At 46.7% G+C, this 57,671-nt stretch carries 58 protein-coding genes and 1 pseudogene (2 of these 59 only partly in view); 44 read left to right on the plus strand and 15 right to left on the minus strand.

Annotated elements, in window-relative coordinates; all coding sequences use genetic code 11:
• Window positions 1–189, minus strand: partial view of a DinB family protein gene (locus SD450_RS05965; RefSeq protein ID WP_318343721.1) — the beginning only. Its footprint begins 279 nt before the window's first position; only the first 189 of its 468 coding nucleotides appear in the window; the start codon lies at window positions 187–189; its stop codon lies beyond the left edge, outside the window.
• Between the two features lie 195 nt (window positions 190–384).
• On the opposite strand from SD450_RS05965, the gene SD450_RS05970 reads away from it, so the two are divergent.
• Together SD450_RS05970 and SD450_RS05975 are read left to right on the plus strand one after the other, a co-directional pair.
• Entirely contained in the window at window positions 385–738 is a 354-nt protein-coding gene (locus SD450_RS05970) for an arsenate reductase family protein (protein WP_404828225.1), read from the plus strand.
• Window positions 735–1,637 (plus strand): DMT family transporter, encoded by a 903-nt coding sequence (locus tag SD450_RS05975; protein ID WP_318343723.1) that lies wholly within the window; start codon window positions 735–737, stop codon window positions 1,635–1,637. Before SD450_RS05970 ends, SD450_RS05975 begins: the two co-directional genes overlap by 4 nt.
• A 2-nt stretch (window positions 1,638–1,639) precedes the next feature.
• Here SD450_RS05975 and SD450_RS05980 read toward each other — a convergent pair whose 3' ends face one another.
• Window positions 1,640–2,113 carry an acyl-CoA thioesterase gene (locus SD450_RS05980; protein WP_318343724.1) on the minus strand — a complete coding sequence of 158 codons (474 nt, stop codon included), beginning with the start codon at window positions 2,111–2,113 and terminating at the stop codon, window positions 1,640–1,642.
• 116 nt (window positions 2,114–2,229) lie between these two features.
• On the opposite strand from SD450_RS05980, the gene SD450_RS05985 reads away from it, so the two are divergent.
• The 13 genes from SD450_RS05985 to SD450_RS06045 all read left to right on the plus strand — a co-directional run bounded on the left by SD450_RS05985 (window position 2,230) and on the right by SD450_RS06045 (window position 11,778).
• Window positions 2,230–3,207: an NAD(P)H-dependent flavin oxidoreductase gene (locus tag SD450_RS05985; RefSeq protein WP_318343725.1), complete on the plus strand. Its 978-nt coding sequence runs from the start codon at window positions 2,230–2,232 to the stop codon at window positions 3,205–3,207.
• Between the two features lie 52 nt (window positions 3,208–3,259).
• Window positions 3,260–4,261 (plus strand): bestrophin family protein, encoded by a 1,002-nt coding sequence (locus tag SD450_RS05990; protein ID WP_318343726.1) that lies wholly within the window; start codon window positions 3,260–3,262, stop codon window positions 4,259–4,261.
• Window positions 4,261–5,220, plus strand: coding sequence for a YheT family hydrolase (locus SD450_RS05995; protein WP_318343727.1), 960 nt, complete (start codon window positions 4,261–4,263; stop codon window positions 5,218–5,220). Before SD450_RS05990 ends, SD450_RS05995 begins: the two co-directional genes overlap by 1 nt.
• A gap of 120 nt (window positions 5,221–5,340) precedes the next feature.
• Window positions 5,341–5,820 (plus strand): c-type cytochrome, encoded by a 480-nt coding sequence (locus SD450_RS06000; RefSeq protein WP_318343728.1) that lies wholly within the window; start codon window positions 5,341–5,343, stop codon window positions 5,818–5,820.
• Window positions 5,821–5,902: 82 nt separating this feature from the next.
• On the plus strand, window positions 5,903–6,610 hold the full coding sequence (locus tag SD450_RS06005) for a membrane or secreted protein (protein WP_318343729.1): 708 nt from the start codon (window positions 5,903–5,905) through the stop codon (window positions 6,608–6,610).
• Between the two features lie 96 nt (window positions 6,611–6,706).
• Entirely contained in the window at window positions 6,707–7,129 is a 423-nt protein-coding gene (locus tag SD450_RS06010; protein WP_318343730.1) for an META domain-containing protein, read from the plus strand.
• Window positions 7,126–7,941: an META domain-containing protein gene (locus SD450_RS06015; RefSeq protein WP_318343731.1), complete on the plus strand. Its 816-nt coding sequence runs from the start codon at window positions 7,126–7,128 to the stop codon at window positions 7,939–7,941. Before SD450_RS06010 ends, SD450_RS06015 begins: the two co-directional genes overlap by 4 nt.
• A 2-nt stretch (window positions 7,942–7,943) precedes the next feature.
• Window positions 7,944–8,417, plus strand: a complete 474-nt coding sequence (locus SD450_RS06020; protein WP_318343732.1) for a hypothetical protein — start codon at window positions 7,944–7,946, stop codon at window positions 8,415–8,417.
• A 120-nt stretch (window positions 8,418–8,537) separates the two neighbouring features.
• Window positions 8,538–9,719, plus strand: a complete 1,182-nt coding sequence (locus SD450_RS06025; RefSeq protein ID WP_318343733.1) for a hypothetical protein — start codon at window positions 8,538–8,540, stop codon at window positions 9,717–9,719.
• Window positions 9,720–9,788: 69 nt separating this feature from the next.
• Window positions 9,789–10,157 carry a hypothetical protein gene (locus SD450_RS06030; protein WP_318343734.1) on the plus strand — a complete coding sequence of 123 codons (369 nt, stop codon included), beginning with the start codon at window positions 9,789–9,791 and terminating at the stop codon, window positions 10,155–10,157.
• A 178-nt stretch (window positions 10,158–10,335) separates the two neighbouring features.
• Window positions 10,336–10,827 carry a YciI family protein gene (locus tag SD450_RS06035; RefSeq protein WP_318343735.1) on the plus strand — a complete coding sequence of 164 codons (492 nt, stop codon included), beginning with the start codon at window positions 10,336–10,338 and terminating at the stop codon, window positions 10,825–10,827.
• Window positions 10,828–10,878: 51 nt separating this feature from the next.
• Window positions 10,879–11,442: a DinB family protein gene (locus tag SD450_RS06040; RefSeq protein WP_318343736.1), complete on the plus strand. Its 564-nt coding sequence runs from the start codon at window positions 10,879–10,881 to the stop codon at window positions 11,440–11,442.
• A 108-nt stretch (window positions 11,443–11,550) separates the two neighbouring features.
• Entirely contained in the window at window positions 11,551–11,778 is a 228-nt protein-coding gene (locus SD450_RS06045) for a hypothetical protein (protein ID WP_318343737.1), read from the plus strand.
• A gap of 6 nt (window positions 11,779–11,784) precedes the next feature.
• On the opposite strand, the pseudogene SD450_RS06050 reads toward SD450_RS06045, so the two are convergent.
• Window positions 11,785–13,318 (minus strand): annotated as a pseudogene (locus tag SD450_RS06050) (SulP family inorganic anion transporter).
• Window positions 13,319–13,568: 250 nt separating this feature from the next.
• On the minus strand, window positions 13,569–14,486 hold the full coding sequence (locus tag SD450_RS06055; protein WP_318343738.1) for a nicotinic acid mononucleotide adenyltransferase: 918 nt from the start codon (window positions 14,484–14,486) through the stop codon (window positions 13,569–13,571).
• A gap of 125 nt (window positions 14,487–14,611) precedes the next feature.
• Between SD450_RS06055 and SD450_RS06060 the strand changes: the two genes are divergently transcribed.
• Complete coding sequence (locus SD450_RS06060) at window positions 14,612–15,613, plus strand: NAD(P)H-dependent glycerol-3-phosphate dehydrogenase (protein WP_318343739.1); 1,002 nt, start codon at window positions 14,612–14,614, stop codon at window positions 15,611–15,613.
• 36 nt (window positions 15,614–15,649) lie between these two features.
• Here SD450_RS06060 and SD450_RS06065 read toward each other — a convergent pair whose 3' ends face one another.
• From SD450_RS06065 to SD450_RS06085, 5 genes are all read right to left on the minus strand, one after another.
• A complete protein-coding gene (locus SD450_RS06065; protein ID WP_318343740.1) occupies window positions 15,650–16,294 on the minus strand; it encodes a hypothetical protein in 645 nt (214 codons plus the stop codon).
• A gap of 5 nt (window positions 16,295–16,299) precedes the next feature.
• Complete coding sequence (locus tag SD450_RS06070; protein WP_318343741.1) at window positions 16,300–17,478, minus strand: hypothetical protein; 1,179 nt, start codon at window positions 17,476–17,478, stop codon at window positions 16,300–16,302.
• 270 nt (window positions 17,479–17,748) lie between these two features.
• Window positions 17,749–19,416, minus strand: a complete 1,668-nt coding sequence (locus tag SD450_RS06075) for a glycerol-3-phosphate dehydrogenase/oxidase (protein WP_318343742.1) — start codon at window positions 19,414–19,416, stop codon at window positions 17,749–17,751.
• Between the two features lie 5 nt (window positions 19,417–19,421).
• Window positions 19,422–19,730: an antibiotic biosynthesis monooxygenase family protein gene (locus SD450_RS06080; protein ID WP_318343743.1), complete on the minus strand. Its 309-nt coding sequence runs from the start codon at window positions 19,728–19,730 to the stop codon at window positions 19,422–19,424.
• 3 nt (window positions 19,731–19,733) lie between these two features.
• Window positions 19,734–20,090 (minus strand): hypothetical protein, encoded by a 357-nt coding sequence (locus tag SD450_RS06085; RefSeq protein WP_318343744.1) that lies wholly within the window; start codon window positions 20,088–20,090, stop codon window positions 19,734–19,736.
• A 238-nt stretch (window positions 20,091–20,328) separates the two neighbouring features.
• On the opposite strand from SD450_RS06085, the gene SD450_RS06090 reads away from it, so the two are divergent.
• The 6 genes from SD450_RS06090 to SD450_RS06115 all read left to right on the plus strand — a co-directional run bounded on the left by SD450_RS06090 (window position 20,329) and on the right by SD450_RS06115 (window position 25,119).
• Complete coding sequence (locus tag SD450_RS06090; protein WP_318343859.1) at window positions 20,329–20,859, plus strand: CvpA family protein; 531 nt, start codon at window positions 20,329–20,331, stop codon at window positions 20,857–20,859.
• A gap of 185 nt (window positions 20,860–21,044) precedes the next feature.
• Window positions 21,045–21,554, plus strand: coding sequence for a CAP domain-containing protein (locus tag SD450_RS06095; protein ID WP_318343745.1), 510 nt, complete (start codon window positions 21,045–21,047; stop codon window positions 21,552–21,554).
• A gap of 109 nt (window positions 21,555–21,663) precedes the next feature.
• Complete coding sequence (locus SD450_RS06100) at window positions 21,664–22,206, plus strand: 3-hydroxyanthranilate 3,4-dioxygenase (RefSeq protein ID WP_318343746.1); 543 nt, start codon at window positions 21,664–21,666, stop codon at window positions 22,204–22,206.
• Window positions 22,206–22,577, plus strand: a complete 372-nt coding sequence (locus SD450_RS06105; protein WP_318343860.1) for a DUF1304 domain-containing protein — start codon at window positions 22,206–22,208, stop codon at window positions 22,575–22,577. The genes SD450_RS06100 and SD450_RS06105 overlap by 1 nt, the downstream gene beginning before the upstream one ends.
• 74 nt (window positions 22,578–22,651) lie before the next feature.
• Entirely contained in the window at window positions 22,652–24,205 is a 1,554-nt protein-coding gene (amaB, locus tag SD450_RS06110) for an L-piperidine-6-carboxylate dehydrogenase (protein ID WP_318343747.1), read from the plus strand.
• A 356-nt stretch (window positions 24,206–24,561) separates the two neighbouring features.
• Window positions 24,562–25,119, plus strand: coding sequence for a hypothetical protein (locus SD450_RS06115; protein WP_318343748.1), 558 nt, complete (start codon window positions 24,562–24,564; stop codon window positions 25,117–25,119).
• 18 nt (window positions 25,120–25,137) lie between these two features.
• Here the strand turns inward: SD450_RS06115 and SD450_RS06120 are convergent, their stop codons facing one another.
• Both SD450_RS06120 and SD450_RS06125 read right to left on the minus strand, forming a co-directional pair.
• Window positions 25,138–26,133 carry an acyl-ACP desaturase gene (locus SD450_RS06120; RefSeq protein ID WP_318343749.1) on the minus strand — a complete coding sequence of 332 codons (996 nt, stop codon included), beginning with the start codon at window positions 26,131–26,133 and terminating at the stop codon, window positions 25,138–25,140.
• 54 nt (window positions 26,134–26,187) lie between these two features.
• Window positions 26,188–26,913 carry a metallophosphoesterase family protein gene (locus tag SD450_RS06125; protein WP_318343750.1) on the minus strand — a complete coding sequence of 242 codons (726 nt, stop codon included), beginning with the start codon at window positions 26,911–26,913 and terminating at the stop codon, window positions 26,188–26,190.
• A gap of 155 nt (window positions 26,914–27,068) precedes the next feature.
• Between SD450_RS06125 and SD450_RS06130 the strand changes: the two genes are divergently transcribed.
• A complete protein-coding gene (locus SD450_RS06130; RefSeq protein WP_318343751.1) occupies window positions 27,069–28,013 on the plus strand; it encodes a carbohydrate kinase family protein in 945 nt (314 codons plus the stop codon).
• Window positions 28,014–29,942: an amylosucrase gene (locus tag SD450_RS06135; RefSeq protein WP_318343752.1), complete on the plus strand. Its 1,929-nt coding sequence runs from the start codon at window positions 28,014–28,016 to the stop codon at window positions 29,940–29,942.
• Here the strand turns inward: SD450_RS06135 and SD450_RS06140 are convergent.
• The 3 genes from SD450_RS06140 to SD450_RS06150 are packed head-to-tail and all read right to left on the minus strand — an operon-like array spanning window position 29,939 to window position 32,712.
• A complete protein-coding gene (locus tag SD450_RS06140) occupies window positions 29,939–31,075 on the minus strand; it encodes an ATP-binding protein (RefSeq protein ID WP_318343753.1) in 1,137 nt (378 codons plus the stop codon). The genes SD450_RS06135 and SD450_RS06140 overlap by 4 nt on opposite strands.
• Window positions 31,072–31,827 carry an SDR family NAD(P)-dependent oxidoreductase gene (locus SD450_RS06145; protein ID WP_318343754.1) on the minus strand — a complete coding sequence of 252 codons (756 nt, stop codon included), beginning with the start codon at window positions 31,825–31,827 and terminating at the stop codon, window positions 31,072–31,074. Before SD450_RS06145 ends, SD450_RS06140 begins: the two co-directional genes overlap by 4 nt.
• Window positions 31,828–31,839: 12 nt before the next feature.
• Window positions 31,840–32,712: an aldo/keto reductase gene (locus SD450_RS06150; protein ID WP_318343755.1), complete on the minus strand. Its 873-nt coding sequence runs from the start codon at window positions 32,710–32,712 to the stop codon at window positions 31,840–31,842.
• 158 nt (window positions 32,713–32,870) lie between these two features.
• Between SD450_RS06150 and SD450_RS06155 the strand changes: the two genes are divergently transcribed.
• From SD450_RS06155 to SD450_RS06250, 20 genes are all read left to right on the plus strand, one after another.
• Window positions 32,871–33,872, plus strand: a complete 1,002-nt coding sequence (locus SD450_RS06155; RefSeq protein ID WP_151889429.1) for an AAA family ATPase — start codon at window positions 32,871–32,873, stop codon at window positions 33,870–33,872.
• A 69-nt stretch (window positions 33,873–33,941) separates the two neighbouring features.
• Window positions 33,942–34,808, plus strand: a complete 867-nt coding sequence (locus SD450_RS06160; RefSeq protein WP_318343756.1) for a DUF58 domain-containing protein — start codon at window positions 33,942–33,944, stop codon at window positions 34,806–34,808.
• Window positions 34,808–36,469: a hypothetical protein gene (locus SD450_RS06165; protein WP_404828226.1), complete on the plus strand. Its 1,662-nt coding sequence runs from the start codon at window positions 34,808–34,810 to the stop codon at window positions 36,467–36,469. Before SD450_RS06160 ends, SD450_RS06165 begins: the two co-directional genes overlap by 1 nt.
• The gene (locus SD450_RS06170) at window positions 36,470–37,468 is read left to right on the plus strand and encodes a vWA domain-containing protein (protein WP_318343758.1); all 999 of its coding nucleotides are present in this window, start codon (window positions 36,470–36,472) and stop codon (window positions 37,466–37,468) included. It begins immediately after the preceding gene.
• 3 nt (window positions 37,469–37,471) lie between these two features.
• Window positions 37,472–38,518: a VWA domain-containing protein gene (locus tag SD450_RS06175; protein WP_318343759.1), complete on the plus strand. Its 1,047-nt coding sequence runs from the start codon at window positions 37,472–37,474 to the stop codon at window positions 38,516–38,518.
• Window positions 38,499–39,404, plus strand: a complete 906-nt coding sequence (locus tag SD450_RS06180; RefSeq protein WP_404828227.1) for a tetratricopeptide repeat protein — start codon at window positions 38,499–38,501, stop codon at window positions 39,402–39,404. The genes SD450_RS06175 and SD450_RS06180 overlap by 20 nt, the downstream gene beginning before the upstream one ends.
• The gene (locus SD450_RS06185) at window positions 39,404–41,191 is read left to right on the plus strand and encodes a BatD family protein (protein WP_318343760.1); all 1,788 of its coding nucleotides are present in this window, start codon (window positions 39,404–39,406) and stop codon (window positions 41,189–41,191) included. Before SD450_RS06180 ends, SD450_RS06185 begins: the two co-directional genes overlap by 1 nt.
• Before the next feature lie 2 nt (window positions 41,192–41,193).
• Window positions 41,194–41,952 (plus strand): SH3 domain-containing protein, encoded by a 759-nt coding sequence (locus SD450_RS06190; RefSeq protein WP_318343761.1) that lies wholly within the window; start codon window positions 41,194–41,196, stop codon window positions 41,950–41,952.
• Between the two features lie 56 nt (window positions 41,953–42,008).
• A complete protein-coding gene (locus SD450_RS06195; protein WP_318343762.1) occupies window positions 42,009–42,320 on the plus strand; it encodes a hypothetical protein in 312 nt (103 codons plus the stop codon).
• Window positions 42,321–42,400: 80 nt separating this feature from the next.
• Window positions 42,401–43,984, plus strand: a complete 1,584-nt coding sequence (locus tag SD450_RS06200; protein WP_318343763.1) for a SulP family inorganic anion transporter — start codon at window positions 42,401–42,403, stop codon at window positions 43,982–43,984.
• 9 nt (window positions 43,985–43,993) lie between these two features.
• Window positions 43,994–44,620 (plus strand): carbonic anhydrase family protein, encoded by a 627-nt coding sequence (locus SD450_RS06205; protein WP_318343764.1) that lies wholly within the window; start codon window positions 43,994–43,996, stop codon window positions 44,618–44,620.
• Window positions 44,621–44,716: 96 nt separating this feature from the next.
• Window positions 44,717–46,573 (plus strand): SulP family inorganic anion transporter, encoded by a 1,857-nt coding sequence (locus SD450_RS06210; protein ID WP_318343765.1) that lies wholly within the window; start codon window positions 44,717–44,719, stop codon window positions 46,571–46,573.
• Window positions 46,574–46,661: 88 nt separating this feature from the next.
• Window positions 46,662–47,681, plus strand: a complete 1,020-nt coding sequence (pheS, locus tag SD450_RS06215; RefSeq protein WP_318343766.1) for a phenylalanine--tRNA ligase subunit alpha — start codon at window positions 46,662–46,664, stop codon at window positions 47,679–47,681.
• A gap of 305 nt (window positions 47,682–47,986) precedes the next feature.
• The gene (locus SD450_RS06220) at window positions 47,987–48,463 is read left to right on the plus strand and encodes a GbsR/MarR family transcriptional regulator (RefSeq protein ID WP_318343767.1); all 477 of its coding nucleotides are present in this window, start codon (window positions 47,987–47,989) and stop codon (window positions 48,461–48,463) included.
• A 46-nt stretch (window positions 48,464–48,509) separates the two neighbouring features.
• Window positions 48,510–49,577: an efflux RND transporter periplasmic adaptor subunit gene (locus SD450_RS06225; RefSeq protein WP_318343768.1), complete on the plus strand. Its 1,068-nt coding sequence runs from the start codon at window positions 48,510–48,512 to the stop codon at window positions 49,575–49,577.
• A gap of 33 nt (window positions 49,578–49,610) precedes the next feature.
• Window positions 49,611–52,745, plus strand: coding sequence for an efflux RND transporter permease subunit (locus SD450_RS06230; protein ID WP_318343769.1), 3,135 nt, complete (start codon window positions 49,611–49,613; stop codon window positions 52,743–52,745).
• Window positions 52,746–52,761: 16 nt separating this feature from the next.
• Window positions 52,762–54,162 carry a TolC family protein gene (locus SD450_RS06235; RefSeq protein ID WP_318343770.1) on the plus strand — a complete coding sequence of 467 codons (1,401 nt, stop codon included), beginning with the start codon at window positions 52,762–52,764 and terminating at the stop codon, window positions 54,160–54,162.
• Between the two features lie 12 nt (window positions 54,163–54,174).
• Window positions 54,175–54,780: a TetR/AcrR family transcriptional regulator gene (locus SD450_RS06240; protein ID WP_318343771.1), complete on the plus strand. Its 606-nt coding sequence runs from the start codon at window positions 54,175–54,177 to the stop codon at window positions 54,778–54,780.
• Window positions 54,781–54,933: 153 nt separating this feature from the next.
• A complete protein-coding gene (locus SD450_RS06245) occupies window positions 54,934–56,127 on the plus strand; it encodes a pyridoxal phosphate-dependent aminotransferase (protein WP_318343772.1) in 1,194 nt (397 codons plus the stop codon).
• A complete protein-coding gene (locus tag SD450_RS06250; RefSeq protein WP_318343773.1) occupies window positions 56,127–57,257 on the plus strand; it encodes an AEC family transporter in 1,131 nt (376 codons plus the stop codon). Before SD450_RS06245 ends, SD450_RS06250 begins: the two co-directional genes overlap by 1 nt.
• Window positions 57,258–57,261: 4 nt before the next feature.
• Here SD450_RS06250 and SD450_RS06255 read toward each other — a convergent pair whose 3' ends face one another.
• Window positions 57,262–57,671: the 3' portion of a lysoplasmalogenase gene (locus SD450_RS06255; RefSeq protein ID WP_318343774.1), read on the minus strand. The gene runs 253 nt beyond the window's last position; 410 of the gene's 663 nt are visible here — the last part of the coding sequence; its start codon lies off the right edge, out of view — the gene reads right to left on this strand; it ends in the stop codon at window positions 57,262–57,264.

Genomic DNA, 57,671 nt, shown 5'->3' on the forward strand with positions numbered 1-57,671 from the left:
AATGGTAAAGTCCAGACCGCTCAGGCCATACAGCAGCAATTGCGGGGTTACCACCACATGGGCTATGTTCCACCAAATGTTGTTGTTGAATCCCTTTGGGATCCTGAACAGGTCCTCTTTTGGGGTATTCTGCAAATGGTCGTGCAGTATTTTCCTGTTCTTTAGGAGTATGTCAAATAGCTTTTCCATAACCTTATTTTTCAAAAAGCAATCTTTTTCTGACGTAAATCTAGTTTTAAAATATGAGATGGATCTATGAAAAATACATAAAATCGCTCCTTCTTTACATTTTGAACAACCTTTCGAAAAGCTGTTGAATTTACAGTTTCTTCATGTGTTTTGATTGATTTTTGCCTTCCTTTGCCAACACAGTATCTTTTTACCATGAAAAAAATATACCATTTGGGCACCTGCACCACTTGCCAGCGGATCCTAAAGGAATTGGCTCCATTGGACGGGGTCCAATTGCAAGAAGTCAAATCGGAACCCATTACCCCTGAACAATTGGAAGAAATGGCAGCCCTTTCTGGCAACTACGAATCCCTTTTCAGCAAAAGGGCCATGCTGTTCCGCCAAAGGGGACTGCATGAAAAGGAACTCTCGGAGAGTGATTATAAAAAACTGATCTTGGAGCATTATACCTTTTTAAAAAGGCCCGTGATCCTTGTTGATGGACAAATCTTTGTCGGAAATTCCCAAAAAGTGGTCCAGGCCGCAAAAGAGGCACTGCACAAATGAGCAAAAGAACCTTGGCCATTTTGGCCGCTATTGGTGCCACTACCATTTATGGCATCAACCATACCGTTGCCAAAGGGGTGATGCCCACCCATGTGAAGCCCTTTGGTTTCATCATGTTGCGTGTGACGGGGGCGGCCTTGCTTTTTTGGATCATTTCCCTGTTCGGGCCAAAGGAAAAGATAGAGAAGAGGGATTGGTTGCGCATTTTGGTGTGTTCCATTTTGGGCATGGTCATCAACATGCTTTCCTTTTTCAAGGGGTTGCAGCTTTCCACCCCGATCAACAGTGCGGTACTGGTGACGATTACCCCGATCATTGTGGTCATCCTCTCCGCCTTCTTTTTGAGCGAACGCATCACCCTGAACAAAGGCCTTGGGGTTTTCTTGGGCTTTGCCGGGGCATTGGGACTCATCCTTTTTGGAGCGGAAGTACGGCAAGATGCGCCCAATATTCCCTTGGGCAATTTTTTATTCGTCGTGAATGCTACATCGTATGGTGCATACCTTACCGTGGTGAAGACCCTCATTGAAAAATACCATCCCTTTACCTTGATGAAGTGGCTTTTTACCATTGCGGTCATCATAAATCTGCCCATCACCTTGCCCGAGGTCATGGAGATACAATGGTCCACCATGCCACTTTGGGCCTATGGCTCGATAGCTTTTGTGGTCATTGGCACCACTTTTATGACCTATCTGTTCAATGTGTTTGCCCTCACCGAACTCAAGGCGTCCACGGTTGGGGCCTTTGTATATATGCAGCCTTTGGTGGGCATTCTGTTCGCCCTTTTTTCGGGAAAGGACCATCTTACCTTGGTCAAGGTTGTGGCCACGGCCTTTGTGTTGGTGGGCGTGTATCTGGCCAGTAAACGGCCAAAGGCAGGACCAAGCATTCGGTAGTCCTACAAATCTTCTGGAACCTGCACAAACTTTCGGGTGTCGGCCTTGGTCAACGTCTTGAAATCTTTTGATTGTTCCATGGCCTCGAAGGCTTCCAAAAATTCAGTGGGGAGACCGGTCAATTTTCGTTCCTTCAGATCGATCCACGCACCCATCATCTCACAACGCGCAAAATTCTTGCCCTTGATGTCATAAAAGTTGTGTCTGAATTCAAAGAACATCCCATCCTCGCTCATCCCTACAAATTCCAAGGAAACTTTCACCGGTCTGCCCGGAAAGGCCTCCTTAAAATAATAGACGTGTTCATAGAATACCACAGGACCGATATTGTGGATGGCCATGCTCGTCTGGTTGAACCCCAACTGTCCCAAATAAGCCATTCGGGTATGGCTCATAAAATTGATATAGGCCGAGTTGGCCATGTGCCTATTGGCATCCAGATCGCTCCAACGGATTTCAAATTCCTTAAAAAACATAGTGGGTTATTTTGTTATGCATGCATAATAATTGTAAAAATACCATAGTTTTGAGAACTGGCCCTATGGGTCAACAGAATTAATCCTATTTTTAAACATAGTTTAACACCGATCCCATGAGCCAAAAAGCCGAATTCACCAAACACCTTTCCCTACCCGTCATTGCAGCTCCCATGTTCTTGATCTCCGGACCCAAATTGGTCATTGAGTGCTGCAAGAACGGCATTGTCGGAACGTTTCCCGCATTGAACCAACGCACCAGTGAGGGTTTTGAGGAATGGCTGGTCCAAATCAAGTCGGAACTGGAACAATTTGAAAAGGAAACGGGTAAAAAGCCCGCTCCCTTTGGGGTCAACCTAGTGGTGCACCCCACCAATCCGCGGTTGGAGGCCGATGTGAAGCTCTGCATGAAGCACAAAGTGCCCTTGGTGATCACTTCCCTTGGTGCCGTGAGTATGATGGTGGATGCCATTCACAGCTATGGCGGGCTGGTGTTCCACGACATCATCAAAAAACGCCATGCGGAAAAGGCTGCCGAGGCAGGCGTGGACGGACTCATCCTGGTATCGGCAGGAGCCGGGGGGCACGGGGGTACCATCAATCCGATGAGCCTCATTTCCGAGGTCAAAAAATTCTTTGATAAGACCATTATCCTTTCGGGCTGTATCAGTACGGGAAGGGATATTGCGGCTGCCCTACAGATGGGGGCCGACCTTGCCTATATGGGCACCCGTTTCATCAACACGGAGGAAAGCCAGGCCCCTGACGAATATCGAAAAATGATTGTGGACGCCGGGGCCAGTGATGTGGTCTATACGGCTGCCATTTCCGGGGTGCATGCCAACTTTTTGGCTGCCAGCCTCAAAGCCGCAGGAGTCACGGAGGAAGACCTGAAAAAGGAAGCCAAGATTGACTTTGGCAAAGAGCTCAACACCGAGGCCAAGGCTTGGAAGACCATTTGGTCGGCAGGGCAGGGAGTAACTTCCATTGACAATGTGCTTTCGGTCTCCAAACTGGTCGGGACCTTAAAGCGCGAGTTTAAATCCGCGGTTGAGGAACAGGCCAAGCTTTTGGCGGTTTTCCCAAAGGATTGATGGGGATCATTTTATTTGTATTTTTCAAAGGCAATCAGCAAAACCGACCCTTATGTACATCAAAAGAAATATCAGCTGGCACATCATCCTCCTATACGCTTGGAAAAATTTGATTTTCTTCGTGCTCTATGCCGGAATCATCTTTTACCTATATTTTGGATTGGGCTGGACCCATATCGACATCCCTTTCCAGCCTTTGTCCGTGATCGGTATCGCCGTGGCTTTTTATATCGGTTTCAAAAACAGCCAGAGCTACGACAGGTTTTGGGAAGGTAGAAAGATTTGGGGCGGTATTGTCAATTATTCCAGGACGTGGGCGAACAATGTCCTGAGTTTTGTGGAAAATGACAGAAACGCGCAGATTGTCCTCATCTATCGGCACATTGCATGGATCAATGCCCTCCGTATCCAATTGCGGCAATCCAACAGTTTTTCCATTCGGGAGAACAAGGCCGTGGAGCGGCTGTTCGACAAGCATGGGGAAAGGAACCCTGCTTGCGACGGCATGGAACTGCTGCTCTCCAGAGAGGAGGTCGAAGACTTGGAAAACCGTCGGAACGTGGCCACACATCTCATCAAAAATCGGGGAAAAACGCTGAAAAAACTGTTGAGCGAAGGGAAGATCACGGAGTTCGACAAGCAGGTGTTGCATGGCAATTTAGAAGAAATGTACAATCTCCAAGGCATGTGCGAGCGCATCAAGAACACGCCCTTTCCCCGGCAATATGCCTATTTCAGTACTGTTTTTACCTGGATTTTCATCTTGTTGCTTCCCTTTGGACTGCTCAACGTCTTCAAAACCCAACTACAAAGCCTGGCCGATGTTCCAAGTTGGTGGTACATAGGGTTGATGGTTTTCTTTTCCGTGCTCATTTCATGGATGTTCAGCACCATGGAAAAAGTGGGCAGCAACAGTGAAGACCCATTCGAGGGACGTATCAACGATGTTCCGATGACGGCCCTTTGCCGTACCATAGAAATTGACCTCAGGGACATGCTGGACGAGCAAAATCTACCGGAAAAAGTACGCCCACAACACCATATTCTGTACTGATGCCCCTAGTTGCCTCTGATTATGCCCCACCCTTGTTCTTCAGGAACGGGCATTTGTCCACCATCTATTCAGGTATCATCCGGTCGGTGAACGGGGTGGTCCAAAAAAGGGAACGCCTAGCACTTCAGGATGGTGATTTTCTGGATTTGGACTGGAGCGAGGCCCATTCCCCCACCCAAAAACTGGTCATCCTGCTCCATGGCCTGGAGGGAGATGCCCAGCGTCCCTACATTACCGGCAGTGCCAAGATCCTGAACCAAAACGGCTTCGACACCTGTGCCGTAAACTTTAGGAGTTGCAGCGGGGAACCCAACAAACTCTACCGCTCCTATCACTCCGGGGCCACAGAGGACCTGGTCGAGGTCATTGACCATATCCTCAACACAAGGGATTATGCCAACATCTATCTGAAAGGGTTCAGTCTGGGCGGCAACCTTTTGCTGAAATACCTCGGTGAGGGAAATGCTGTCCCAAGGGAAATCAAAGGTGCGGTGGCCGTGTCGGTGCCCTGCGACCTTCATAGCTCGTGCAGGCAACTGCTCAGCACGAAGAACATCCTCTATGCCCAACGTTTTAAAAGGAACCTGTTGGACAAACTGAGGCAGAAACAGCTTCTTTTTCCCGACCTCATCTCGGATGCCGACATCAAGCACATCAAAACATTAAAGGATTTTGATGACATCTATACCAGCCGAGCACACCATTTTACGGATGCCGAGGACTATTACACCCAATGCAGTTCCCTTCCCTTCTTGCCGAACATTTCCGTGCCCAGCCTTATCATCAACGCCAAGAATGATTCATTTCTGGGACCCGAGTGCTACCCCTTCGCAGAAACGGACCAAAACCCAAATCTTTATTTGGAAACCCCAAACCATGGTGGACATGTGGGCTTTTGGGGCAAAAACAACATCACCTATACAGAAAATAAGGCTTTACATTTCTTCGAAACCCACTAAATGAAAACGTTGTAGTTGGGTACAATGGCCCGGAAAACAAAAAACCGCTGAATTATTAGCCCCTAATTGCCTATCTTAGTAATTCTATTTACACAAACAAACTTCAATAGAACGTAAAGCATGAAAAAAATATTCCTGTTCTTGGCCGTGGGAGCCATTATGGCAAGTTGTGGCGGAAAGAAAGAAGAGAAAAAGGACGGTTTTGAAGTAAGCCGTACAAAAACAGAAGAGAAAAAAGCGGAAAACGGTGGCGGAGTCCCCGTGGATTTGGACAACAAAGGTGTAGGACCCATCAAAAATGTGGATTTCCCTGACGAGATCGACCAAGAAATGGCCGCTCGCGGACAGGCCAAGTTCGATGCCATCTGCGTGGCTTGCCACATGGTGGACCAGCGTATGATAGGCCCTGCCATGAAGGGAGTCTATGAAAGAAGGAGTCCAGAATGGGTCATGAACATGATCCTGAACCCTGATGGGATGCTCAAGGAAGATCCCATCGCCAAGGCCTTGTTGAAAGAATACAACAATGCCATCATGCTGGACCAGAACCTGACCGAGGAAGAGGCCAGGGATGTCGCTGAATATCTCAGGACACTATAAGAGACTGTACATAAATTTCTTTGAAATGCTGTTGTTTTTTAAGTAAAGCAACAGCATTTTGCATTTTATAAACTAAACAAACATGAGACATTTTCTTTTTTCCATTCTCGGCTGCCTCTCGGTGACCGCAATGACCGCACAAGACCTGCAAGGTGCCTGGGAAATGACCCAGACCAATGAGCAAGGGACCGAGGTACAGCACATTGCCATCATATCCGGGGACTATATCTCCAAGGCCTTTTTTGAAAAAGAGACCGGAAAGTTTATCGGCACCAAGGGCGGGAGCTACAAGGCCGACGGTCAAAATTTCACCTATCTCTTTGAATTTGCCTCATTGAATCCCGAACTGGTGGGAACCCAAAAAAGCGTTCCCTACGAACTGGTGGACGGAAAACTCCATTTGGGCGATGCGACCTGGTCCAAAATCGATGATGGGACACCCGGGGACCTCTCCGGTGCGTGGCTCATATCCGGCAGGAAGCAGGACGGTGAGGTCGTAAAACGCAATACGTCGGGTCCGCGCAAGACCATGAAGATCTTGTCCGGCACCCGCTTCCAATGGATCGCCTACCATACAGAGACCAAGGAGTTCATGGGCACAGGAGGCGGAACGTACACCACCGTGGACGGAAAATACACGGAGAACATCGGTTTCTTTTCCCGGGACGATTCCAGGGTAGGCGCCAGCTTGCAGTTTGATTATAGCTTGGAAGATGGGGACTGGCACCATTCCGGTTTGAGCAGCAAAGGACAGCCCATATACGAGGTCTGGAGCAAACGAACGGAGTAAGTATCGTTTCAGATGGCACAATCCGTTACAGAAACAATGTTGAATTTTATTTTTTTAGTATTTTTCCTAAACATTAACCAATAATTTCTGTACAAAATGAAAACCTCTATCCTATTGTTTTTCTTTGCCATAGTCCTTGCAGATTCCTGCAGCAACTCCAAATCCGACGCAGAGGCGCTCTATGGCACCACTTGGGAACTGGATTACATCACGGGCCCAAGGATTGCTTTTGAAGGGCTGTTCCCGGACAAAAAACCACAGATCACTTTCGACAAGGCATCTTCCAAGGTCACGGGCACGGACAGCTGCAATGGGTATTCCGCCGACTATGTTCTGGAGGGGAGCTCCATTTCCTTTGGAGAACCCGGCCCCACCACCATGATGTTCTGTGGCGGCAGCGAACGCCAATTCTTGGAAATGATGAAAAAAGTGGATGGGTTCTCCTTTGATGAAGATGGAAAACTCAACCTGCTGATGGGCGAGGTCCCCATGATGCGCTTCAAAAAGATAGGATCATGAAAAAAAGCGTTATGGCCGTCTGTTTCCTAGTGTTCCTTTCCAGCTGTGTGGAAAGAAAAAAACAGGATGGCGAACAGACAGAATCCACTGAGGAAACGACAGATACGATCAAGGAAGGGAAAAACGCCAAGGCGATGTCCGTGGCACATGCCGAAAATTATTTCAAGGCCACTGGGACAGAACCTTTTTGGGGGCTCAAGATCTATGGGGACAGGGTGGAACTCACTACCTTGGAAGGGGACACCATCGTTGTGCCGCACACGGAGCCCATTAGGGTACAGGATGCCAATATAAAGATGTACCGCGCGCAGACCGAGGCCACGTCCATGGATGTCATCATTTCCCAAAAAGAATGCACCAATGCCATGTCCGGCGAAGTATCCCCTTATTCCGTGACCATTTCCTATCAAAAGACCGGGGAGGAAGAAAGCCATGCGCTGGAGGGTTGCGGCTCCTACGTGACCGATTACAGGCTCAACGATATCTGGGTGCTGGAGGAAATGAGGTCCCAAAAAGTAGCCAAAGAGGATTTCAACGGGAAGGATGTGCCCTATATGGAGATCTATACCGAGGACAACCGTTTTTCGGGCTTTTCGGGCTGCAATAGGATGACCGGCAGCCTGTTCTACGAAAAAGATTTACTGCGTTTCGCCCAGATTGCCTCCACCCAAATGGCCTGCCCCAAAATGGACAGGGAATCCGAGTTTTTGAAGACCCTGCAAAGCAGCACCGACTACAAAGTGGAAAACAACAGGCTGCACCTTTCCAATGGAAGCGAAGAAAACCTGCTCATATTCAAAAAAATAGACTGATCATGAAAAAATTACTTTTGGCCTGTTTGGCCCTATCCGTGGTGGCCAGTTGCAAGAACAAGGAGGCCAAGGAAGTGGACAGCGTTCCCGAAGTGCCTGTAACCGTGGCCCCACCCCAACCTGTTCCTGTTTTGGAGAAAGGTTGTTATACGTATGACGCCAACGGGAATCGCATTGTGCTGGAGATCACCGAAGCGAACGGATCTGTTCTCGGGAACCTGGACTATGCCCTTAAGGAAAAGGATGCCAACAAGGGAACTTTTTCCGGTATCTTGAAGGACAGTGTGCTCCTAGGCAGTTACACCTTTATGTCCGAAGGCACGGAAAGCACCCGCGAGGTGGCCTTTTTAGTGAAGGAGGGCCAGTTGATCGAAGGATTTGGCGCACTGGACGAGACCGGGACCGCCTTCCAGGACCCAACGTCCCTCAGTTTCAGTTCGTCCATGCCGTTGTCCAAAACGGATTGTGAACCGTGAGAGCCAAACGGGTTATTCTTTAATATCAGTTAGTAGGTGATTTAATACATTAATGATTCCCTAATTTGGAGTATGGATGTGTTTTATGCTTATATATACAAGTTGTAGCCAATTACAAAAATGGAAAAGAAGATTCCAATTTATACTGACTTAAAGATAACTCCAACTAAAAATACAGGAGTAAAAAGATATTTCAATTCAATAAAAAGAAATCTTCCTGAAAATTGGAATATTATTACACAACACCAATATAATGACAAAGATTCCTTTGAAGTTTTTGGAGACATTTTATGTATTAAGACTCCTTATTACAGAGATGTCTCGCAAGAGAAAACTTTTTACGGAACAGTTTTTTTAGGGCTTGCTGACAATTACATACTACTGCTAAGAACTGAAGTTAACACTGAATTTATACCTGAGCAATCTATTCAGCCTATTGGCTACATTATTTCAAACCTACATGAGGAAGTTCTCAAACCAAACAAACACTATAGTTCTTTTCATCACGAATTTGAGTTTGGAGGCCCCGCAGACGAGAACTGGTATAAAAAAGATTTAAGAAGTCAACGACAAATTCGTGTTAATTCGAAAAAGGATGCGAAAATCTATTCCTTAATAAAGGGAACTCAAACCAAGGTCAACGGTCAAAATGTTTTCTTTAATGAACCTAACAACATATCTCTATGCTTGAGCATTATGAAGAAGTCTTACAAAAATGCGCGAAGGCTCTTTTCAGAATTAAAGTTAAACAGGATAAATAAAAAGGTTGAGATAAAAGATGACGATATACCTAAACTCTACGATTATTTTGAAGAAATCATAACAGGATTAACCTTTTCATTTATTGCTGTTGAGGCAATGGCAAATGCAGCAATTCCTGAAGAGTACGCTTACGAAATGACAAACGAGAAAGGGATAAAAGAAACTTGGCCCAAAGAAAGTATTGAAAGATGGATGTCAACAAGCTCAAAAGTATCAGAAATACTTCCTTTAGTTCTCAATTCAAAGAATATTAAAACAGAAAAGTTTTGGGTAAGTTTTAAGAAATTGGAAAGTCTGAGAAACGAAATTGTACATCAGAAGACCATTGAAAAAGGAACCAAGCTTGATTCAGAAATGTTTAAGCAATTAATTGATCCTAGCATATTTGGAATAATTAGATCCTCTCTTGATGTTATAGGTTTCTTTTACAAAATAGACAACGCCCATCCATATTTCCCATTAGGTTTAGGAATCGCACGATTTAAAATAGTGGATATCGAAAGCATGGAAAAACATTTTAAAATAATCGAAGAAAAATAATTGGCTACAACAACACCTATACGCAATACTGTTCCGGACACAGCGCATAGCCAAACCGTTGTCCATCATATGAAAAAACTGATTTCCATACTATTATTGCTGACTTTAACTTCGTGCCATTTTGGAAGAAATGGAATACTGGTTGAAATCAAAAACGCATCTGATGGAACCATTCATAATGTAACTTTTTCTTCTGACGCAAACACAAAATTGGAATTTGAACGAATCGAACCCAATGAATCCGTAGAAAAATTTCTCGATATGACCCATAATCAAAAAGGAGATGGTTCTTATGGATTAATTTTTCAAAGAGAAAATGGAAATAAGGAACAAACCGGTGGTGGATACTATACCAATGGTGGGTCTTTGGACAGAAAAGTTGTTTGTGAAGTAAAGAACGATACAATTCTAATGAAATTTAGCGGAACTGGATACTAAAAACATTGCCCCTAATTCATCACCCCCCTATCCCCTTAACTAAATTCCCTACTTTTAATAAAACTAGACAACTAAAGGAATAACCAAGCTGCTCTTGATTTCTCTTTGCCCCTCTTTTTGCCAAAAAAGGTCCAATGGAGGCTTTCAAATGGTTATTTTTAACTTAAAAACCATCGATATGTACCCAAGAATCATTTTCCTTGTCTTTTTGATCGGTTGTTTTGCGGGCACGGCGCAATCCACATCAGAAGATACTGCGGCAAAAAAGTCTGACGAAGTCCTGTACGATGCCGAAAAAGCAGCAAAGTACGGCGCTGATGACTATGGCATGAAAAAGTACATCTTTGCCTTTCTGAAGCGTGGCCCAAACCGCACGTTGGACAAGGAGGAAGCGACCAAATTGCAAACCGCCCACCTCGAGAACATCGGAAGGTTGGCCAAGGAAGGGAAATTGGTGCTGGCCGGTCCTTTTTTTGGAAATGATGACCTTCGCGGCATCTACATTTTTAATGTGGAGACCCTGGAAGAGGCCAAGGAACTTACCGAGACCGATCCCGCCATAAAAGCCAGTAGTTTGGTCATGGAACTCAAAGAGTGGTACGGTTCCGCAGCACTCATGGCGATCAATGAAATTGCCCCTACTCTGGCCAAAAAATCAATCATGGATTGATCTATATCAATGAAAAACTTCCCCTACTTCATAATCATCGCCTTTTTTAGTATGGGCCAGATGGATAATGTGAATGCACAAAACATGGAACTCCCCTATAAAGAGATACCCGCCCATCCCGAAGCATATACCCCCGGAAATTTAGTGGCACGAATGATCGATGGGCTGGGCTATCGGTTCTATTGGGCCACCGAAGGCCTTACCGAAAAGGACCTCGCCTACAGACCTTCCGAAGACGGCAGGACCATTTTGGAAACCATGGCGCATATCAACACCATGTCCAACAATATTTTGTTGGCCCCGGATGCACAACCTTTTGAAAAGTCCCTCTACCCAACCCCGGCTTCGTATGAGGAGCTGCGGGCCAAGACCCTTCAAAATTTGAAAACGGCCAGTAGTAAAATGTTAGGGAAAAATGCCGAGGAGATGGAAAAATTCAAAGTGATCTTCAAAAGAGGGGAGCAAGAATCGGAGTTTGCCTTTTGGAACCTCATCAACGGTATGATCTCGGATTGCATCTACCACACCGGACAGATCACCTTGATGCGAAGGGCCAGTGGCAATCCGCAAAACCCCAATGTGAACCCGTTTTTGGGGCAAACAAAAACCGAGTAACCCCACCTGTTTGTAACATTTCCTGGAAATCCATTACCAATATATAAATGATGGTCTATGGGTTTCGCAAGTCATGCAGTAAAAGTTATCCAAGCCAATCGCGCTTTATTGCAAAAGCGGCGAAGTTTCAAAGATATTCGAGAAGCTTACGAAGGCTATGTGGGCGACACCGAACTGAAGTTCAAGGACCTAACTCCCTTTGAGCAAAAGAAAATCCGCGACAAGATCATTCAACAAGCGAAAATGGATAGATTGGAAGAAATCCAAAACTATTGTATTGCGCTCGTTATCCTAATCGTTTTGGGGGTTGTTCTTTACTATCTTTTTTCGAGTTAGCAGCACCTACTCAATCTTATCGACCACAACCTTATAGGTTGGATCTTCCAAAACGTTCACCTCGATAATGTCATCGGCATTGGCCAACAAGCGCTGGCAGTCCTTGCTCAAATGTTTCAGATGGAGTTTTTTGCCCACTTTGCGGTAACGCTCCGTGATCTTGTTCACGGCTTCAATGGCGGACATATCCACCAAACGGCTTTCCTTAAAGTCGATGATAACCTCTTCGGGGTCGTTCAGGACATCAAATTTTTCGGCAAAAAGGGTGGTGCTGCCAAAGAAGAGCGGACCGTAGATCTCGTAATGTTTTACACCTTCCTCATCCACATACTTTCTTGCCCTGATCCGCTTTGCATTGTCCCAAGCGAACACCAAGGCAGAAATGATGACCCCTACCAGAACGGCCAAGGCCAAATTGTGCAGGAACACGGTCACCAAGGTGACGAGCACCATCACCAATACATCCGATTTGGGCATACGACGGAAAGTTTTTAAGCTGGCCCACTCAAAGGTGCCCAATGCGACCATGATCATCAATCCGGTCAGGGCTGCCATGGGTACTTTTTCGATCAAACTGGAACCGAACATGATGAACACCAAGAGCATCAAGGCCGCAAAAATTCCAGAAAGTCTGGCTCTTGCCCCGTTGGAGGTATTGATCAGACTTTGCCCGATCATGGCACAGCCACCCATCCCCGAGAAAAATCCAGATAAGATATTGGCTGTTCCCTGCGCCACGGCTTCCTTGTTGCCCCTACCTCGTGTTTCGGTAATTTCATCCACAATATTGAGGGTCAACAAACTCTCGATCAAACCAACCCCGGCCACGATCGCCGCAAAGGGAAAAATGATTTGCAACGTCTCCCAAGTAAATGGAAGGTCGGGAATATGAAAAGGAGGAAACGTTCCTTGAATGGAGGCGATATCACCAATGGTGCGGGTATCCAATCCCATGAAAAAGACAATGCCGAACACCACCAAAATAGCGGCCAAGGATGCGGGAACCACTTTGGTCAACTTGGGCAATCCCCAAATAATCAACATCGTCAACAATACCAGTCCCAAAAAAATGAACAATGTGCTGCCCGTTAGCCACTCTCCTTCCGGAGTTTTGAACTGTGCCAGTTGAGACATAAAAATGATGATGGCGAGGCCGTTCACAAATCCAAAAATAACGGGATGGGGAACCAACCGCATCAATTTGCCCAACCGAAGAATGCCCGCCAATAGCTGCAAAATTCCAGCCAGTACCACCGTGGCAAACACGTATTCCACGCCATATTGCTGGGCCAGGCTCACGATGACTACTGCAACGGCACCTGTGGCCCCAGAGATCATTCCCGGTCTTCCGCCCAAAATGGAGGTGACCAATCCCATCACAAAGGCGGCGTACAATCCTGTCAATGGGGGAGAGGCCTGCAATGAAGGCAAAAGCAATGGCTTCGGGCACGAGTGCCAAGGCCACGGTAAGGCCTGATAAGATCTCTGTTCGGTAGTTTACCTTTTGGGAAAAATCAAAAAGGTTGAGGTATTTCTTCATCTTCGATTTTTAAGGGGGCAAAAGTACCACTTATTATGGGTTTGTCCCCATCCTGAAAAAGAATTGGGAATATGGCAATCACATGCTAAATCGTTGAAAATCTGTCAGTGTTTCGCCCAAATGCCCGTGATAGATGGCAAAGGATAACCATCAAAAAAAAACCGCCCTGGACTTTATTGCCCAAGGCGGTTCTTAACTAAATAACCAACCAAAAAAACTTGTTTGTATAGTCGAACTTTTTTGTTCTTCCTTACATATTTCGTTGTCGGGTCACGTTCATGGTCGGGTTGGCCACCTTTGAACGTTTTTTGCCCGTATCTCCTGATTTCAATAACTGCATGTACCCTCTTCCTGTAAACTCATAGACCGTTCCGCTGGACACATGGTACAACTCTATTGTACTGTCATTGATAACGTACAATTCAAAATAATCATTGCCCAAGAAGTCATAATCCAGTGTTAAAGTTTTCAGGGAAGCATCATTGGCCACATCATATACCTCATAATCACCTTGATAGTCCCATTGGATGTTGGAAAGCGGTATGCCCTGTCCGTCAATGGAGGATCTAAAATATCCGCCGCCATCTGAAAAGAACTGAAGGTAATTTTCCTCATCAAACTCGTTCAGGGCCCCATACTCACTGGTATAGGTCTTTTCCCAAACCTGATATTCCTGCAGGAAATAGTGGATGTTGTCATAAAAGACCATATCATAATCGAAGGAACTCCTGTAATATCCCCTCAACACATAGGAGGTATTGGAGCTAGGGTCGTAAAGTTCCAACGTATTGTTGTTGACGGTATACACATCCAAAAGCCAAAGACCGTCCACATCATGGTCCACTTCCACCGCGCCACTATAGGTGCCATAGGTGCCCACATCCACTCCCAATCCGTTGCCCGTTTTACCGATTCCCACCAAATTGTTGTTGGCATACACCACGCCACGGTCAAAAGATATAGTGAACGCACGTTGCAGAAACGGCACTTCGCCATTTCCCTTTGTTGCATTGATGTCAACATACCAGATGTCGTAGTTTTCCAATACCAAGGCGGTGTTGATTGGCGATTCCTCAATGAAATCATCCTCCACGATAACCTCGGTGTAGCAAGAGCTGACCAAAAGACCTATCATCAAAATTCCCAAGAGTAGTTTTCTTTTTTTCATAATCGTGGATTTTAAGGTTCGATGATGGCAGACCAATCTCTGTGCCAAATTTTTTAAACAATTGATAATCAGTATTTAATGGGTGGTCGATTTTATTATTCGGTTATAGGGCGTAATTTTGCCATATGGAAGAAAAATTGAGATTTGGAGTTTTTGGAGGGGGAAGCTGGGGAACCGCCATTGTGAAGATGTTGTTGGAAAATTTGGACAGCGTGGGATGGTACATGCGGAGTGATTCGGCCATACGCTATATCAAAAAAGAGGGACACAACCCCAACTATTTGGGCTCTGTTGAGTTTGAGGTGGACCAGCTGGTAATGAGCCATGATATCAATACGATTGCTGAAGCGTCCGATGTGCTGATTTTTGCCATTCCCTCTGCTTTTTTGGAGAGTGAGCTCAGCAAACTGACCCTTTCCTTGAAGGACAAGATCGTTTTTTCGGCCATCAAGGGCATTGTCCCTGAGACCGGGCTCATCGTGGGGGAGCATTTCCATGAACATTATGGCATTCCGTTCGAGAACATTGGTGTACTGACGGGACCCTGCCATGCGGAAGAGGTGGCACTGGAGCGCCTGTCCTACCTCACCATTGCCTGTGCGGATGCCAAAAAGGCGAAAATGGTGGCCGATCATGTGAAAAGCGAATACATCCGCACCAAAATCTCGGACGACATCATCGGCACGGAATATGCAGCCATGCTGAAGAACATCTATGCCATTGCCGCAGGGATTGCCCATGGTTTGGGATATGGCGACAATTTTCAGAGCGTTTTGATGAGCAATGCCATCCGGGAGATGAAACGGTTCATCGACCGAGTGTATAAAATGAAACGGAACATCAACGCCTCTGCTTATCTGGGCGATCTATTGGTCACGGGCTACTCGACCTTCAGTAGGAACCGGATGTTCGGCAATATGATCGGAAAGGGCTATACCGTAAAAAGTGCCATGATGGAGATGAACATGGTGGCCGAAGGGTATTACGCTACCAAAAGTGCGCATTTGTTGATGGAGAAATTGGAGAAAAAGTCCAAAACACCCATCATCAATGCGGTGTACCAAGTGCTCTACAAGGAAAAAAATCCGAAGAAAGTCTTCGAAAAATTGACGGAGAAGTTGGATTGATTTTATGGATTTCCTTACTCAAAAAAACCAGGTGGCCTACAGGCTTGCAAGGCTATAGCTAAAACCAATATGAGGTATTATAAAAGATGTCGTTTCCTCAAAATAGTCAGTTGTTCTTGACAAGTTCATACCCAAGTAAACCCTACTTTTCGAAGATTGAAACCCAATAGAAATTCTATTGGAGAAGAAACTAAAATCGGAAATGTAAAACCCTTCACCATATTCATCAACCTTTTTGATGGAAAAATCTGTATTTGTATTAAGCAATGACACTCCAGCACTAACAAAAATGTCTCCTTTAGAAAAGACTTTAAAGTAATAGGTAAAATATAGGTGGTAATCAACAATAAGCTTATAATCTATCGCCCCCACATTTATCGCATTGTTGCTTTCAGGTCGCTGAGCTATTACCATGTCGTATCTAAAACTATTCAAAAAACCAACGGCTAAATTTTTTGTGATTCCATATTCTAGCCCAAGGTTCAAAGCGATTCCAGCATTTTGTTTGTCAATATTAGTTAAATTTGCGTTTTCATGGTAAATGGTTGACCCATAAACGGGTGTTATTCTATATTCTGTTCCAACAAGAAACTGCAAGCTATTTTTAGCATCACCAATAGGCTCTTGAGCAGTCAAAAAGAAAGGAACAATCAACAACAATGTTAATTTGACTGTCTTCATTAAAATCATTTTAAGTTATATTCAATATCACTGTTGTTGCGCGATAAATTTCTTCCATTGATAAGGTTATATGGATTTTGGTTGTGAAAATTGGCTGTTAATTCATCGTATGGCGACTGATATGATCGATAACCAACCTTTAGTGTCTCTCCATTCAATATTTTTTCATAAACATGCGTCGGTGCAGGCCAAGAGTCATATTCGAAGATTACAAACGCAGCTATTTTAGCCAGTTCACCTGTTTGAAGAATTCCCATATCCCTGTTTATAAGCCTTTTGTCGCCTACTTCGCCGTTGTTACAGTGAACCAAGAAACTTCCATCCCAATAACATCCCAATCCAGCATTCGGCCCACAATGTGTACTAAAATCTCCTGGAGTCAATGAGGAGGCGGTCACATCAACAACTTCAAATTTAACATCAGCTGTTTCGATCCATGATTCTTTTTTGTCTTTTATTTTGACATACTCCATTTTTACGTAATTATTACTAATCCCTCCGCCTCCTCCAAATCCTTCTTCTAATATGGGATCTGGCAATCTATATTCTTGGTCTTCTGGGGATATCCCCAATACAAAAACGTCATTTTCCAAAGCTTCTGGTTTGGGGCTAGGGCCAAAAATATCTTCTTCGGACAAATCCCTATATTTCAGTTCCAATTGTCCAGTAGCATCTAGTTTATAGCCCTGAACAATTTCTTTCTCTGTATCTGGGTCATAACTATTGATCAGAAAAAAAGACCCTCTACCTTTACCTTCTTTAATCTTATGCACGTATGGATACCAAGACCCTCCATCCAAATCGATAAAAGCGTTTAAGGAAAATCGAATACTATCATTAATTGTTGTTTGTCCTTTACCTGCAATATCACCACTCAAGAGATCATCAAAATAAAAAATGTCTGGATTTCTCTCTTTTCCAGATTTCTTCGATACTTGTTCATTAAAATCAGGACTTGCCTGAAGCGTTTTTTCCATTAAATGGGTAAGGTGATAATTCTTATAGGCCAATTTTTCATTTAATGTTGCCTTTTCGATGCTTGACTTGGCAAAATGCAAAGAAATGGATGGGTTTTGTTCCAAAGGCAAGCTGTGTTCTTCTTCATTTTGACATGAAGCTAAGCATATGGTCAAAACAAATGCACAAAGTCGAAAAAATGCATTACATGTGATTGAAGATTTCATTTTAGAAAATTGCATAATGTAGGCTTTTGGTTAATGAATTGTAGGATTGTCCGCAAGCTATATAAAACTCATCGTACAATAACCGCTAAATTGATGGATGCCCCTTTTGGATTGATGGATGCCCTATTTGAATTGAGGGATGGACAAATTCACCTCTGAAATGAAAGTAAATTGTCGTTGAAATTTATGCAAAGTGGGTATTGTGCTCCTTGATTGCCTTTGGCATAAGAAGTCTAAAAGAACAACCTGTTCTGATGGCGGAAAATGGCCTTAATCTCGGTCCAACGAAAAATTGGAATGGTTTTCCAACTCCTTTTCCAGTTCCTTTTGAAAAGCATCCACCTCCTCGGCGGAATGGCCGAATGCCTTTTGGAACTCTTCCAAAACAGGAGCCATATGTTTACGGACGCTGTCAATGTCAAAATACAACCGTCCCGTCCTTCGGATAAAAAAGTCCAATGGGGTCAACGACATTTCGTGCGCTATGGTGAACTGGGCCTCTGCACGTACCATTCTTTCCAATGGATCTTCTGCCTTGGTCTGGGCATATAGCTCCAAGATGGTCTCGGTCTGTTTGCCATAAGTGGTCACCAAATACCAGGCATCGTACTCGGAAAAGCCACTGTCGTGCAGTCGGTCAAAGACCGTGGCTATGTATTTTTTGACGTGTTTGAATTTCTTGAAATCGTTGCCACAAAGTGGAATCTTGTCCGTAGTGCACGGTTTTAGGTGGATGTCGTGGTCTTCCTCCATGTTTTTGGCAATGCGGTTCACCACTCGCTCCGCCATTTTTCTGTATCCCGTGAGCTTACCCCCGGCAATGCTGATCAATCCCGTGTCCGAAGTAAAGATCTCGTCCTTCCGGGAAAGCTCCGATGCCGATTTTCCCTCTTCATGGATCAAGGGGCGCAACCCGGCCCATGAGGAGATGATATCCGACAGTTCCAGATGGATGTCCGGGAACATGTGGTTCACTGCCGAGATCAGATAGATGGCGTCGGCAATGTCCGTGGTGACATGGTCCTTGTCCGCATTGAAATTGGTATCTGTGGTGCCGATATAAGTGACCTTTCCGCGGGGAATGGCAAACATCATCCTGCCATCCGGAATATCAAAATACACCGACTGTTGCACCGGCAACTTTTCCCTTGGGAACACCAGATGCACGCCCTTCGTCAAATGCAGGCGTTTTCCTTTTTTGGACTGGTTCATGGTGCGAAGTTCATCTACCCACGGTCCTGCGGCATTGATCACATACTTTGAGGAGATATGGTATTCGTCCCCAAAAACCTCATCACGGAAAGTGACTCCAGCCACGCGTTCATTTTCATACACAAAATCGATGACCTTGGCATAGTTCACCGCCTTTGTCCCAAATTGTAGACTGGTCTTTATGTTTTCCAAAGTAAGTCGGGCATCATCGGTCCGGTACTCGGCATAATAACCCGCCCCGTTCAATATCTTTTTGGGCAAAAGGGGCTCCAGTTTCAGGGCCTCCTTCTTTTCCAACATCTGTCTTTTGTCATCCCCTTCCACTTGGGCAAGGATGTCGTACACTTTCAACCCGATGGAGGTCAGCCATTTTCCGTAGGAACCGCCCTCGATCAAAGGGAGCAGCATTTTCTCGGGAATCACCAAATGGGGCGCCAACTTGTGCACAATGGCCCTTTCGGAACCCACTTCCTTCACCAACCAAAAATCGAACTGCTTCAAATATCGGAGCCCCCCATGGATGAGTTTGGTGGATTTGCTGCTGGTGCCCGACGCAAAGTCGCCCTTTTCTAGCAACAGCACCTTCAACCCACGGGCAGATGCATCCAGGGCGATACCCGCTCCCGTAATGCCCCCGCCGATCACCACAAGGTCATAAGCCTCCTGTGCCAAGTCCCCAAGGCTTATTTTTCGATCTGTGTTTGAAAAAGCTATGCTTTCGCCCATGGTGTTTATTTGTTGAACTCGTATTCCCGTTCCACGCGGCAGATCCGTGTTTTATACCACGAATACCATTTTTTGATGCCGTTCCTTTGGGCCTGGATGTGATCCATGTTCACCTTCCAATTGGCAATGGCCTCCATACTTTCCCAATAGCTTACGGTGATGCCCAGCCCGTCCCTGGCACTTTCCACTCCCAAGAAACCAGGTTGCTGTTGGGCCAGCTTGGCCATATCATCGGCCATTTGTGCATAACCATCATCCCCCTCTGTCCTTAGACTGCTAAAAATTACGGCATAATACGGTTTTTCCAGTTCCATATTTTATGTGATATAGTCTTTCTCCAAAAAATAATTGACCAGGGCCTCCTTCATCAAAACGGTCTGTTCCCCGGCCTTGAGCGGCGGCAATTGTTCCTTTACTTTGTAATGTGGCCAGCCTTCATCATCAAAAAAATCAAAATCGTAATAGCCGTAGGGTTCCAATAACCTACAGATGGCAATATGCATCAGGTTTACCTTTTCGTCTTTTTTGAACTTTCGATGGTAATTGCCGAGCTCCTGTACGCCCACCAAATAGATGATGCCGTCCAGTTCCAAGGGATCCCCGTCGGAAAATTGTCCCGACAGTTTCTCCACCAACTGCTCCCATCGTTCCCTTAATTTTTCGTCTCTTGACATCTGTTCAAACTATGGACCCAAAGGTACAAATCAATATGCTATATTTACCCGTTGTGTATTTTGATTGAAATTTGTCAGTTCGAGTGATTTTTCGAAAGGAAAATTGTATCGAGAACTAGAATTTCAACACCAAAACCGATTCTCGATACAAAATTCCTGCAGAATTTCACTCGAATTGACGGCTTTGGCATAAGAACCCTTCAAAATGCAAAACGGGTTATATTTATTAAAATCGGATATGAGCTTTTTGGACATCATCATCGGGATTCTTTTGGTCTGGGGCCTCTACAAAGGCCTCAAAAATGGCCTTTTTGTGGAAGTGGCCTCATTGGTTGCCCTCATTGCCGGAATATACGGGGCCATCCATTTTTCCCACATCACCGGGGAATATCTTGCCCAACAATTCGATTGGAGCGAACAATACCTTAAATTGGCTGCATTCCTTATCACCTTTTTTGCCATTATCATCGTGGTGAACCTTGCAGGCAAATTCTTGACAAAGATTGCCGATTTTGCCATGTTGGGGCTTCTGAACAAAATTGCCGGGGCCATCTTCGGCATGTTGAAGGTCGCCGTTATCCTTGGGGCCTTGTTGATCTTTTTTGAACGTTTTGCTGCCCCATTGGGCATGATCAATGAAGAGACCAAACAGGAATCCATTTTCTACGAACCGATAAAGGAAATCGGTGCCCTTGTTTTTTCCTATGTATTGGATAATGAGGAAAAGGAACCTGAAGTCCCTGTGGAGCCACAGACAGAGACCCTATAAAAAGCTCCTTTTTTCCGATTAAAGGAACTTCGGCGGCCGTCCAAAACTACATCAAGTCCCTTTTTTTGCCATTCAACGTAAGAATCTGCCCTCCTGTGGAAATTTTATGGCAAAGGATCTGTACTCCATTAGCTTAGCAAGCAGAACACTAAGGAGCTTAGAACACTCCTGAAAACACCCCGAAAATGAAAAAAATATATGTCCCGTTGATGGTCATAGCATTGCTATTTCTATTTGGTCAATGCAGTACAACATCCCCCGAAGAAGAAAAGGAATACACCGAGGCCCAACTCGGGAATGAAAAGGTGACCATCGATCCCGTGAGCTTGGAAGATGAAATCGTAGGTCTGGTGAACCAACACAGAAATTCCATCGGGTTGAACGCTCTCCAAGACAATCCCGTATCCTACAAATATGCCGAGGAGCACAACGACTATATGATATCCAAAAACAAATTGAGCCACGACAACTTCCAGTCGCGGGCATCCAAAATAGCCGAGGAGTCACATGCGGTGAGCGTTTCGGAAAATGTGGCCAGATACTATACCACTGCAAAGCAGACCGTGGATGCCTGGCTGAACAGCACATCGCACAAAGAAGCCCTGGAAGGGGACTACAGTCACACCACCCTGAGCATCCAACTGGACAAAGACGGCAGACCGTACTATACCCAGATTTTCATAAAAGTGGAATAACAGACCATACCCATTACCCATAAAAAAGGCCCGCAATGTTTGTGGGTCTTTTTTGTTATTCCCTATGTTGCCACCTAGGTTTTTTTTACCTTTCGTAAAATCTTTGATCATGGCGATACAGGCTCCCTTCAACCTCAACAAGTGGCTCGACGAAAACCGAGACACCCTAAAACCCCCAGTGGGCAACAGAAACCTTTATAAAGAATCCGGGGACTATATTGTCATGGTCGTTGCCGGGCCCAATGCCCGAAAGGATTACCACTATAATGAGACCGAGGAACTGTTCTATCAGTTGGAGGGGACCATTGAGGTTCATATTCAAGAAGATGGAAAGAAAAAGACCATGAAACTGGGTCCCGGCGATATGTACCTTCACCCTGCCAAGGTGCCCCATTCCCCGGTGCGCCACGAAGGCTCCATTGGGCTGGTGGTGGAACGAAAAAGAGCCGACATGAACGTGGATGATGGACTATTGTGGTTTTGTGACAACTGTAACCACAAACTCTATGAGGCCTATTTTACCCTTAACGACATCGAGAAGGATTTTTTGGCCCACTTCAAGCACTTTTATGGTTCCGAAGAACTGCGCACCTGCGACAATTGCGGAACCATTATGCCTGTGGATGAACGTTTTGTGGCCAAGGAAGAATGATACTGTTCGTGGCAAAAATCATTATAGCCGTTGTGGCCTTGCTCCATTTCTACTTCTTATGGTTGGAGATGTTCGCATGGACCACCAAGGCAAAAAAGGTGTTCCGGAAGTTTCCAGAAGACCTCTTCGAGCCCACCAAGACTTTGGCGGCAAACCAAGGGCTGTACAACGGATTTTTGGCCGCGGGGCTGGTGTGGTCCCTCATCATCCAAGATCCCAAGTGGCAGATATATGTCGCTTTGTTCTTTTTGTGCTGTGTGGCCGTTGCCGGAATTTATGGGGCCCTGACCGCTTCCAAAAAAATCTTCACGGTCCAGGCCTTGCCCGCTCTCTTGGGAATCCTATTGCTCTTGATCCATCAAATGGTTTGAAAATCATCATTTTCTTGTGAAGTATTATTTGTATTTTCGTCAAAATATAACAATTCACACATAAAAAGTTATAAATGTCAAAAACAGCTACTGCTTTTGGAATGGATGAGGCCTTAAAGCAACTTGGCCTTCAAGAAACCAACCATGGAACATCGACAGGCTCGGAAAACTTCGGTTCCGGGGATATCATTTCCTCTTTTTCTCCGGTTGATGGGGCCCTTATCGGAAAAGTAAAGACCACTTCCCCAACAGATTATGAAAAGGTAATGGTAGCCGCCACCTCCGCTTTCAAGGAATGGCGCATGGTCCCTGCGCCGCAGCGTGGGGAAATCGTCAGGCAGTTTGGCGATCGGTTGCGTGAACTCAAGGAACCCTTGGGCAAATTGGTCTCCTACGAAATGGGGAAATCCTATCAGGAAGGCTTGGGCGAGGTCCAGGAAATGATTGATATCTGCGATTTTGCCGTGGGACTGTCCCGACAATTGCACGGATTGACCATGCATTCGGAAAGGCCCGGGCACCGCATGTACGAGCAATACCATCCCCTTGGCGTAGTGGGCATCATATCCGCTTTCAACTTCCCTGTTGCCGTTTGGGCATGGAACACCGCCCTCGCATGGGTCTGTGGCGATGTCTGTGTTTGGAAGCCTTCTGAAAAGACCCCGCTTTGCGGCATTGCCTGTCAAAATATCATAGCCGACGTCCTGAAAAAGAACAACCTTCCCGAAGGCATTTCGTGCCTCATCAATGGGGATTACGAGGTAGGCGAACTCATGACACAGGACAAGCGTATTCCATTGGTTTCTGCCACGGGATCCATTCGAATGGGAAAAATAGTGGCCCAGGCCGTAGCGGCCAGATTGGGCAAATCGCTTTTGGAACTGGGAGGCAACAATGCCATCATCGTTTCGCCCGATGCCGACATTAAAATGACTGTGATCGGGGCCGTATTCGGGGCCGTTGGCACTGCAGGTCAGCGCTGCACCTCCACCAGAAGATTGATTGTGCATGAGTCCGTTTACGACAAGGTGAAGGACGCCATCACAGAAGCCTACAAACAGCTCAAGATCGGCAACCCATTGGACCAGTCCAACCACGTTGGCCCCTTGATCGATACCGATGCCGTCAAAATGTACCTCAGTGCCTTGGAAAAGGCCAAAAAAGAGGGAGGAAAAATATTAGTCGAAGGCGGTGTGCTGGAAGGCGAGGGATATGGCAGCGGTTGCTACGTAAAACCTGCCATTGTCGAGGCACAGAACAGTTTCCAGATCGTACAGGAAGAGACTTTTGCCCCTATTCTATACCTGTTGAAATATTCAGGAGGTGTCGAAAATGCCATTGAGCAACAGAACGGGGTGGTACAAGGACTTTCCTCTGCCATAATGACGAACAGTTTACGGGAGGCCGAACACTTTTTATCGGCTGCCGGAAGCGATTGCGGGATTGCCAATGTGAACATCGGGACCTCCGGTGCCGAAATCGGAGGTGCCTTTGGTGGGGAAAAAGAAACTGGGGGCGGTCGTGAAAGTGGCTCCGATGCCTGGAAAGTATATATGCGCCGACAGACCAACACCATCAACTACACCACAAAACTTCCTTTGGCACAAGGAATAAAGTTTGACCTATAAAAAAAGCCGCCCATTTAGGATGAACACTAAATGGGCAGTCTTTAAAACCAACTTAACTAACTCAAACTTAACTTAAAACCCTACTCCAATGCCGGAACTTCGTCGGGAGAAATAGGGTTGTTTACCTAATATTCGACCCCAATTTCCAACTATTTTAACTGGTTTCCACGGGGTATCTTACAAGTGGTCAAAAAAAGTGTATGGTTGGTTCTTTTTGACCTGTTTCCTGTTTTCTATTTTTTCAAACCCTCTTCAAACTGTTTCTAAATAGCTCAAATTCTATGGATTATATTTAAAATTTTAAGATTTTTTTAATATTTTGGATATACTGTTTCATCAACCTAATCAACCTCAACATGAGCCTAGAAATTTCAACATTGTGGTTTTGGATCATCTTGGGTGTCACTGGTATTATCTCTGGGTTGATCGGTTATCTCTTTGGAAGGGTCAATGCAGCGCCAAATCCTGATAATTCATTTGAAATCAATTTGTTGGAAATCGAAAACGCCAAGTTGAAAGCGGACCTGGACACTTGCAAAAAAAGGTTGTCCAATACAAAAACACCTAAGGAAAGTATTGTTGTTCCCCTTGTTTCCCTTCAAAAAAACACCCCATCCTTCCACCCAGATGAAGCAAAGTTGGCTTTTGGAAGGACCATCAAAGAGGATGACCTGAAAATAGTGGAGGGCATCGGCCCAAAAATTGAGGAACTCTTCCACAATTTCAACATCAAAACATGGAAGGCACTTTCGGAGACTTCTGCGGACACCTGTCAGGAAGTACTCAATTCCGGGGGCAAAAGATACCGTATCCACGACCCGGCCTCATGGCCCATGCAGGCGAAAATGGCCTATGAAGGCCACTGGAAACAGCTTGCGGAATGGCAGGAAAAACACCGAGCAGGCAAATATTAGATAGACCAACCAGTCTTTCTATATCATTCCATTGGCCTCGACCCATTTGAAGGTTTGCTGCTTTTGGGAAAACTGCATCCGTTCGGCTATGCGCTGCAATCTATCGGGAAGTTTCATGAGATAGTCCCTCGCCTTTTCCGCTTGATCGGAGAGGCTGCTTAAGCGTCCAATTTCCCAATAATCGTTCAGCTTTTTCAAAATATCGATATAATCCTGTGCGGTATAGACCCCCAATCGTTGTGCACAGTTGGAGAACTGTTCGAATGCTTCCCCGATGGAACCTCCCGATTCCCTCAAAAAGTGAGCGGGCATCACGATTTTTTTCTTCATCATATCGGCGAAGGCCAAAACCATACCGTCGGGATCCTGCCCTATAATGGTCTTTACAAACTCTCGATAAGCCAAATGGTGCCTCATCTCGTCACCCGCGATGATGGTACACATCTTTGCCAACAATCCGTTGCCTTTCTGCTTCGCCATTTTTCCGACACGTTTGTGGGAAATGTTGGTGGCCAGTTCCTGAAAAGTGGTATAGACGAAATTCTTATAGGGATCCCTGTCCGTTCCGATATCAAAACCATCAGAGATCAAGTGCTGGGTAGTGATCTCCACCTCGCGCATGTTCACCCGCCCGGACAGGTAAAGGTATTTGTTCAGTACATCACCGTGCCTGTTCTCTTCGGCGGTCCATGCCCTTACCCATTTGCTCCATCCGTTGTCCTTTCCACTGTGCTGATCTATTCCTTCAACATCCATCAACCAGGATTCATAAGTGGGAAGTGCTTCTTCGGTAATGGTGTCCGCCACGAGCGTCACCCAAAAATCATAGCCCAGTTCCTTCGCTTCTCCGCGGATCTGCTCCACTTGATCAAAAAAATCATCACTCTGGGAATCCGGCAAAAAGTCGGTAGGCTGCCATATTTTTTCGATGGGGACCAAAAATTCTTCCATAAACCCCTCAACCTTAGGTTCTATGGCCTGCATCACCTCCAATCTTACATTTTTAATCGACATATAGCTGTTTTTTACAAAGATCTCGATTAAAATTCTATTATGGATGGAATAAAGTTAATTTCTTCCTCGCTCGCCGGGATAAAAGGTATGGACGGGATCGCTCTGCCAAAATTCCTTGGTGTCCACATCCATCATGGTCAGCTTGCCCATAAATGCGGCACCGGTATCCACGTTCCAGACATTGGCGGCATTCTGCGGTGGTACCACTTTGAGTTTGGAAATGGGGGTATGCCCGATGAAAACTTCTTTATAGTGGGTCAATCGTTTGGGGAATTTAGGATCTGTGGGTTCCAGATCGGGACTCAGCGCAGTTGCCAATTCCCACAAGGTCCGGTCCCAATAGAAGGATTGCTCAAAATATTCAAAATCGATTCCCTTGAGGTTGGTGTATCCGGCATGAAGGTACAATCGGTTGTCATTGGCCAGATGATAGTTCTCCAACCCTGCGTAAAAATCCAGATGAAGTGCCCACTTATCCTTATTGGTGTCCAAATACGACTGCCGGGTGGCCGTTCCGCCGTGTGCCAACCATTGTGGGTTTTCCCTTTGGGTGAGCAGCCATTCCCTGCAAAGCTCATCATGGTTGCCCCGTATGAACGTGCAATTGTGTGTGTCCTTTATCTGTATCAAAAAATCGATGGTCTCAACGGCCGTGCTCCAGCCATCTACATAATCCCCCAAAAAAATGATATGGTCCTCCGGTGAAACATTGGCCCTGTCCATGAGTTGTTCCAAGGCCCTTACCCCGGAATGGACATCTCCCACAACCAGCGTGCGCATATAAAAGTTTTTCGCAATATTACACACAAATGATCGGGCACCTATGAAATTATGGCAAAGTTTATCAACCAATCCAAAGGATTCTCCTCAAAAAAGGAATGTCCATTTTTGGTCGTGGTATGATTTTCTATGTACCTTAGGATTTTTCGAGAAGTATGAAAAAAGTATTCTGTGTCGGCGAACTGTTGATCGATTTTGTTGCTGAAAAACAGGGGAACGACCTTTCCAAAGCCACGGATTTTACGAAGAAAGCGGGTGGAGCTCCAGCCAATGTGGCCTGCGCCATCGCCAAGTTGGGTGGCCGGGGCATCTTTTTGGGCTGTGTGGGCAACGACCCCTTCGGAACATTTCTTTTGGACACCCTCAAAAAAGAGGGGGTGGATATCTCTTTAGCGCAACGGTCCAAAACGTTCACTACACTTGCCTTTGTGTCACTGGCCGAGGATGGGGAACGTGATTTTGTGTTCTGCAGAGGGGCGGACAAGGCACTGGAATATGACCCCAACCTTCGGAAAATCCTCCACGGCAACATCCTTCATCTGGGTGCTGCCACCGCGCTTTTGGGCGGTTCGTTGGAAAAGGCCTATGGCAAATACCTATTCGATGCGCTCACCAAGGAGATGTTCATCAGTTTTGATCCCAATTTTAGAGGAGACCTCTGGAAAGATGATGAGGACACTTTCGTAAAAAAGTGCACCCCCTTCATTGAAAAATCGCATTTGTGCAAATTCAGCCTGGAAGAAGCACAACTCCTATCAGGAAAAACCGACCCAAGCGAGGCCTGCGACGTGCTCCATGAGGTTGGCACCAAGATCATCACCGTGACCATGGGCAGCGAAGGGACACTATTGAGCATGGGCGGGGCCAAAAAAACCATCCCGAGCATCAAGGTTTCCCCTGTTGACACCACGGGGGCCGGGGATGCCTTTATCGGTTGCCTGCTCTACCAGATTTCTGGTCTTGGTAATTTTGACCCCGTTTTTGAAGACTTTGCGCTTCTGGAAAAGATGGTCGCCAAGGCGAATGTGGCCGGGGCCATTACCACCACCAACTACGGGGCCATTGTCGCCCTTCCCACAAAAGACCAGATCGAAATCTAAATGAATCAGGCTCAGTTACATCGGCTTGTGGCCCAACAGTCAAAGGAAAAGGATAGTACAGCACTCTTCGAACTTCGGTTGGCCACCAATATGACCCTTATCCAACAGTTGTTTTTTTCGCTGTATCCTGAAAATCAACATGGAGCATGTTTCAACAAACTGTTGGATTTGCTCCCCAAACTGTTTGCTTCCAGACCTCCGGACCTGAAGGAACAGGACCTTCTCCGATTGAACGCCGGGAACTGGTACCAATCGGAAAAAATGTTGGGGATGCAGATGTATGTGGAGCATTTCAACAAAGACCTGAACGGGCTGCGCCAAAAAATCCCTTATCTGAAAGAATTGGGGGTAAATTTTCTGCACCTGATGCCCATCACCTCCAGACCCAAGGGCGAAAATGATGGGGGCTATGCCGTGAACAGCTATCTTCAGGTGGACAAAAGATATGGAACCAAGGAGGATTTGCTCGCACTCACCTCCGAATTCAGAAAGGAGGGCATCTATTTGATGTTGGATTTTGTAGTCAACCACACTTCTGACGAATTCACATGGGCCAAAAAGGCCATCAAGGGCGATAAGAAATACCAGGGGTACTACTATACTTTTGACGACCGCACCGTTCCGGATGAATTTGAAAAGACCCTGCCCGAGGTGTTCCCGGAAACCTCGCCCGGCAACTTTACCTACATTCCCGAAATGGAAAAATGGGTGATGACGGTCTTCAACAGCTACCAATGGGACCTCAACTACACCAACCCGGAAGTGTTTTTGGAAATGCTCATCAACTTGGCAAAGTTAGCGGACATGGGTGTGGATCTGGTGCGGTTTGATGCACTGGCCTTCCTTTGGAAGAAGATAGGGTCCATCTCCCAAAACCTTCCCGAGGCCCATGCCCTTGTTTCCTTGTTCCGGATGTGCCTTCAAGTGGTCGCGCCCGGTGTTATTCTTTTGGCCGAGGCCATTGTGGCCCCAACGGATATCGTAAAATATTTTGGACAGGGACAAACGCTGGGCAATGAATGTGAAGTGGCCTATAACGCATCGTTGATGGCCCTGCTCTGGAACTCCGTCGCCACCAAAAAAACCAATCTGCTCTACAAAAGTCTGGCGCACGTCCCCGAAAAGCCAAAAGACTGTACCTGGATCAACTATATCCGCTGCCATGATGATATTGGGTTGGGTTACGAGAATCAGTTGATATGGGAACTGGGCTGGTCGCCCGAACTCCACCGTAAGTTTTTGTTGGACTACTATTGCCAAAAATTGGACTGGTCGCCGGCCATGGGATTGCTTTTCATGTACAACCCTAAAACGGGCGATGGGCGCATCACGGGAAGTGCCGCATCACTTTTGGGGTTGGAAAAGGGCATCTTGCTGAAGGATAAGGAACTCATCGATCAATCTATTGCGAAGATCATTATGCTGCATGGAATAATATTTGCCTTTGGCGGCATTCCATTGATCTACGCCGGGGATGAAATCGGTACGCTCAACGAATATTCCTTCCGAAATGATGATGCCAAAAAAGGGGACAGCCGATGGGTGAATCGACCTCTACAGGATTGGGATGTCATTTCACGCCTAGGGAAAGAACCCTCTCCTCAATCCCGGATTTTCCAGACGCTGCAAAAACTGATCCAGATCCGGAAGGAAAATCCGTTGTTCGCGGACAACAATAATCTGGAACTGTACCATACGGGCAACGACCACATCCTTGCCTTTGGACGGACCCATGGAAACAAGCAAGGGTTATTGGTCCTCTGCAATTTTGACGAAAAACCCCAGATGATCGAAACGGGGTGGATCAAAAAAATGGGCTATTTCACCAAAGGTGAACCTCTGGATCTGGTGTCGGACCAGCAAATCTCCGTAAAAAGTGGGCTATTGGAAATCTTGCCCTATCAAATGATCTGGTTAAAAAGGGGCTAGCTGTACCGAACTTTCCTCAGTACGCGTTGCGATTCTTTCAAAGATTGATAGATGCCACTGTCATAGGATTTTAGAATGGGTCTGGAACGATCCATCTGCTCCTTGGCCTCTTCAAAACCATTCAGATAGCAGATGAGATAGGTAGCGGGAAGATGGGTCAGGTCCCTTTGTTCCGATTCGGTCAGGGGAATCCTATTCTCCACTTTTTTTAGGAGTGCATTGTTGGTATTGTACACATGGTAGAGCGTTTTCTTGTCGTACTGTGGCGGCTCAAACACCAGCTTGCTGTTGATGGTATATTTTCCGTTCTCCGAAAACGTGATCACCATTTCTTCCAAAGGATAATATTTCTGTTCGGACCCCAATCCCAATTGCACATACTCCAAAGTGGCAAAGGAATCATTGTCATAGTCGATGGTGATCTCGTCCAAGGCGGAATAAAAGAGTTTGACCTGCTCATTGATGAGCTCAATGTCCACCCGGGAATAATAGGTCTTGTTCTTCACTTTCTTTTTGATGCCCGCCCAGCAGACCACGAACTGTTCCTTGAACACTTTGTAATTGCTGGTAAGGTCGGGGTGGCGGGTGTTCATGAAATTGATCACGGCATCCAGGGTGAGCTCAATATTGTTCCTGGCATGTTGCTCAATGGTCGCGACCTTTTCAGAGTTGATGTCCTTCAACTCTATGCCATATGCTTTGGGAAGACTGATGCTTCCTTCCCTGAAGAATACGGAACCGCCGTAGTATTTCCAGATGTTTTTTCGAAGGGCACAGACCTTTCCGTTGGAACGGATGGTGACCAAACCGACCACTTTCCCTTCGGGCAGGTGCGGAAACGGGATGTTCTCGTAGGAAATAATGGGAGGATTGTCCAGATAAGCATTGACCAGGTTTTGGATCTTGCTGTCATCAAAGAAATCGACCCCGATGATGTCATTGTCCGCATCCTCCACGCCTATCACGATGAAGGAATTGTTCTTGGGATTGCTGTTGGCCAAGGCGCAGACGTGCTTTAGAAATTTTGCCTTTCCCTCTTTTTCACCTATGGATATAAAACGCTTTTTGTCATAAAAACTGTTCTCATCATTATGCGCTAAAAGATTTTTTACCAGTAGGCGTTTGTTGATCATAGTTCCTTTTTCACAATTGTGCCGCTTGCCTGGGCCGTGGGAAAGACCGTCAGATCGGCAATGTTGACATGGTAGGGCCGTGTCACCATAAAAAGAATGATGTCCGCAATGTCCTCCGGTTTCAGGGGCTGATACCCTTGGTACACACTTGAGGCGCGTTCGGTGTCACCTTTGAACCTCACATCACTGAACTCGGTCTCCACCAATCCTGGGTTCACAGCACCCACACGGATACCATGTGCGTTCAGGTCTATACGCATGCCTTGGTTGATGGCATCCACGGCGTGCTTGCTGGCACAATACACATTCCCGTTCGGATAGACCTCCTTCCCCGCTATAGATCCAATGTTGATGATATGCCCTGATTTTCGCTCCACCATCTGTGGCAATATGGCCTTTGACATGTACAACAGCCCTTTCACGTTGATGTCCAACATGGCGTCCCAATCATCCGGGTTTCCCTTGTCAATAGGGTCCAGTCCATGTGCATTTCCGGCATTGTTCACCAAAATATCGATTTGGGAATACCCCATGGGCAGCCCTTCAATAGCAGCAAAAACCGCTTTTCGGTCCCTTACATCAAAATGGAGAAGGTGCACCCCCGTCCATTTCTCCAAGTCTTTCTTGACCTCATCCAATCGTTCCTTCCTGCGACCACAGAGAACAAGGTTGAACCCTTGCTTTGCAAAAAGTTCGGCTGTTGCCCTGCCTATTCCGCTGGTGGCCCCAGTGATCAATGCTGTAGTTGTCATCTCTTCTGCTTTTTAGGGAACATCATGGCCTTGGCTGGCTACCAAAAGGGCAAACCAATCCTGAAGTTCCAGTTCCATCTCTGCGGCTTTTGCCGAGAGGGTTATCCTTTCTTTGCTCGTGGTCCCTATCACTGGATAGATGTTGGCCGGGTGCCTTAAGATCCACACCAGGAGCAATTGACTTTCATCCGCTCCATATTTTTCCATCAATGGTCCCATGACCTTTTTGATGCGTTTTGTCCGATCATTCTTCTCCCGAAAAAAATCACCCAATGGACTCCACGCCATGGCCAATCTTTTGCCCACAATGCAATCGTCAAAAGTGCCATCGTACATGGGTGCATCATACGTCAGTGAAAATTCCACTTGGTTTGCGGAAACCGGGATGGCCTTTTCCAATAGGGCCACTTGCGATGGTGAAAAATTGGAAACCCCAACTTGTTTCACTTTTCCGCTATCTAGCAAGTGCTGTAGCGCTTCGGCCATTTCAAAAGGTTCCATCAACGGGCTTGGCCGGTGCATCAAGAGCAGGTCCAAGTGATCAGTACGGAGCTTTTTCAGGCTTTGTTCGGCCGACCAGATGATATAATCCTTGTCGTATTGGTAATGGTTAATCTTGTTGTCCCTACCACGGGTCAACTGGATGCCACACTTGGAGACCAATTGGATGTCCTCCCTTTTTATGCCGCTATCGGCAAAGGCATTGCCAAAATCCGCTTCGGTGGAATAACTCCCGTAAATGTCGGCGTGGTCAAAGGTGGTCAATCCGTTTTCGATGCAATGGTGCATCAATTCCACCATTTCTTTTTTGGAAAGTTGCTTGCCCCAGCTTCCCCATGTCATGGTTCCAGATATGATTCTGGAAAATTTGTCTATCTTTCGCATATGGGATGAAAGTATAAAATTAAACCCTTAAATCCTTCATAAAACTAGGGGTTTGGCTTTTATTTTAACCATTAATTAACAGGTGGATTTTAAATAAATTTTCATTTTGCACACCTTAGCTAAATCACTGACAGTAATACCTAACAATAGAAGTTATAATGGAAGAAAACACTACTATCGATATTAGTGCTGTGAATGAGAAAATTGCCCAAGAGAGTGCTTTTATTGATCTTCTAAAGGTTGAGATGAACAAGGCCATTGTGGGCCAAAACCATATGGTGGAGCGACTGCTCATCGGCCTATTGGGAAAGGGACACATCCTGCTCGAAGGGGTTCCCGGACTCGCAAAGACGTTGGCCATCAACACTTTGGCAAAAGCCGTTAAAGGAAGTTTCAGCCGGATACAGTTTACTCCCGATCTTTTGCCCGCCGATGTGGTGGGGACCCTCATATACAACATCAAGGAAAACGATTTTTCCATCAAGAAAGGGCCCATTTTCGCCAATTTCGTACTGGCGGACGAGATCAACCGTGCGCCTGCCAAGGTTCAGTCCGCCCTACTTGAGGCCATGCAGGAAAAGCAGGTCACCATTGGGGACGAGACCTTTAAACTGGCACCTCCCTTTTTGGTGATGGCTACCCAGAACCCCGTGGAACAGGAAGGTACCTACCCGCTTCCCGAAGCTCAGGTGGACCGTTTCATGCTGAAGACGGTGATCGACTATCCAAAACTCAACGAGGAACAACTCATCATCCGACAAAACCTTAGGGGTGACATCGAGGAAGTAAAACCCGTGGTGTCCCTTAAACAGATCTTGAGTGCGCAAGATGCGGTACGCGAGGTCTATATGGACGAAAAAATAGAGAAATACATCCTGGATCTCATCTTTGCCACCAGATATCCTGAAAAATATAACCTGGGGGACCTCAAACCCCTGATCAGTTTTGGTGCTTCGCCCAGGGGAAGTATCAATTTGGCCAATGCCTCCAAATGCTATGCCTTCATCAAGCGAAGGGGCTACGTGGTGCCAGAGGATGTACGGGCCGTGGTGCACGACGTTCTCCGCCACAGGATCGGGATCACCTACGAGGCCGAAGCGGAAAACATCACTTCCGAAGAGATCATCAACAAGATTGTTAACGAGGTAGAAGTGCCGTAACGGTTCAATGTTTCTCGGTCGAAGTAGCAATACTTTTTAGCCAACCCGAAAACCTATCTCTTGAACCAAATGGATACAAAAGAACTACTTAAAAAAGTACGTAAGATTGAAATAAAGACCCGGCGTCTTTCCGACCATATTTTTGGTGGGGAATACCATTCTACGTTCAAGGGTAGGGGAATGACTTTCAGCGAGGTACGGCAATACCAGTTCGGGGACGACGTAAGGAGCATCGACTGGAACGTGACCGCCAGGTACAACGAGCCTTTTGTAAAAGTATTCGAGGAGGAACGGGAGCTTACCATGATGCTGATGGTGGACGTGAGCGGATCGGAACTTTTTGGCACTACCGACCAGTTCAAGAAAGAGGTCATCACGGAAATCTCGGCCACACTCGCCTTCTCGGCCTTGCAGAACAACGACAAAGTGGGCCTCATCCTTTTTTCCGATGAAGTGGAACTCTTCATCCCGCCCAAGAAAGGAAAAAGCCATGTGCTGCGCATCATCCGGGAACTGTTGGAATTTACCCCAAAGAGTAGCAGGACCAACATTGCAGAGGCCTTGAAGTTCCTGACCAATGTGATGAAGAAAAAAGCCATCGTTTTTGTACTCTCGGACTTCATTGCCGATGACTATTACAACACGCTGCGTATCGTGGGCAACAAGCATGACGTGACAGGTATCCGAATATTTGACGAAAAGGAAGAATCCATCCCCAATCTGGGCTTGGTGCAAATGCAGGATGCGGAGACCGGTGCCTTGCAACTGGTGAACACCCAGTCCAAAAAAGTACGTTACGCCTATGGCGAGTTCCACAAACAAAAGGTGGCCTATTTCATGGATTCGTTTACCAAATCGGGCTGTGGGGTCATCAATTGCAGGGTGGACGAAAGCTACGTAAGAAAACTATTGGGATATTTTAAACGAAGGGGATAATGCAAATTGAAAATTCAAAATTGAAAATTCAAAATGTCCCAACACCATTGGTGTTGATGGTGCTGCTTTGCCTTTTTCTTTTGCCCAATAGGAGCTTTTCCCAAACGGAACCCAAGATCTCCACGGAGGTGGACACGCTTTCCATCAAAATTGGGGAACAGATCCATTACACCATCACCGTTGAAACAGATTCCCTCGATATGGTCCATTTTCCCGAAGGGCAGTCCTTCTCCCCCTTGGAAACCGTGGAGGCCATTATAGGTGACACCATCAAGAACAAAGATAGGGTCACCCTGCAACGGATCTATGCCCTGACCCAATTTGACAGCGGTGCCTACACCGTGCCCCCACAGATTGTCACCGTCAACGAGAAGCAATTTTTCACTGATTCCTTCCACATCAAAGTGGCCGATGTGGCCGTGGACACCACCAAGCAAAAAATGTACGACATCAAACCCTTGATTGAGGTGGAAAGGAATACGGCCGATATGTGGATGACCGCACTTTGGATCCTTTTGGCCCTCGTGGTCGTGGGTGGATTGGTCTATTGGTTCTTCCTTAGGAAAAAACCCTTGACCGAGGAAGAAAAAGTGGCCTTGCTGCCCCCATATGACCGTGCTTTGTTGGAACTGAAAAAACTGGAAAATTCCAAATACCTCATCCAAGATCAATATAAGGAATACTACTCGGAGCTTACCAACATTGTCCGTTTGTATTTGGAAGATGAAGTCCATGTTTCCGCCATGGAAAGTACCACTGGGCAGCTCATCACCAAATTGGAGCTGTTGAAGGATGCCGGCGAACTCAAGATTGACGATGATACCATACACCAATTCCAACAAATATTGGAAACTGCGGATTTGGTGAAGTTCGCCAAATCAAAACCGGCAACCACCGTTGCGGAACAGGACAGAAAACTGGTGGAGCAGATCGTGGTAAAGACCCACGAGGCTATCCCCGAACCCACTGAGGAAGAACTCTTGCGGGACGAGGAATATTTGGAGGAACTGGCCAAGAAAAACCAACGGAAACGCATCTATTGGGCCGCCGCCATCTTCGTCGGGATATTGTTTCTCGGAGGGATTTTCTCTGTGGTCTATTTTGGTTTCAAGCAAGTGAAGGATACCGTTTTTGGCTATCCCACCAAAGAACTTCTGGAAAACGAATGGGTGTCCAGTTCCTACGGTTTCCCCCCAATTGAACTGGAAACACCGGATGTGCTGGTCCGACAGGAGGTGGAGCTGCCCAAGGAGACCCAAGAGCTCATCAAAGAACTACAGGCCTTTTCGTATGGCAGTTATGTGGGCATTTTTTCGGTAAGTGCCAGTTCCGTGACCTATAAGGAGCAGTCCGATCCCGATTTTGAGACTGCGGTAGGTTCCGTTTTGACCGGTTTTGAACAACTGGGCTTGAAGAACATCATCACCAAACAGGAAGAGTTTACCACCACTTCGGGTGTCAAGGGCATCAAAACCTATGGAACGGGAACTTTTGAAAATCCGACCAGTGGGGATTCCAAAAGGGCCAAGTACAATATCCTTTCCTTTGGCGGAAAGGGCTTTATGCAACAGGTCATCATCACATGGGAAGAAGGGGACGACTATGCAGAACAGATCGTGGACCGAATACTGAACAGTTTGGACGTAAAAACACAGGCATAAATGTTTGAGAATATAGAATTTGCAAATCCTGAATTTTTCTGGCTGCTTTTATTGCTGCCACTGGCTTTGCTATGGTATGTTTTCAAACGGAAAAAGGAAACCGCATCCCTTCGCATTTCTAGCATCAAGGGATTCACAATCAGTAGTTGGGCCTCAAAGGCGAAGCCCGTGCTCTTTACGTTGCGCATCCTGACCTTGGCGGCCATCATCACCGCATTGGCACGACCACAGACCGAGGATATTTCCACCAGGACCAAGACCACAAAGGGCATCGACATCGTCATGGCCATCGACGTATCATCGAGTATGTTGGCCCGCGATTTGAAACCCAATCGCCTTATCGCCCTGAAAGAAGTGGCGGCGGATTTTATCGAACAGCGCCCCAACGACCGCATCGGTATTGTGGGCTACGCCGGGGAAAGCTATACGAAGACCCCGATCACCAGCGACAAGGCCATTGTGTTGAACGCGCTCGAGGAAATCACCTATGGGGAACTGGAGGACGGGACCGCCATCGGGATGGGGCTTGCCACAGCGGTAAACCGCCTGAAGGAAAGCAAGGCCATCAGCAAGGTCATCATTTTATTGACGGACGGTGTGAACAATTCCGGGTTCATTGAACCCAAAACGGCCGCCGACCTTGCCACGGAATTCGACATCAAGACCTACACCATCGGGTTGGGTACCAACGGAAACGCGTTGACCCCCATCGGATACAATAGGGATGGTTCCTTCAGATATGGTATGCAAAAGGTGGAAATAGATGAGAATCTCCTAAAGGAGATTGCCCAGGTGACGGGCGGAAAATATTTCCGTGCCACCGACAACGAATCCTTGGGGGAAATCTATGACGAGATCAACAAATTGGAAAAAACGGAGATAGAGGAATTCAAATATTACAAGTATGAAGAGAAGTTCAGGCCATTGATATTTTTGGCAGGGGCTTTGCTATTGTTTGAATGGGTATTGCGGAATTCCGTATTTAAAAGTTTTATATAGGAAATGATTCAGTTTGACGAGAAAATATATTTCTATCTGTTGGCCATAATCCCAATTATGGTCCTGGCATTCCTTATGCTCCAAATCTGGAAGAAAAAGACCCAGCGCCGTTTTGCAGATCCCAAACTGTTGAAGCGTTTGGCACCGGACAGGTCCAGCTTCAAATCTACCCTAAAGCTGATTCTTTTTTTGCTCGGACTTTCATTTCTTGTCCTTGGGCTCGTCAACCCCAAGATCGGCACCAAACTGGAAACCGTAAAGCGCGAAGGGGTGGACATTGTATTTGCCCTGGACGTTTCCAAAAGTATGTTGGCCGAGGACATTGCCCCCAACCGATTGGAAAAAGGCAAACGTATCGTATCGGAGATCATCAACCAATTGGCCAGTGACCGTATCGGCATCATTGCCTATGCAGGGCAGGCCTATCCGCAGCTTCCCATCACCACGGACTATGGTGCGGCAAAAATGTTCCTGCAGAGCATGAACACCGATATGCTCTCTTCCCAGGGAACTGCCATAGATGCTGCCATCAACCTGGCCAGTACCTATTACGATGATTCCCAACAGACCAACAGGGTACTTTTTATTGTGTCCGACGGTGAGGACCATTCCGAAAGCTCCACCGCAGCCGCTGTGGAAAATGCCACCCAAAACGGCATACGGATCTTTACCATTGGCGTGGGGGAGGCCAAAGGAGCCCCAATTCCCATCAAAAGGAACGGGATTGTGGAGAGCCTAAAGAAAGATAATGAAGGTGAAGTGGTCATCACCAAATTGAACGAACCCATACTCACCGAAATCGCCGACAGGGGAAATGGTGAATATATCGATGGTTCCAACACCGAAAATGCTGTGGAATACATCAAGGAACAACTGGACCGAATGGACAAGACCGAATTCGAGGCCAAGCAATTTGCGGAATACAAGGACCAGTTCCAATGGTTCCTCGCTGCTGGCTTTTTATTTTTATTTTTGGACATTTTCGTTTTGGACAGAAAGACACAATGGCTGAAAAAACTGAATCTTTTCAATGAGTATGATGATGAATAAGATAGGATTGATGTTTGGCCTGCTGCTTTGTTTTGGCGTTGCATGGGCACAGGACGAGACAACGGAAAAAGAGAACAAGGAGGCCGAAAAAGCGCTTCAAACCTCCACCAACATGACCTGGGAGGCGAACAATGAGCTTACCGCCAACGATTTTGTCAACTCGGAGGCCAAGTACAGAAAGGCCATATCCAAGAGCAAACAGAACGTGGCCGCTCCGTTTAATCTAGGGAATGCCTACTACAACAGGGAAAGTTATGGGGAAGCCTTTGGCCGCTACAAACAGGCCAGTGAAGCCGCCGATGAGAAACCCGAAAAACACAAAGCCTTTCACAACATGGGCAATGTGTTCATGAAGAACAAGGAATACGAAAAGGCCGTGGAGGCCTACAAACAGGCACTCCGTAGCAATCCGGATGACGACGAGACCCGATACAACCTTGCCCTAGCCAAAAAAATGCTGGAGAAACAGCAGGACGAGCAAAAGAACGACCAGAACAAGGACAACGAGGACAAACAGGACCAGAAAGATCAAGAACAAGATCAGAACAAGGACCAGAACAACGAAGGGGGCGACAACGAGAAAAAGGACGAAGGAAAACAGAACGAGGACGAGAACAAGGACAAGGGCGACCAAGGAGATAACGGCGAGGACAAACCCAAGGAAAACCAAGAGGGGGACGGGGACAAGAAAAAGGAGCAGGAGAAAAAACCCAATGAGGGAGACCAGCCCAACGACCAAAAGCAACAGCCCAGGCCCAACCAGCTCTCCCAACAACAGATACAGAACCTACTGGAGGCCATGGAAAACGAAGAGAAAAAGGTGCAGGAAAAAATGGAGGCCAGAAAGGTACGGGGCAAAAAAATCAGAAACGAAAAGGATTGGTGATGAAGACGTTGAGGGGCAACATTTTGTTTTTTTGGGTAACACTCCTGTTTTGCGGGGTCTTTGCCCATGCCCAAGAAGAGGAAGGGGTCACATTCGAAATGAACCTCAGCAAGGAAAAATTGGGCATCAACGAACGCCTCAGAGTGGATTTTACCATGAACAAGGACGGGGACAATTTTACGCCTCCTCCCTTTGAGGGCTTCAATGTGGTCATGGGACCTTCCCAATCCATCAGTTCTTCATGGATAAACGGAAAACGCAGCTTTTCCAAAACCTATACCTATATATTGGTGCCCACGGCCCGGGGCAACTTCACCATAGGGCAGGCTACCATAGAAATCAGCGGAGAGACCTACAAAACGTTGACCAAACAGGTAGAAGTGACCGCTGCTGTGGACAATCCCAATGGCCAAAAAACGGTGGACGATGTTGCAGACGAAAGCCTCCATCTGGTGGCGGAAGTCTCCAAGGGCAACCCCTATCTGAACGAAGCGGTCACCGTGGTCTATAAACTATATGTGAGCCCAAACATCAGTGTGACGAACTATCGCCCGTTGGACAATCCCAAATACAACAACTTCTGGAGCCAGGACATTCCGGTGACAAGGCATACTGCACAAAATGGCACGTATGAAGGCAAGCCCTATAGGTTCGTGGTCCTAAAAAGGGTGGTGCTTTATCCCCAAAAATCAGGGAGTCTGGAAATAGAGCCGCTTTCCTTGGAGATTTTTGTGGACGTCCCCACCAACAAACGTGATTTCTTTGGGGGCAGAATATATACCCAGACCAGCAAAACGGTTTCCGCGGGGAGAAGGACCTTGAATGTGAAGCCACTTCCCGAAGCCGGAAAACCGGCCAATTTTGGAGGTGCCGTGGGTGATTTCGATTTTTCGGTGACCACCAGCAAAGAACAATTGAATGCTTCCGAATCGCTCCAAGCAATCGTAGAGGTTTCTGGAAAAGGGAACCTGAAGTTGTTCCAATTGCCCGAACCCGAACTCCCCAGCTCATTGGAAGTCTATGACCCCGAGTATGAGGAGAGCATCCAGACCTATGTTTCCGGAATGGAGGGCAAAGTGTCCAACAATTACACCATTGTGCCTTCATTCAAAGGGAAATACCCCATCCCCAGCATTTCGTTCAGCTATTTCAACCCCGATACGGAAAAATATGTGACGCTCAATTCCGAAGAGATCAGCATCGAGGTGTTGGAAGGCCCTACGGCCTCGTCGGGCAATATCGCCTCAGGGCCATCGGTCAACAAACAAGCCGTGGTGGCCACGGGCAAACAGTTCCATTTTATTAAACTGGACCCCAACCTAGGCCCGAAGGAAATCAGCTGCTTTTTGGGCTCCCGTGCTTTCTATCTCCTGCTTTTCGTTCCTCTTCTTCTGATTCCCATCGCTATCTTTTTCTTTAAGAAAAGGGAGGCCATCGCCAGTGATGTGGTCGGAAATAAGATAAAACAGGCCAATAGGTTGGCCAAGAAATACCTGTCCACGACCAAAAAGGAACTGGGCAACAAAGAAGCCTTTTATGTGGCCTTGGAAAAAGGACTGCACAATTACCTGAAGGCAAAACTGAAGATAGAGACTTCGGAGTTCAGCAAGGAAAAGATAACCGATATCCTCACGAACAAAGGTGTCGCGGCACAGGATATAAACGCCTTCATCGAGCTGTTGAAAAACTGTGAGATGGCCCGATACAGTCCGTTTTCCAATGTGCAGATGCAGAACGATTACGATAAGGCTAGTGAGGTGATTTCTAAATTGGACAAACAGCTATGAAAATGAAAAAGATCCTTTTTTTGATATGCCTGTTATCCCTGTCCTTTGGTTTCTCCCAAAATGAGGTCCTTTTTTCCGAAGCAACGGAATTTTACAACAAGGGGGAATACGCAAAGGCCATAGCAAACTATGAACAGATTTTGGAGAGTGGCCAACATTCTGCGGCCGTGTATTTCAATCTGGGCAACTGCTATTATAAGATCAATTCCATTGGTCCCAGCATCTACTATTATGAGAAGGCGCTATTGTTGTCGCCCAATGACAGTGAGATACAGAACAATTTGGGTTATGCCCAAAACATGAGGCTGGACGCCATAGAAGAAGTCCCCAAGACTGAGATTGCCCAAGCTTATGACAAAGTCATCAATCTGTTCACCTGCAATCAATGGGCCTATCTGGCGGTCGTATTGGTCATTCTTTTTGTACTGGCGTATTTGGCCTATTATTTCCTTCGTTCGGCCAACCAAAAAAGGATTGCCTTTATCACCGGAATTTTCTCATTGACCCTTGGGTTGGTTAGTATTTTGTTGTCCTATCTCCAACATGAACAGTACAGAAAGGACAATCCCGCCATTGTCTTCAGTAAGGAAGTCAAGGTTTCATCCGAGCCCAATGCAAGCAGTGACATCATCTTTACCCTGCACGAAGGCACCAAGGTAAATGTACTGGAGGAACTTGACGGTTGGGAGAAAATAAGGATTGCCGATGGACAAACCGGCTGGCTTTTGGGCGAAAACATCAAACGCATCAAGGATTTTTAGACATTCTTAACATAAAATCGCCCTGTTCGCCTTATTTTTGGGAAAAATCAAGTATAGTGCTAAAGCTACTGGCCTTTCCCATCGTATCGGTGATGCTCGTTTCCATTTTGATGGCATCCCCTTTCGTCCCCCTTCTGGGCAGGGAATACAGTACTGCACTTATACTGGGGTCCTCAGAAGAGGAAAACAATAGCCATGAAACAACGAACGGCAAAAACTTTGAGAGCAAATTCTTTGTGTTCCGAAATTTCTTCGCTGTAGATCCTTACTTCAACCAAGAACAACACCTTAGCTCGTTGCGGTACATATTCCAAGTGATGGAACACACCGTTGAGATTCTTGATCCTCCCCCAAGGGAATTGGTTTAATTCCTGAAATATTCTCATTTAAGTCAATTTTCCAACAGTCTTCAACATTTTGATGGTTTGAAGACAAAATTCTTTTAATTATGTTCAAGTATCTCAAAAACGACTTGCCATCCAGTGTTGTGGTCTTCTTTGTGGCATTGCCGCTCTGTCTGGGCATTGCATTGGCCAGTGGTGCCCCTCTTTTTTCCGGACTTATTGCCGGAATTGTCGGGGGTGTTGTTGTGGGCGCATTGAGTGGCTCCCAATTGGGGGTCAGTGGCCCCGCAGCCGGACTTGCCGCTATTGTGCTCACTGCCATAGGCACCTTGGGAGGTTTCGAAAACTTTTTGGTGGCCGTGGTACTCGGCGGAATCATACAGATCCTGTTCGGTGTCCTCAAAGGAGGTATTATCGCCTACTATTTCCCTTCATCAGTGATAAAAGGGATGTTGACCGGGATAGGTATCATCATCATTTTGAAACAGATTCCCCACTTTTTTGGCTATGATGCCGACCCGGAAGGCGATCAGGCTTTTTTCCAGGTCGATGGGGAAAATACCTTCAGCGAAATCCTTGTCGCGCTGAACAATATAAGTCCCGGAGCGACATTGATTGCCATCATTGCACTTGCCATTCTTATCCTATGGGATAAAGTGCTGACAAAAAAATCAAAAATATTCCAGTTGATCCAAGGCCCTTTGGTGGCTGTGGTACTGGGCATTCTTTACTTTGTATTTACCCAAGGTGATGCCACATGGGGCATTTCTGGGGAACATCTTGTACAGGTCCCTGTCCTGGAAAGCTTCGCCAATTTTGGAAGCCTGTTCCAGTTTCCCAATTTTTCCGTTATCGGAAACACCGAAATTTGGATCACGGCCTTTACCATTGCATTGGTGGCCAGTTTGGAGACGCTGTTGTGCGTTGAGGCCACTGACAAGTTAGATCCCTATAAAAGGACCACACCTGCCAACAGGGAATTGTTCGCACAAGGCGTTGGAAATTCCATATCCGGCCTGCTTGGTGGATTGCCTGTGACCCAGGTGATCGTACGTAGCTCGGCCAACATCCAGTCGGGTGGCCGTACCAAATTATCCGCCATTATCCATGGCCTTCTCTTGTTCATCTCGGTTATGTTGATCCCAAAGTTGCTCAATATGATTCCTTTGTCCGTTCTGGCTGCTGTACTGTTCATCGTCGGTTTCAAACTGGCCAAGCCCAGCTTGTTCAAGACCATGTACCAGTTGGGGTGGAAACAATTTATCCCTTTTATTGTCACTGTGGTAGGACTTGTTTTCACCGATCTTCTCATCGGTATTGCACTGGGTCTGGCGGTCGGCATTGTGGTGATCCTGATCAAGAGCTATCAAAATTCTCACTTCCTTCATATTGAAGATATGGGCAATGGGGAAAACATGATCAAAATGACCCTTGCGGAAGAAGTGACCTTCATCAACAAGGGAGCCATCCTCAAAGAATTGGATCGCCTTCCAGAAAATTCCTATCTTGAACTGGATGTTAGAAAAACAAGGTATCTGGACAACGACATCATTGAGATTTTGGAAGATTTCTCGGGCAAGGCCAAGAGCAAGAACATCAACATCAAGTTGGTCTCTGAAAGAGGTGTGGTCGAGAATCCAGAGAGTTACATCAAATTTTTCAACCTAAGACCGAAACAAACGGCATAACACAGCATTATGAAAGCACACACAAAAGAAACACAGTCCACCATGACGCCCCAAAAGGCGCTCCAATTTTTGAAAGAGGGCAATGAGCGTTTCCAAAATAATTTGAAGGCCAATAGAAACCTGTTGCAGCAGGTCAACGAAACCAAGGATGGGCAGTTTCCCTTCGCCACGATCCTTAGCTGTATCGATTCAAGAGTGTCCGCAGAACTGGTCTTTGATCAAGGCCTTGGTGACATTTTCAGTATCAGGATAGCGGGCAATTTTGTGAACGAGGATATTTTGGGAAGCATGGAATTTGCCTGCAAACTTGCAGGAACCAAGTTGGTTGTGGTTTTGGGCCATACCAGCTGCGGAGCTGTCAAGGGAGCTTGCGACCATGCCCGTTTGGGTAACCTAACCACCTTGATCAACAAGATAGAGCCTGCGGTCGAGGCCGTTAAAGAACCCAAGGACGAGTCGTTGAGAAATTCCAAAAACTTGGACTTCGTGGATGCAGTTGCCGTGAAGAACGTGGAGATGGCACTTACTAACATCAGGTCTCAAAGCCCTATCTTAAAAGAGATGGAAGAGGCCGGGCAAATAGCCATCGTCGGGGCCATGTATGACCTCTCTGACGGCAAGGTGGTCTTTTTGTAACATACCACTCTATATATACAAAAGGTCGATGGACATCATAACCCATCGACCTTTTTTGTTTTAGAATTGTTACCTTCACCCTCACAACCAAAAGCCATGTTCAGAAATTTTAAAGGAGACCTTTTCGGAGGGATCACTGCTGGGATTGTTGCCCTTCCCTTGGCACTTGCTTTCGGAGTAAGTTCGGGATTGGGGCCAAGTGCAGGATTGTACGGTGCCATCTTCATCGGTTTTTTTGCCGCTCTTTTTGGAGGCACCAACACCCAAATTTCTGGTCCTACGGCCCCCATGACCGCAGTGAGCATGGTCATGATCTCAGGCATCCTGGCCGTCAACAATGGAGATGTGGGCAAGGCACTTCCGGCCATTTTGACCGTTTTCTTACTTGCAGGGCTCATGCAGATCGGCCTTGGACTTATCGGTTTGGGGAAATACATCAAATACATTCCTTATCCTGTCGTCTCTGGGTTCATGACCGCTATCGGCATCATTATCCTGGTTACACAGACTCTTCCGGCCGTTGGGTATTATCCAAAGGAAGACGCTTCATTTGTAAGCAGTTTTCGACCAAAAGCAGAAGAAAGGATCTTGAACAGGATTTTGGAACAAGAAACCGAACAGGGCATCTCGGTCCTTGATGATTTTGAAGAGACCATCAAAAGGGCCAAAAACATCACCGCGGCCGACATGGACAAAGAAGCCAAAGGTTTGGCGGGAAAAGAAGCCTCTGGGGTCATCGGTACTTTTAAGGTATTGCCCAGGGCCCTTGGAAACATTGATGCGTTGGAACTCACATTGGCTTTGGGTACCATCCTCATGGTATATGGGTTTAAACGCATCACCACTGCCATACCCAGCACATTGGTGGCCCTTGTCGTAGTCTCCGGCATTGCTTATGGCTTTGGTTTGGACTATCGGCCCATTGAGCAGATTCCCAGCGGACTCCCGACGCCCCATCTGGAAATTTTTACCGGCTTCAATCTGGGCGCCGTTGCCCCATACATTTTTACGGCGCTCACGCTTGCACTGCTCGGCGCCATTGATTCCCTGCTCACATCTGTGGTCGCGGACAATATGACCCAGACCAAACACAGCCCCAACAAAGAACTCATGGGACAGGGAATCGGGAACAGCATAGCCGCCCTGTTTGGCGGAATCCCCGGTGCAGGTGCCACCATTAGAACGGTGGTGAACATCAACTCTGGGGGCAAGACCCGGCTTTCAGGTATGATCGCAGGATTGCTCTTGCTCATCATTCTGCTTGCCCTGGGTCCCGTAGCCTCCCAAATCCCTGCAGCGGTATTGGCGGGCCTACTCGTCACCGTCGGGATCGGCGTTATGGATTATAAAGGGTTAAAGGCCATTCCCAATATGCCGAAGGATATCAAATTTGGTCCTTTCCGGCTGAGTTCTGAGGTCATCGTCATGTTGGTGGTGATGGTGCTTTCCTCCGTATGGAACCTTGTATATGCTGTAGGAATCGGTCTGATCATGGCCTCATTGATGTTCATGAAAAAAATCGGCGATATTACTTCCAAAAAATCCAATGTGACTTCTTTGAAAGAAGAAGGCTGGCCCGATGAAAAGGACATTTCCGAAGAGTTGAAAGAAGGGGTTTTCATCAAACACATCAATGGTCCTCTTTTCTTTGGCTCCACCAGTGAATTCCAACTATTGGCCGACCAGATTCCGGAAAATGCATCCATTGTCATCATCCGAATGGGTCGTATGCCCTATTTGGACCAATCCGGGCTCTATGCCATGGAGGAGGTCATCCATGGCTTGAAACAAAAAAACATCACTGTTTTGCTCTCCAAGGTTTTGGAGCAGCCAAAATACATGTTGGAAAAGATAGATATCGTTCCAGGCCTCATTCCAAACGAGCATGTTTTTGACAATTTCCGGTCATGCCTGAATTGGTTGAAGGACCGCAAAGCACATGCTGACCTATAGATTTTTTTGGAAGTAGGCACAGTACATTTCTTATTCTCCCTATAAATCTTGTACAATTTGCTAAATTTGTCCGCGAATAGAGCTGAACATGATCGAGACCATAAAGGAACACTTGGCCGAAGTAGAAAAATTCTCTTCAACCTCATTAGAAGAAATTGAAACTTTCCGAATCAAATATTTGGGAAAAAAAGGCTTGTTGAACACCTTCTTTGCCGAATTCAAAAATGTGCCCAATGGGGAGAAAAAAGAATTTGGACAGGTCATCAACCAATTGAAGAGTGCAGCGACCGAAAAGGTGAACACCCTCAAGGAGGCCATGGAAAACCAAGTGGATTCCAAAGGGAAGTTCGGTGACCTCACCCGACCTGGGGAACCCATAGAAATTGGGGCAAGGCACCCTATATCCATTGTCAAGAACCAGATCATCGACATCTTTTCCCGAATAGGCTTCAATGTTTCCGAAGGGCCTGAGATAGAGGACGATTGGCACAATTTTACGGCATTGAACCTGCCCGAGTACCATCCTGCCCGTGACATGCAGGACACGTTTTTCATCCAGACCGATCCGGACATCCTCTTGCGCACCCATACCTCTTCCGTACAGGTGAGATATATGGAAAGCCACAAACCGCCCATCCGTACCATTTCTCCTGGAAGGGTATACAGGAACGAGGCCATTTCGTCGCGTTCCCACTGTTTTTTCCATCAAGTGGAAGGCTTGTATGTGGACAAGAATGTCTCCTTTGCCGATCTGAAGCAGACCCTGCAGTATTTTACTTCTGAAATGTTCGGGAAATCCAAGATCAGGTTGCGGCCATCCTATTTCCCTTTTACGGAGCCCAGTGCCGAAGTGGACGTGTATTGGGGGCTGGAGACTGAAACGGACTACCGCATGACCAAGGGAACAGGTTGGTTGGAAATCATGGGTTGTGGCATGGTGGACCCCAATGTGCTCAAAAATTGTGGCATAGACCCCGAAGTATATTCCGGGTTCGCTTTTGGAATGGGCATAGACAGGATAGCGCTCCTCCTCCACCAAATTTCTGACATTAGACTGCTGAGCGAGAACGACGTCCGCTTTTTGGAGCAGTTCAAGAGCGCCCTTTAGTCGCGAAATACCTGCTTAAATCGGCTGCTAGCAAATCGTGGGGCCAAGAATCGGAGGTCAGGAATTGGGAATCGATTTTTAGGAGGCAGCGGCAATTTTCAGTTGTCCAAATCCATACATTAAATCCAATGAGGATTAAGAACGTAATCGAACAACTGCGCCCCGAAACATCTCTTTTCTATTTTCTATTGTCCAGTTTCTAGCATTTGGAAACAAGCGTTGAACTTTTAACACAACTTTAAGTTCGTTTGGTTTTGTTTGTTCCGAACCAATATTAATTTTGCGCCTTCAAACTATTGGATGATATGGTAAAAACGAAGGATGAGTTGATAGAAACCTTGGGACTACATTTGGAAGGGGAACACAATCTCCCGCCATTGGCGGCCCGCCTCTATGCCATTCTAATCATGACAAACGAGGACGGATTGACCTTTGAGGATTGTCTCGAAAAACGTGGGGCGAGCAAAAGTTCAACCTCAACCTCACTGAACCTGCTGCTCAACATGGGCATAGTCACCTATTTTACCAAGCCGGGCGACCGAAGAAGGTATTTTTCCCTTGCCAAGAAAAAGACATTCTTCCTTACCAAACTACAGGAAAGCCTGAAACGCCTTGAAAACGAAAAAAAAATCATCACTTTGGTCATGGGCTACCATGAAAAAAACAGTCCGAAAAAATTCGAGGAGGGCAAGGCCAGAACAAGCATTTACCTCGACTATATCCATAAGAACGAGACCCTTTTAAAAGAATCCATCAAAAAACTAGAAATCATATTGGATTAAAAATCCAATGTCCAACTATCAAAACCTTAAACACTTAAGTTCGTACATGAAAACAATCAAGATACCCTTTGTATTGGCAGGAATGGTCCTTTTAATGTCCTGTGGCGGCAAAACCCAGCAGCAATCCGCACCGCCACCGCCGTCCCTCAAAACCACTGCCCTGAAAAAGCAGGACATCACCATATACAATACCTACTCCACCTCAATGGAGGGAATCCAAAACGTGCAGATTTGGCCCAAGGTTTCAGGTTTTGTCCAAAACATTTATGTGGAAGAGGGGCAAAAAGTGAAGAAAGGGCAGTTGCTTTTCAAATTGGAGACCCAGACTTTGTCCCAAGACGCCAATGCAGCCAAAGCTTCGGTGAACGTGGCCCAAGTGGAAGTGGACAAGTTGGTCCCTTTGGTAGAAAAGGGCATCATCAGCAACGTACAACTTGAAACCGCCAAGGCCCAATTGGAGCAGGCCAAGAGCAATTACAACAGTATCACCGCAAACATTGGGTACTCCAACATCGTGAGCCCCGTGAACGGTTATATCGGTGTGATTCCCTACAAAGTAGGGGCCCTTGTGAGCAGTACGATGGCGCAGCCCCTGACCGTGGTCTCGGACATCAGCGGTATCAGGGCCTATTTTTCCATGAACGAAAAAGAGCTGCTCCAAATGAAAACGCAAATGGCAGCAAATGCCAACGAAAGCACTGCGGGATCTACCCCAGAGGTGGAATTGGTCATGATCAATGGGGAGACATATCCTTATAAAGGGAAAATAGCCATGGTGAACAACATCATCAACCCCACCACCGGAAGTGTTTCCCTTAGGGCGGATTTTGAGAATCCCGATCTTTTGTTGAGTTCAGGGAGCACTGGAAAAATACGGGTTCCTTCCACCTACAAAGATGTGTGGGTGATTCCCCAGTTCGCGACCGTGGACCTTCAAGGCACCAAAATGGTGTTTGTGCTCAATGGAGAGACCGTGAACACAAAGCCTATCGACATTGTTGCACAGACCGATACGGAATTTGTCGTATCCGAAGGCTTTGAGGAGGGAACGACCATTGTGACCGAAGGTGTATCCAAATTGAGGGATGGACAGACCATCAACCCTATCAAATAATTGTACCGTCAACCTTATTAGAACAAACTATCCATGTTCCAAAAATTCATAGACCGTCCCGTACTGTCCACAGTAATATCCGTCATCATTTTGATCTTGGGTGTTCTTGGACTCAGCGTTCTCCCCGTAGAACAATATCCAGAAATAGCACCGCCCACCGTTCAGGTCACCGCCAACTATACGGGTGCAAGTGCTGAAACCGTGTTAAAAAGTGTGGTCATCCCCCTCGAAGAACAGATCAACGGGGTGGAGGGCATGACCTACATGACCTCTTCGGCCAGTAATGATGGCGCGGCCAACATCAGCGTATATTTTGAATTGGGCGTTGATCCAGACATCGCCGCCGTCAACGTACAGAACAGGGTATCCCGGGCCAACAGCCTTTTGCCCCAAGAAGTGATACAAACGGGGGTCAACACCCAGAAGGCGCAGAACAGTGCCTTGCTCTTCTTCTCCATTTTTTCCAAAAATGAAAACTACGACGGAACGTTTGTGGAGAACTATGCAAAGATCAACCTAGTACCCAAGCTCCAAAGGATCAAGGGTGTTGGTAACGTAAACGTGTTCGGGGCCAAGGACTATTCCATGCGGATTTGGATTTCCCCGGACAAAATGGCCGCCTATAATCTTGTACCTGCCGATATCCAAGCCGCCCTTCGGGAGCAGAACCGCGAGGCCGCTACAGGTAAAATTGGGGAAAATGCCGATGGTATCTTCGAATATGTGATGAAGTACAAGGGCCGCCTGTCCGAGGTGGAAGAATACCAGAACATCATTCTAAAAACGACTGAAGATGGAGGCTTTCTCCGTTTAAAAGATGTTGCCGAGGTTGAACTCGGGGCATTCAGCTATGTCAGAAAGAACTCGGGGATGGGTAATCCCGGGGTTGCCGTTGGGGTATATCAGACCTCAGGCTCCAACGCCAATGAGATTATAGAACAAATAGAGCTTATTTTGGAAGAAAGCAAGGCTGAATTCCCAAAAGGCTTGGATTATGTCATCCCTTTCAATTCCAAGGATTTCTTGGATGCCTCCATAGATCACGTGGTCCAGACATTGATCGAGGCCTTTATCTTGGTGTTCATCGTGGTGTTCCTGTTCCTTCAGGATTTTAGGTCCACATTGATCCCCGCCATTGCCGTGCCCGTGGCCATTGTGGGAACCTTTTTCTTTCTCCAGTTGTTCGGATATTCCATCAACATGCTTACCCTTTTTGCCATGATATTGGCCATTGGTATCGTGGTGGATGATGCGATCGTGGTGGTGGAAGCGGTCCACGCGAAGCTGGAAGAGGGCGCCTCCTCTGCAAAAACTGCATCGAAAAAGGCCATGAGCGAAATTTCCGGGGCCATTATCTCCATCACCTTGGTGATGTCCGCCGTGTTTATCCCGGTATCCTTTATCCAAGGATCGTCAGGGGTATTTTACCAGCAATTCGGCATCACATTAGCCGTGGCCATTCTTATCTCGGCCATCAATGCGTTGACGCTCAGCCCGGCATTGGCCGCATTGTTCCTAAAACCACATAATCCTGAAAAAGGACATAAGTCCAATTTCATAACGCGCTTTTTCAAGGCTTTCAACGTTGGTTTCAATGCTATTACGAATAAATATACCAATACCGTTGGCCGTATGGTCAAGAGAAAATGGATCACGGTTGTCCTCTTGTTGGCCTTTACCGGAATTGCCATCTTTCTGTTCAAATCCACTCCATCCGGTTTTGTCCCCGATGAGGATAGGGGCATCATCTTTGCCAATGTGAGCATGCCTCCCGGAACGACCATAGAGAAGACGGAAGAGACCATCATGAAGCTGGATTCCATCTATGAATCCATGGACATCATCGATGCCAGGATGAGTGTGGCCGGGTTCAGCTTGCTGAGCCGTGTGAGTGCCGGTTCCTATGCATTTTCCATCATGAAGTTGAAGGATTGGAGCGAGAGAGAGGCTGATTCCCTCTCCGTTGAGGCCACTTTGCAAAAATTGTATGGCATGTCGGCACAGTTCAAGGATGCACAGATCATCTATTTTACCCCTCCCAGCATACAAGGTTTTGGTACCAGTTCTGGTTTTGAGGTGCAGTTGCAGAGCAAAGGAGGTGATGATTGGCTTTCCATCAACGATGTGAAGAACCAATTTTTGGAAGCCCTTAACGCAAGACCTGAAATTCAATATGCCATTTCACAGTTCGATCCAGGGTTCCCCCAATATGATCTGGATATTGACATCGAAAAGGCAAAAATGTCAGGATTCTCCGCAACAGATATCTTCAATGCACTACAAGGGTACTATGGAGGGATCTATGCCACGGATTTCAACAAATTTGGAAAACAGTACCGCGTCATGATCCAGGCCAAGCCCGAAGATCGAGCCAACGAAAACTCATTGAACCATATTTTTGTAAGGAACGCCAATGGAGAATCCGTGGCGGTGAGCCAGTTTGTGGACCTCAAGAAAATTTATGGCCCTGAAGTGGTGGAACGGTTCAACTTGTTGAGCTCCGTGAAGATCACCGGGGTTCCCAATGCCGGCTACAGTACCGGTGATGCCATCAATGCCATAGAGGAAGTGGCCGCACAAGTGTTGCCCAACTCCTATACCTATGACTATTCGGGCCTTACCCGTGAAGAGACCAATGCAGGGTCGCAGACCATCCTCATTTTCATTTTGAGTTTGGTGTTCGTGTATTTCTTGTTGAGCGCGCAGTATGAAAGTTATATTCTGCCCCTCTCCATTTTACTATCGCTCCCCGTGGGGATTGCGGGAGCCATTCTCTTTATCAACTTGGCCGGGCTCCAGAACAACATCTATTTCCAGATTGCCCTCATCATGTTGATAGGTCTTTTGGCCAAGAACGCCATTTTGATCGTGGAGTTTGCGCTTCAGCGTAGAAGGGCCGGACTGTCGCTGTTCGATGCCGCAGCCGATGGTGCACGGGCGAGGTTACGGCCTATTTTGATGACCTCTTTCGCCTTCATCTTTGGTCTGCTGCCTTTGGCTTTGTCATCGGGCATCGGTGCCATCGGAAACCAATCCATAGGATTGAGCGCCGTGGGCGGAATGCTCATTGGGACCATTTTGGGTGTCTTTGTCGTACCGGTTCTCTTTGTCGTATTCCAGGCATTGCAGGAACGGATTTCGGGCAAACCCTCAGAAATAAATGCATAACCACAACTTAGTACTCATGAAAATAAAACCCACATATAAACTGTTCCTCATACTTTCAGCTCCTTTACTCTTGCAGTCCTGCTTTGTGGCAAAAAACTATTCGCGCCCCGAATTGGAGACCGAAAGTTTGTACCGAACGGACAATTTGCCCCAAGACAGTATCTCCATGGCCAGTGTGTCGTGGAGGGAACTGTTCAACGATGAGCAATTGAAATCCTATATTGCCCAAGGATTGGAGAACAATTTGGACATAAGGATTGCCCTTCAAAATGTAGTTGCTGCAGAGGCTTACCTCAAACAAGGAAAGGCAGGCTATTATCCAACGCTTTCCGGAACGGCCAGTTTCACCAGGACCAAAAACTCCAAAAACAGCCAGTTTGGAAGTTTCTTTACCCGTCCGTTGGAGCAATACGAGCTTTCCGGTTCGCTTTCATGGGAAGCCGACATTTGGGGCAAGATCCGAAGCAACAAAAGGGCCTTTGGTGCTTCCTACTTGCAGAGTGTTTCGGCACACCAAGCGGTAAAGACCGATTTGGTGGCCTCCATCGCCAGTACCTATTACCAACTTATGGCCTTGGACAAACAACGCCAGATAGCCGAGCAGACCCTTGAGGCACGAAAAAGCAGTCTGGAAACCACGTTGGCCCTGAAAGAAGCGGGACAGGTCACCGAAGTGGCCGTCAAACAGACCGAGGCCCAAGTGCATACTACGGAAATCATCCTCATCGACCTGGAAAACAATATCAAACTGCTGGAAAACGCCTTCTGCATCTTGATGGGTGAACCTTCCCACAAAGTGGAAAGGGGCAGTCTGGACAACCAGACCATCGGCACCGACCTGAAAACTGGCGTGCCCTACCTCCTCCTCACCAACCGCCCTGACGTGATGCAAGCGGAATATGGCCTCATCAATGCCTTTGAACTGACCAATGTGGCCAAGAGCAGCCTATACCCATCCCTAAGCCTTTCAGCTAATGGAGGGTTCCAAAGCCTGGAGTTTGAAAATTGGCTGGATGCCAGCTCGCTGTTCTCCCAATTGGTGGGTTCCTTGACACAGCCCATCTTCAACGGACGAAGGTTGCGCACCCAAATGGAAGTGGCCAAGGCCCAACAGGAGCAAGCGCTACTTAACTACAAAAAAACCTTGCTCACCGCGGGCAGGGAAGTGAGCGATGCGCTCTACACGTATAACGCTGAAACGGAAAAATTGGAAGCCCGTTCCAAGGAACTCGAGGCTTATGCGACTGCGGAAGATTACTCGGAGGAATTGCTGAACAACGGTCTTGCCAATTATCTGGAAGTATTGACCGCAAGGCAAAATGCGCTGAACTCGGAACTTAGCTACGTGGATTCCCAGTACGGACAATTGAACGCCATGGTGGAGCTGTATAGGGCCCTTGGCGGTGGATGGAGATAAAAAAGTTGCATTGTGGACAGTAGGGAAGAATTGTTGGAATTTGCCATAGAAAACTTCACCAAGTTTGGGAGCAAGCGCTTTTCCATGGACGAGATGGCCCATAGCCTGGGCATTTCCAAAAAGACGCTCTATAAGCATTTCGGCAGCAAGGAAGAATTGGTCACGGAAAGTCTTCGGTTCTTTTTGGGGAAGGTAAAAAGCAATGTGGACAACTATATGCTTGAAAACCCCAACGAGGACCAGCCACTGTCCACCATCATCTTTATATACAAACAAGGGTTGATGGTCCTACAGGAAATCAACCCTTCCTTTCTGTATGGCTTGGGCAAATATTACCCCAAAGCGTTCGAATTTTACGCCGAGTTTAAAAGGGACATCGTTTGGAACATCGTATGTCCGCTGCTGAACAAGGCACAAACAATGGGGCAGGTACGGCCAGATGTCAAGGTGGAACTGGTCTGTATGCTCTTTCTGTCCCGGATGGAGGATACCGTTTACTCCAACAACAGTCTGTTTGATGAATACAGCATACAGGACCTCTTGGAGCATATCATCATCAATAACCTAAGGGGAATCCTGACGATGGATTACCTCAAGACCTGTCCTTTGGCAAAATAGCCCCTCCCAAAAACCCAAAGTCATGGCAATATGAAAAAAAGAGGCCCCTTATTTTTCAATAGCCATATTTTAAGGTGTTGATTTTTATGTTTTTAGCATAGGTTTTAGCGGAATGATCCCCTAAATTTAAGTTCAGCTAAAAACTCAACTCACATGGGAACAACCAACATCAACCGAAGAGACTGGATCCGAAAAAGTATGCTCACCGCAGGTGGGGCCATGGCCCTGCCCTATTTTGGCCTTGCCGAAACACCCAGGATGCCTTTACAATTGGACGCCAAGGGAAATGCAATCTATAGCCCATTTTTTAAGGAATACTTGCCAAACTTGGAATCAGGGATGCCTGACCTCGTCGCCAAACTGAATGCGAACGAAAACCCTTATGGCCCTTCTCCTATGGCTTTGGAAGCGTTTAAAAATGCTGCTGCAGGAGGCAACAGGTATGCTTGGAAGGAACTGTTCCAACTTGTGGACAAGATTGCTGATTTTGAAGGTGTCCAGAGCAAGAATATCATGATGGGCCCCGGGTCCTCCGATCTTTTGGAGAAAACGGCCATGGTGCTGTTCATGAACGGGGGCAATATCGTTTCCGCGGATCCTGCCTATATGTCGCTCATCCGAGTGGCCGAGTCGGTTGGGGCCACATGGAAGCCCGTTCCACTCAAAGACGATTGGTCACATGATCTGAAAGCCATGGAAGAGGCCATTGATGCCGATACCAAATTGGTCTATATCTGTAACCCCAACAACCCCACCGGGACCATCACTGAACATCAAGAACTTGTGGATTTCTGTTCCCGGGTTTCCGAAAAAGTCCCTGTTTTTGTGGATGAGGCCTATCTGTGGTTCTTGGAGGACAATGCCAAAAAAAGCATGGTGTCCCTTATCAACGAGGGCAAGGATGTCATCATTGCCCGTACATTTTCAAAGATCCACGGTATGGCCGGTCTTCGCGTAGGCTATATCGTTGCACAGGAATCCACCTTGGACAAGCTCCAAAATATCACCCGTGGGGGGATGGGTATTTCCTATCCTTCAGTCTATGCCGCTATCGCTGCCATGGACGATTCCGCTTTTATCGATAAGTCCCGTACCCTTAACGCAGAGTGCAGGGAATATGTTTACAACAGTTTGGACCAGATGGGCATTGAATACGTGCCCTCACACACCAGCTTCCTTATTTTCCCCATAGAGATGGAAGGCAAGGCCTTTCTCGAAAAGATGACGGAGCTCCAAGTAGGTGTTCGGGCCTTTGAGTTTATGGGAAAAAATTGGTGCAGGGTGAGCATGGGTACTATGGACGAAATGAAAATGTTCACTGCCGCGCTCAATAAAGTGTTGGTATAGTGGATATTGGATTTCAAAAAACCGTTGTATTTCTTTTTTTCATCTTCATTGGCATCTTGCTCAAGAGCAAGTTCAAATCCAAGGAAGAGATTACCGGTATTAAAAAAATAATCCTCAACCTGGCCCTGCCCGCTACTATTTTTATTGCGCTTTTGGGCATAAAAGTAGAGCCACATCTTTTGATATTGCCCTTATTGGCCCTTGGGCTCAACCTATTGTTGTTCTTGGCCATGCCCATCATATTGCCCATAATGGGTATTGGTAGGGGCACTCCCGAGTTTCGGACGGCCAAATTATTGGTCCCATCGCTTGCGCCTGGATTGTCCTCCTTTCCGTTCATCTTGGAATTTCTGGGGGAAGACTATCTGGCCAAGGCAGCCATGTCCGATTTGGGAAACAAGGTGTTTGTGCTTTTCTTCCTATATCTAGTCGCCATGAACTGGCATTATGGACTTCAATCCAGCGGCAAAAAAAATGATGGGAAAAAACTCGTCCCCATGATCAAGGCCATGGTCTTCGAACCCGTGAACATCTTCATTGGGGTGGCATTGGTATTGCTCGCTTTGGGTATGTCCATGGATTCTCTGCCCTTTTTCCTCAGCGAAACATTGGAAAAACTCAGTTTAATCATGACACCTTTGGTGTTACTTTTCATCGGCTTGGCCGTAAAGATCAAAAGAAAACAGTTTTTTCAGATTTTTTCATTGCTTTGCACCCGTGCCGGATTGGTCCTCTTGATCTGTGGTGCCTTTATCCTGATTTCCGGGATACAGGCCCAAAACGAGATATTGCTCATCTTGGCCTTTGGCCTGAGTGCCTGTAGTTTTTGGCCCTATGCCCATATCGCTGCAGTGGACAGCATGGAAATGGAGGTGGAACCTCAGAAAAAAACCTTCAGCAGCAGCTTTGGGGTGGCCGTTTTGGCTCTGTCGTTCCCATTGTCCACCATGCTCATCCTTGCCATTTTGAACAGTGGTTCCTTTTTTGGGCAGTCCTATACCATTTTGTGGGTTGGTCTGTTGTTGTTGGCCGTTGGATTGTCCATTCCCCTATGCATCGGATTGAACAAAAAATGGTCCATCCAAAGGATGGTCGGGTACAAATTAAAGTCGGCCACGGAGAATGCTTGATTCGTTACCCTTTCTGTTTGGTGACAATCTGATAGGTCGCATTGGCAATCAAGGCTATGCTGAGCCAATAGGTCCCTAAAATGACCAAGCTGGACAGGTAGAAGGGCGATTTGAACTTTGCTATGGCTATCATGGTATCGGAGAACATGAACAACAGCACCGCTAAGGCAATCCATTGGTATGCTTTTCCCCGGTCCCTTAAAAAAGTTCCTATACCCTGCCAGGCCATGAACGAGATAACAAGGACATAAAGTGCTACGGGCACCATAAACGCCCCCAAATCGGGTTTCAACCAAAAAAATAAGACCGCTGCAATTCCGAACAGGGCCACAAACGAACCCCAATGGAGATAAAATCCCTTGTGCCTGATGAATGCAAGGGCAAAAAGTACATGACCCACCAGAAAAGTGGCCA

It is taken from the genome of Flagellimonas baculiformis (genome assembly GCF_033441575.1).
GTDB classification, from domain to species: domain Bacteria; phylum Bacteroidota; class Bacteroidia; order Flavobacteriales; family Flavobacteriaceae; genus Flagellimonas; species Flagellimonas baculiformis.

Coding starts and splice junctions, on each gene's coding strand:
- SD450_RS05970 (WP_404828225.1), top strand. CDS start 385: ATGAAAAAAATATACCATTTGGGCACCTGCACCACTTGCCAGCGGATC.
- SD450_RS05975 (WP_318343723.1), top strand. CDS start 735: ATGAGCAAAAGAACCTTGGCCATTTTGGCCGCTATTGGTGCCACTACC.
- SD450_RS05980 (WP_318343724.1), bottom strand. CDS start 2,113: ATGTTTTTTAAGGAATTTGAAATCCGTTGGAGCGATCTGGATGCCAAT.
- SD450_RS05985 (WP_318343725.1), top strand. CDS start 2,230: ATGAGCCAAAAAGCCGAATTCACCAAACACCTTTCCCTACCCGTCATT.
- SD450_RS05990 (WP_318343726.1), top strand. CDS start 3,260: ATGTACATCAAAAGAAATATCAGCTGGCACATCATCCTCCTATACGCT.
- SD450_RS05995 (WP_318343727.1), top strand. CDS start 4,261: ATGCCCCTAGTTGCCTCTGATTATGCCCCACCCTTGTTCTTCAGGAAC.
- SD450_RS06000 (WP_318343728.1), top strand. CDS start 5,341: ATGAAAAAAATATTCCTGTTCTTGGCCGTGGGAGCCATTATGGCAAGT.
- SD450_RS06005 (WP_318343729.1), top strand. CDS start 5,903: ATGAGACATTTTCTTTTTTCCATTCTCGGCTGCCTCTCGGTGACCGCA.
- SD450_RS06010 (WP_318343730.1), top strand. CDS start 6,707: ATGAAAACCTCTATCCTATTGTTTTTCTTTGCCATAGTCCTTGCAGAT.
- SD450_RS06015 (WP_318343731.1), top strand. CDS start 7,126: ATGAAAAAAAGCGTTATGGCCGTCTGTTTCCTAGTGTTCCTTTCCAGC.
- SD450_RS06020 (WP_318343732.1), top strand. CDS start 7,944: ATGAAAAAATTACTTTTGGCCTGTTTGGCCCTATCCGTGGTGGCCAGT.
- SD450_RS06025 (WP_318343733.1), top strand. CDS start 8,538: ATGGAAAAGAAGATTCCAATTTATACTGACTTAAAGATAACTCCAACT.
- SD450_RS06030 (WP_318343734.1), top strand. CDS start 9,789: ATGAAAAAACTGATTTCCATACTATTATTGCTGACTTTAACTTCGTGC.
- SD450_RS06035 (WP_318343735.1), top strand. CDS start 10,336: ATGTACCCAAGAATCATTTTCCTTGTCTTTTTGATCGGTTGTTTTGCG.
- SD450_RS06040 (WP_318343736.1), top strand. CDS start 10,879: ATGGGCCAGATGGATAATGTGAATGCACAAAACATGGAACTCCCCTAT.
- SD450_RS06055 (WP_318343738.1), bottom strand. CDS start 14,486: ATGAAAAAAAGAAAACTACTCTTGGGAATTTTGATGATAGGTCTTTTG.
- SD450_RS06060 (WP_318343739.1), top strand. CDS start 14,612: ATGGAAGAAAAATTGAGATTTGGAGTTTTTGGAGGGGGAAGCTGGGGA.
- SD450_RS06065 (WP_318343740.1), bottom strand. CDS start 16,294: ATGAAGACAGTCAAATTAACATTGTTGTTGATTGTTCCTTTCTTTTTG.
- SD450_RS06070 (WP_318343741.1), bottom strand. CDS start 17,478: ATGAAATCTTCAATCACATGTAATGCATTTTTTCGACTTTGTGCATTT.
- SD450_RS06075 (WP_318343742.1), bottom strand. CDS start 19,416: ATGGGCGAAAGCATAGCTTTTTCAAACACAGATCGAAAAATAAGCCTT.
- SD450_RS06080 (WP_318343743.1), bottom strand. CDS start 19,730: ATGGAACTGGAAAAACCGTATTATGCCGTAATTTTTAGCAGTCTAAGG.
- SD450_RS06085 (WP_318343744.1), bottom strand. CDS start 20,090: ATGTCAAGAGACGAAAAATTAAGGGAACGATGGGAGCAGTTGGTGGAG.
- SD450_RS06090 (WP_318343859.1), top strand. CDS start 20,329: ATGAGCTTTTTGGACATCATCATCGGGATTCTTTTGGTCTGGGGCCTC.
- SD450_RS06095 (WP_318343745.1), top strand. CDS start 21,045: ATGAAAAAAATATATGTCCCGTTGATGGTCATAGCATTGCTATTTCTA.
- SD450_RS06100 (WP_318343746.1), top strand. CDS start 21,664: ATGGCGATACAGGCTCCCTTCAACCTCAACAAGTGGCTCGACGAAAAC.
- amaB (WP_318343747.1), top strand. CDS start 22,652: ATGTCAAAAACAGCTACTGCTTTTGGAATGGATGAGGCCTTAAAGCAA.
- SD450_RS06115 (WP_318343748.1), top strand. CDS start 24,562: ATGAGCCTAGAAATTTCAACATTGTGGTTTTGGATCATCTTGGGTGTC.
- SD450_RS06120 (WP_318343749.1), bottom strand. CDS start 26,133: ATGTCGATTAAAAATGTAAGATTGGAGGTGATGCAGGCCATAGAACCT.
- SD450_RS06125 (WP_318343750.1), bottom strand. CDS start 26,913: ATGCGCACGCTGGTTGTGGGAGATGTCCATTCCGGGGTAAGGGCCTTG.
- SD450_RS06130 (WP_318343751.1), top strand. CDS start 27,069: ATGAAAAAAGTATTCTGTGTCGGCGAACTGTTGATCGATTTTGTTGCT.
- SD450_RS06135 (WP_318343752.1), top strand. CDS start 28,014: ATGAATCAGGCTCAGTTACATCGGCTTGTGGCCCAACAGTCAAAGGAA.
- SD450_RS06140 (WP_318343753.1), bottom strand. CDS start 31,075: ATGATCAACAAACGCCTACTGGTAAAAAATCTTTTAGCGCATAATGAT.
- SD450_RS06145 (WP_318343754.1), bottom strand. CDS start 31,827: ATGACAACTACAGCATTGATCACTGGGGCCACCAGCGGAATAGGCAGG.
- SD450_RS06150 (WP_318343755.1), bottom strand. CDS start 32,712: ATGCGAAAGATAGACAAATTTTCCAGAATCATATCTGGAACCATGACA.
- SD450_RS06155 (WP_151889429.1), top strand. CDS start 32,871: ATGGAAGAAAACACTACTATCGATATTAGTGCTGTGAATGAGAAAATT.
- SD450_RS06160 (WP_318343756.1), top strand. CDS start 33,942: ATGGATACAAAAGAACTACTTAAAAAAGTACGTAAGATTGAAATAAAG.
- SD450_RS06165 (WP_404828226.1), top strand. CDS start 34,808: ATGCAAATTGAAAATTCAAAATTGAAAATTCAAAATGTCCCAACACCA.
- SD450_RS06170 (WP_318343758.1), top strand. CDS start 36,470: ATGTTTGAGAATATAGAATTTGCAAATCCTGAATTTTTCTGGCTGCTT.
- SD450_RS06175 (WP_318343759.1), top strand. CDS start 37,472: ATGATTCAGTTTGACGAGAAAATATATTTCTATCTGTTGGCCATAATC.
- SD450_RS06180 (WP_404828227.1), top strand. CDS start 38,499: ATGAGTATGATGATGAATAAGATAGGATTGATGTTTGGCCTGCTGCTT.
- SD450_RS06185 (WP_318343760.1), top strand. CDS start 39,404: ATGAAGACGTTGAGGGGCAACATTTTGTTTTTTTGGGTAACACTCCTG.
- SD450_RS06190 (WP_318343761.1), top strand. CDS start 41,194: ATGAAAAAGATCCTTTTTTTGATATGCCTGTTATCCCTGTCCTTTGGT.
- SD450_RS06200 (WP_318343763.1), top strand. CDS start 42,401: ATGTTCAAGTATCTCAAAAACGACTTGCCATCCAGTGTTGTGGTCTTC.
- SD450_RS06205 (WP_318343764.1), top strand. CDS start 43,994: ATGAAAGCACACACAAAAGAAACACAGTCCACCATGACGCCCCAAAAG.
- SD450_RS06210 (WP_318343765.1), top strand. CDS start 44,717: ATGTTCAGAAATTTTAAAGGAGACCTTTTCGGAGGGATCACTGCTGGG.
- pheS (WP_318343766.1), top strand. CDS start 46,662: ATGATCGAGACCATAAAGGAACACTTGGCCGAAGTAGAAAAATTCTCT.
- SD450_RS06220 (WP_318343767.1), top strand. CDS start 47,987: ATGGTAAAAACGAAGGATGAGTTGATAGAAACCTTGGGACTACATTTG.
- SD450_RS06225 (WP_318343768.1), top strand. CDS start 48,510: ATGAAAACAATCAAGATACCCTTTGTATTGGCAGGAATGGTCCTTTTA.
- SD450_RS06230 (WP_318343769.1), top strand. CDS start 49,611: ATGTTCCAAAAATTCATAGACCGTCCCGTACTGTCCACAGTAATATCC.
- SD450_RS06235 (WP_318343770.1), top strand. CDS start 52,762: ATGAAAATAAAACCCACATATAAACTGTTCCTCATACTTTCAGCTCCT.
- SD450_RS06245 (WP_318343772.1), top strand. CDS start 54,934: ATGGGAACAACCAACATCAACCGAAGAGACTGGATCCGAAAAAGTATG.